This window comes from Solemya velum gill symbiont (genome assembly GCF_002020255.1).
Classification (GTDB): domain Bacteria; phylum Pseudomonadota; class Gammaproteobacteria; order Chromatiales; family Chromatiaceae.
In genome coordinates this window covers 56,231-113,901 of sequence record NZ_MPQG01000005.1, presented here as the reverse complement: position 1 = coordinate 113,901, position 57,671 = coordinate 56,231, and the positions used below count along the sequence as shown (strand labels likewise).

Below are 57,671 nucleotides of genomic sequence, written 5' to 3'. Positions count from 1 at the left end.
GTATAAGCAAGCTTCAGGCAGCGAGGAATGGATCTGGTAGGGCGATGATTATTAATCGGTGCTGTCATACAGGAGTCTAATTTGATCAATGCAACGCTTTCTGTATGGAGATCAATTCAATCACATTATCCATGTTAACGATACCAGCAAGATGACCGGCCTCAATCACAGCAAATAAACGACACTTGTCACTCTGTAGTCGCTCCAACACCTCGTCCAATGGCTCATCTTTATCAGCGTACTGTAAACCTGTTTGCATCCAGCTACCTACACTGGCCTGAGCACCATGCTCATGCAGACCTCTCAACAAATCATTTTGTGTGAGCACCCCGACAATAGCTTCGCCATCCAGTACTGGAAAATCTTTCTGACTACCAGCCAGCGTCAACTGAATAGCACGATCCAAACGGTCATGCGAAGATAATACATTAAAATCTGTCAGCATGGCCTGCCCTGCAGAGATGCCCAGCAGCGTGGACTTCATCTCTTCTGCCGCCGCCTCGGAAGCAGCACCGATCCAAACGAACAGAGCTATAAACATGAGGAAAGGATTAAACATTAGTCCCATCAAACCCAGCCATAATGCAAATCCCTGCCCTACCTTGGCGGCCAGCTGTGTCGCTCTATTATGATTCATACGCAATGCCAGGACAGCACGTAATACGCGACCACCATCCATTGGAAAAGCAGGAATCAGGTTAAATACCACGAGTATAATATTGAAGAGCATCAACCGTTGTGCAAACGGACCTCCCGTAAGAGTAAGCTCATCAGCAGATATCATCGTATTTGTCACCGTTAGCCAGAACCACAACAATATTGCGATAATCAAGTTGACAGCAGGCCCCGCCAGTGCCACGGCAATTTCATGTTTTGGAACATCAGGCATGCGCTCCATCGCAGCAAGTCCACCGATAGGGAACAGTGTTATATGCTGTGTTCGAATTCCATATCGTTTTGCAGTAAGCGCATGTCCGAATTCGTGCAGTACAACGCAGGTGAACAGGGTGAGGATAAAACTAACACCATTAAGTGCAGCGCCCAAGGTGCCCTCAACCGCCCAGTAACTCAATCCGAGCCAGATGAGAAGTATAATAAGAGTTGCATGTATATATACATCAATACCTGCAACACGGACCAGCTTGAAGGACCATTTCATGTTTCATCACCATTAAATACTTCCATGACGCAGTATTACGGTACCTGTAGAAAAAATGCAACGGATGGGCCATGTCAGCTTATCCGCATTTTCCTGGTTTGATGAGAGAAATTATGAATAGATATTCAAATGACCGCTTCAGGCCGAAAGCAGTCATTCCATACGAATCACAAAGCTTTCGGGGTTATTGGGGGAAAGACCATGACTTAACACAGCAAGCTTCTAGCTAATTCTGGGAAATGTACTCAGATCCCTAATATCCCTGGCAAGAATTCTCATACCTGACAGTTTGTTTCGTAGAGGCATGAGTTTTTAGAGGGAAGTACGACGTAGACGCAGGGCATTGCTAACCACTGTGACCGAGCTCATGCTCATTGCAGCTGCTGCGAATACCGGACTCAGTAGTAACCCAAAAGCCGGATAGAGAATACCGGCTGCGATGGGGATGCCGAAGAGGTTATAGATAAAGGCACCGAAGAGATTCTGCTTGATGTTCTTCAAGGTTGCTTTCGATAAAGCTATCGCATCGGAGACGCCGCTTAACGACTGGCGCATCAAGGTGATGCCGGCCGATTCAATCGCGACATCCGTTCCTGTATACATAGCGATGCCGACATCAGCCTTCGCCAGTGCAGGTGCGTCGTTGATGCCGTCACCGACCATAGCAACTATCTCCCCCTTCGACTGCAGATCGCTGATGACCGCAGCCTTGTCAGCCGGCAGTACATCGGCAATGACTTTATCAATACCAACATTCGCAGCAATCGCCTGGGCAGTGCGTTGATTATCGCCTGTTAGCATGATGACCTTTAGCCCCATCTGTTGCATCCCTGAGATCGCCTCGTGCGAATCCTTGCGTGCACTATCTGCTATACCAATCAAGCCAATCAGCTGTTTATCTTTTGCCACATAGACAGGTGTGACGCCCTGCCCTGACAGTTCATCAGCTGTTTCAGTTTGATTTGAAATGTCGACACTCGACTCATGCATATACAAGGCATTGCCAAGCCTGGCGGTTTGACCTTCAATAGTTGCCGTTACCCCCTGCCCCCTGATCGAGTTAAAGGCATCGGTCTGCGGAATAGACTCTTTATCAACTGCATCACAGATTGCGCGTGCAATCGGGTGTTCTGAATGCTGTTCCAGTCCAGCAGCGAGTAACATCAGTTCTGATTCACTGATGCCTTCGATTGGCAGCCTGTGAGTAACAGCAGGTTTACCCTCAGTGATTGTGCCAGTCTTATCTAGAACCACGCTGGTCAACCTACCCGCCTGCTGCAAGGCATCACCACTGCGAATTAAAATACCAAGACCGGCTGCCCTGCCAATGCCGACCATAATGGAAATTGGTGTTGCCAGTCCCAGTGCACAGGGGCAAGCGATAACGAGAATCGTCATGAAGGAGACAACCGCATAACCAAACTGCGGTTGCGGCCCGAATAAGTACCAGACCGCTGCGGCAATAATTGCAATCGTCACCACGACAGGAACGAAGATTGCTGCGATCCGGTCGACCAGCCTGCCTATCGGTGGCTTACTTGCCTGAGCCTTGCGTACCTGTTCAATGATCTGCGCAAGTGCCGTCTCACGTCCGATATGTTTTGCGCGCATCAGAAAACTGCCGGACGTATTGAGCGTACCGGCAAAGAGTTGATCGCCCTTCTCCTTGCTGACAGGAATGGGCTCACCTGTGAGCATCGATTCATCAACGAATGAGTCACCGTCAATGACAACACCATCGACCGCAATACGTTCACCGGGACGAATCCGTATGGTCTCATCCAGACCAACTTCGGCTAATGGAATTTTCTGTTCAAACCCCTCGCGAATCACAGAAGCCTGCTTCGGTTGCAGTCCTATCAGTTTTTTCAGTGCCTTCGAGGTCTTGCCACGCGCCTTGCTCTCAAGTGCCGAACCGAGCGAGACAAGTGCAATGATAATGACAGCAGCTTCAAAATAGGCATGACGTGCGAGCGTCGGGAAGAGGTTTGGAAACAGTACGACGAGCGTTGAATAGAACCACGCAGTTCCAGTACCAAGCGAAACCAGGGTATCCATGTTGGCACGACGATTTTGCATCGCAGACCAGGCACCGCGAAAGAAATGGCCACCAACGAATACAAGCACCAATAGTGTGACCAGGCTAATCCCGATCCAGATACCCTGCGCCTGTTGCGGTGGTGGAATCAATCCAGCCATGCCCGGAATAAACAGTAACAGTCCGATACAACCGGCAATGATGGCGCGTCGCCAGAGGGTTCGATACTCTTTTAGCTCAGCCTCCTCCTTGGCAGATTCATCCTCTTCGCTCTGCAACAAGGCAGCTTCGAAGCCTGCCTTTTGTACAGCTCCGATCAGATCACCTGCATCTACCTTGCCGGTAATGGTTGCAGTGCGCTCACCGAGACTAACATCAACCTCAACAGCACCATCAACTGACGACAGTGCATCCTGTACAGATGCAACGCATCCTGCGCAGGACATACCGCCAATGGATAAGCGTATTGGCTGATTCATTAGATGTTCACCTCAGTGGGCCTAACTGTTCCGGCGTAATAATTTTTGCATCCTCTGGCAATTTGAAAAGTGACACCGGAACCAGTTCCTTATCGGAAAAATCGACCAGCTGTTCCGACTCTCCTTTCTGCTGACTCTGCATCATCAAGCCTTTGCCATACCTGAAGTCAGTCTCTTTTACATGAATCGCAATGTCACATGAGGAAACAAATTCCGGAGGTGTATTAGCTAACGTAACCGCATGCTGTTTCGCCAGCGTTGCATACAGCTGGTTCAGTGCCGTGCGGGCCAGTTGTAATTGTTCACCACCTGTTGTGGTGATCTCAAGGCACTGTTCGCCATTGGCAAACAGGTGTCGTTTGACAAGTTGCAGTCCCGACTTGTCATCAGACTCAATCGTTTCCCTGGTTTCAATATGAATATTTTCACCGATATCTGTCTCAGCATCAGGCGTAGGCTTGATCATCAGTACCGTTGGCCCCTCGAGATCAACGTTATAAAGTGTGCTGGTATCAAGCTCATACAAAGTGTAACTGCCTACAGGTTCACCACCGGCTACCGGCTCATCGAGGCGCATCATGTTTTCTGCGACCAGAATGCGGGAAAACCATGGTGCTGTACCCGCCTCATCGACACGGTAGACAAGCATCTGTACCTGAACCTGTTCAACGGATGCAGGAGTCTGCTGTTTACTTTCTGTCTCAGCGAAACCTGCCGGGGCAGCCATCAACAGGAGAATGGATATCAGTTTCTTGTACATAGTTCCTGCAATTGCTCCAGTTCATTGTCGGAAAAGCCGGCCTGCTTGCGTGTTTCCCAATGCAGCGGGCAGCGAATATCAGATGCCAGGTAAGTTTGAACCAGGTCGAGCCAGGTTTGTTCCGCATCAATACCACGCTCTTTGCACAGGAAACTGAACCAGCGGGATCCCGCCTCGACGTGCCCGATCTCCTCGCTGAGGATGATCTTGAGTATTTCAGCAGTCTCAAGGTCACCGATCTTGCGGAAGCGTTTGATCATGTCTGGCGTCACATCCAGGCCGCGTGCCTCCATCATACGCGGCACCATGGCCATGCGGTGTACCAGGTCATGTGCTGTTCGCATCGCAATTTCCCATAAACCATTGTGCGCGACGAAATCACCATAATCATAATCCATTTTATTCAATTTATTACGTAATAGATTGAAATGCTTGGATTCTTCATGTGCTACACGGAGCCAGTCGCCATAGTATTCCACAGGCATTCCGGGATATCTGTAGACAGCATCAAGCGCCAGATTGATGGCGTTAAATTCGATGTGTGTGACCGCGTGAATCAGTGCAGCCTGCCCTTCCTGCGTTCCAAGGCCACGGCGCGGCAATGCGCGCGGATGTACCAGCTCGGGTTTTAACGGACGCCCGGGCTCGGTCACATCCGTGCGCACAGCATCGCTGTCGCTCTCGATTTTCAGCAGGTTGTTATTCCAGTCACTATACAACCGGTCTGCAAGTTCACATTTGCGTTGTGGCTCCGCTTCCATCAGGGCTGCGCGTGCCCGCACGAAAAGATTGGTCGAGTCAGACATCGTCATAGTGGCTGCTTGCAGGCGATAACCAGGTCCATCACGTTGGTACCTGTTGCCCCCGTATGAACCAGTGCACCCAACTCGTCAAAATAACTGTTGCTGTCTGCGCGAACCAATGCATCATTGGCATTGAGCCCAAGTGAACGTCCATTCTCGATTGTCTGTGTATCCACAATCGCACCTGCATCCTGGCTGGCCCCATCGATGCCGTCAGTCGAGGCAGCCAGCACCCTGATATCCTCACTGGCGCCATCAATTCTTTTTGCCAGGGTTAACGCCAGGTGCTGGTTGCGCCCACCCCTGCCCGGATTTTCAGGCAGGTTCATGGTGGTTTCGCCACCCCACAGGTGAATTCCGGGATCGGCCTGTAACAGGAACGAGCCAATTTCCCCACCACGTACCACGGCATCGCCCTGCAACAGGCCATGCCTCATCACCGGCAAACCAAGAGGGAGAAGCGATTGTTCAGCCGCATCGAGCGCTATTGTGTTGGATGCAATCAATTGTTGTGAAATTGCAGGTCGCTGCGGAGAGTCACTACCGGTTTGAAGTAGTGTTTCTACCCAGGACGGTAGTGAAAGTGCCATGATTTTCGTCGATAGCTCTTGATCATCAGTCATCAGTCCCGATCCGATGCTGCCCAAGTCATCCCCGGGCACGTCAGAAATCAGCATCACCTGCGCATCATGATGCGGAAGAAAATCGAGCAGGCCACCACCCTTGATGGCAGAAAGCCGTTTACGAATGGCATTCATCTGCAAGATATCGAAACCACTTGCAAGCAGCCATTCATTCACTCGCTGCAGGTCATCGAAACCGACGCCATCACGCAGCCGTTCAACCATTGCCGATGATCCACCTGATATCAATACAAGGATGCGATTGTGTTTGCAGCTGGTGGTCAGAAACTCAACAAGACGTTTGCCTGCATCAAGACTCCCCTGATCAGGAACAGGGTGTGCGCCAAAACAGAACTCCGGGTCGCCGGGTACCGAACGGGCATACTCACGCCCGGTGATCACCAGTGCCGCATTAATTTGATCACCCAGCGCTTGCCATGCGCCCTCGTAGAGACCGCAAGCAGCCTTGCCGATTGCAATCACACTAACCGGTTTGCCATTATCCCATTCGCTAACGGCCCTGCTGGTAACAGCAACTGGGTCTACAGCCCGCAATGCAGCAGAAAACGCTTCCAGCAAATCGGATTTTAAACATTTGTCAGACATTATTTACGACTTCCTCAGTCTCCGGGATGGCAACATTTCAATTAAAAAGAGTGGGCCGATTGACAAGAACCTTTGACAAGCACGAGCCTACATAAGAAACTATTGCACATTCAATTGATAGTTCCCGGGGATTCCACCATTGGAAATGATTAAATTCAGGCGACGCTACTGTAAAAATATACTTGTCCAGATGGTTATTTTCGGCCTTCTGGCAGTCATTATAGCCTTCTGGCAGTCGCAAACAATTAAATCACTCTACTTCGACACCGGGGAGGCATTACAACTCGGCCTGGTGATCAATGGACTGATCCTCTTCCTGTTTCTCGCAGGTCTGGTAAAAATTGTCATGCTGCTGCTCGCCTACTCTCGCGAGGAAGAGGCAATCGAGCAGTTTCTGGAAAATATGAGCCAGGATCCGGAGAACCCGCTGGAGGAAGTCGGCAGCAAGTCACTCATCGCCCAACGCTTCATGGTGATGCAGCACCTCTACGAGAGCCGCACGCCGATTAACCTGGGCACCATGACTTCGACCCTGCTGGCCAACGAGAGCAACAAGATCGGACTGCCGCGTTTTATCAATAACGTTCTTATTCTGACCGGTGTATTCGGTACCATCGTGGCGCTTTCAATCGCCTTGATTGGTGCATCCGATATGCTGCAGACGGCGGTCGAATCAGGCGGCATGGGCATGGTTATCCACGGCATGTCTACCGCACTCTCCACAACCATGACCGCGATCGCCTGCTACTTTTTCTTCGGTTATTTCTACTTCAAGACCACCGATGTGCAGACCAATCTTGTCTCTGCCATCGAGGAAGTGACCAACGTCCATCTCACACCTAAGTTCCAGGTCACAAATGAAAACGTGATTTACGAAATGACCGGGCTGTTGCGTATGCTGCAACAACTGGTCAAGAAGATGGATCATTCGCAGTTACAGTTCAGCAAAATGGAAAACACCATGGCGCATGCAATCGGACGCTTCAACGACCAGACAGAAGCCATGCCTGCTGAAATCGATGAACTGAAAGCTATCCTGCGCGAGGGCTTCCGCCTCGAAGACCACAGTAATAAAACAGTTCTTACAGCGGATGACCTAGAGTAATGCCAGCCAACGATAATCACATCGATCTGCGCCTGAATCGCGGCCAGACCGATCATAACGAGAGCTTCTGGCCATCATTTACAGACATCATGACTGTTATCGTCATGATCTTCCTGTTAGCAATGGTCGTCCTGCTGGTGAAAAACACCGAGCTGGTGACGCAACTGCGTGAGACTCTAGCCTCGGAGCGTGCGGCCTCGTCAATGGCAATCCAGGTCAGCCAGGAAAAGAAAACTCTAAACAAGATTCTCGAAGAGAAGCAGACACAGATCTCCCTGCTTGAGGGTAGTGTTACTGAATTCACCGAGAGAGATAAGCAGCGCCTTGCCGCTATTGCCCAACTCAAGACCAAGGAAAATAACCAGCGGGTTGCCATCGAGAAACTTCAGACGAGGGAGAGTCAGCAGCTTGCCACGATCCAGCAACTCGAAAACAAGGGAGTTCAACAACAGGCTGCCATTGAGCAACTCAAGAGCAGGGAAACTCAACAGCTGGCCACCATTGAGCAGCTAAAGAAACTGGAGAGTGAACAACTCGCAGTCATTGAGCAGCTCAAAAAGAAGGAAAGCGAACAACTGGCAGCGATCGAGCAGCTGAGAAGTAGCGAAAGTTCACAGTTGTCCACGATCGAGCAACTCAAAAACAGGGAAAGCGAGCGCCTTAGTATTATCAGTCAACTTCAAGAACGTGAAAAAAGCCTTTCCGCCAACAAAGAGGAGCTCTCTGCAAATCTTGAAGCAACTCAACAGATGCTCAGCGAAAGAGATACTGAACTTCAGAAGCAGCGTGATCTCGTCACGTCCATGCAACAGGAGTACGACGCGTTGCTGACAGAGAAGGACCAACTCGTTGCAGACCTGCAGGGCCTCGACAGCAAATCCAGAAATGAAGTAAAAATACTTGGCGAAGAACTTGCAAGAAAGATTGCTCTCATCACAACACTGGAACAGACACGTGATGAACAGCAGGTCTCGATCGAGAGCATGCGCGAGCAACTGGAAACACAGCGAGAGCTGACCAGTGAAGCACAGGCTGCATTCAAGGCATCGGAACTTGCCAACAGCGAAAAAGCGAACGAGATTGCTGCGCTGCGCAGCAGGCAGGAAGAGCTTGATCAGCAGAGTGCCAACCTCAATACGCAGATTGCCGAACTACTGGCATCACTCGACCTGACAAAAAACAACCTGACGGAAAAGAACGAAGCACTCTCTTCCAACCAGGCACAGCTGCAGACCCTGCAACTGGCACTGGATGAGAAAACAGCCGAACTCGAAACGGCCGTCTCCAATATCAAGGCATCACAACAGCACTACACCAGCCTTGAAACCGAGTTCAACGACCTGAAAGTTGAATATGACAAACTCTTCAGGCCTGCACGCACCAAGGAAAGCAAGTACATCGTCAAGACAGTTCACTTGCCGGACAACAGTTTTGAAGTCACAGTTCCCGGTCATTCACCGCGTGTTCTCAGCCTTGCGGATACTGATGCGTTATTGGCCAAGATTGCCGAGGAGCACTGTTCAGACCTCTATGTCCATATTATCTTCCCCAAGAGCGACACCATCTCGCACGCAGAGGCATGGCGTTTGACCAGCCAGTTGCACAAACACGATTATTATTACAGTAACAGGAATTGTGAGTAGTCGATAAAACGTCATCCCGGGCTTGACCCGGGGCCCATCCAGAACAGCGCATGCATTCATGGATGCCTGCTCAAGGCTGGCATGACGTTTAGAGAATCACCTCAACAGCATCAATCTTCTGAAAACCTCTCGGCAACTTACTGCCACGACGTCCTCTCTCACCTGAATAAGCATCCAGGTCTGCTTGTTTCAGGTTAATGTGACGCTTGCCTGAAATCGCCTTCAACTGTCCGCCAGGCGGCACACAGGCAATGGCAACGACAAACTCTTCGCGCGCCTCTGACTTCTTGCCCGGTATTGAGATAATCTTGTTGCCCTTGCCACGACTCATCGCCGGCAACTCGGTTACAGGGAATACCAGCATGTGCCCGTCATTGGTAATAGCAACAAGCCTGTCCTCATCCGAGTGAATCAGTGCCGGTTGCATCGCAACCGAATTCTTCGGTAGTTTCAGCACAGCCTTGCCTGCTTTCTTATTGGCATGCAGATCCTTCAACTGTACCCGGTAACCGTATCCTGCATCTGATGCCATCAGGTACCAGACCTCGGGGGCTCCGCCAATCACGGCAACAAAGGAGGCACCCGCTGGTGGTGACAGGCGCCCGGTCAGAGGTTCACCCTGCCCTCTTGCTGATGGCAAACTGTGTGCCATGAGAGAGTAACTACGCCCGGTTGAATCGAGAAATACAGCCTGTTGATTGGTTCGCATTCGTTCGCTGGAGAGGTAATGGTCTCCCGCCTTGTAGTTAAGAGTTGACGCATCAATCTCATGCCCCTTGGCAGCGCGTACCCAACCCTTCCCGGATAGTACAACCGTAATCTGTTCGCTTGGTGTCAGCGCGTTCTCATCAAGTGCTTCGGATGCTTCACGTGTAACGATCTGTGAGCGCCGGTCATCACCGAACTCCTCGGCATCTGCTTCCAGCTCTTTGCGAATCAGGGTTTTCATACGTGCCTTGGAGCCGAGTGTTTTTTCAAGCTTGTCGCGCTCCTTGGCAAGCTCTTCCTGCTCTCCGCGAATCTTCATCTCTTCGAGTCGCGCAAGTTGACGCAGGCGCGTATCAAGAATGTAATCAGCCTGTAACTCGCTCAGTTCGAAACGCGCCATCAGCACTTTCTTCGGCTCATCCTCGGTACGAATGATATGAATCACCTCATCGAGATTGAGGAAAGCGACCAGCAGGCCATCAAGCAGATGCAGTCTGCTATTGACCTTATCAAGACGATGCTCAAGACGGCGGCGTACTGTTTCAAAACGAAATTTCAGCCACTCTTTCAGCAGCGTAAGCAGATTCTTGACCTGCGGCCGCCCATTGATACCAATGACATTCATGTTGACGCGATAGCTGCGCTCAAGATCAGTGGTTGCAAACAGGTGCGACATCATGCGCTCGATATCGATTCGATTGGAGCGTGGAACGATCACCAGGCGCGTCGGGTTTTCATGATCCGACTCGTCACGCAGGTCTTCGATCCAGGGCATTTTCTTCGCCCGCATCTGGTGTGCAATCTGCTCCATCACCTTGGAGCCGGAAACCTGGTAAGGCAGTGCATGCACAACGACCTCGCCCTGCTCATGCTCCCAGGTGGCACGCATGCGGACGCTGCCGTTGCCACTCTCATAAATCTTCTGAAGCTCTTCTCGAGTCGAAATAATTTCGGCTTCGGTCGGGAAATCCGGCCCCTGCACATCCTCCATCAGCTCGCTAACAGTCGATTTAGGTGACTCAATCAGACGAATGCAGGCAGCCACGACTTCACGCAGATTATGTGGGGGAATATCTGTCGCCATACCGACCGCGATACCACTTCCGCCATTGAGCAGGATATTGGGTACACGCGCAGGGAGTACCACCGGCTCTTCGAGAGTACCGTCGAAATTGGGCTGCCAGTCGACTGTTCCCTGCCCCAGTTCAGACAAAAGCGCCTTGGCATATGGCGCCAGGCGTGCCTCCGTGTAGCGCATCGCTGCAAATGACTTGGGGTCGTCTGCAGAGCCCCAGTTCCCCTGGCCGTCAACAAGTGGATAGCGATAGGAAAAACCCTGCGCCATCAATACCATAGCCTCGTAACAGGCGCTGTCACCGTGGGGATGGAACTTACCCAGCACATCACCGATGGTACGTGCCGATTTTTTGAATTTCGCGGTTGCAGAGAGTCCTAGTTCAGACATTGCGTAGGCAATGCGTCTCTGCACTGGTTTGAGACCATCACCGATGTTTGGCAGTGCACGATCAAGGATGACGTACATAGAGTAATCAAGGTACGCTTTTTCAGTAAATTGGCCTAGTGGCTGGGTTTCCAGCCCTTCTTGGTTGTAATTAAGATTTTCCATATTCCTGTCAGATTTTATGGTGCAATGAACAAAATGTCCTGTTAAGCTTATCATGCTCCCCGGGTCAATAATGGGGGGGGGATGAAGAAAGGAGCTTACTACAGCCACCAGGTTTACCTGCGTGGGTGTTTTTGTACACGGAAGTCTTTAACTAATAATTAATGTCCATAAACTTAGAGAGGAGAGCACCCAAATGAGTGAAACCTCAGCGTCAGACTACTGGTCAGCGAACAAGCGCCTTATCGCGTTTTGTCTCACTGTCTGGTTCGTCGTCTCTTATCTGTTCGGCATTGTCCTGGTAGAACCACTGAACGCTATTAGCCTCGGCGGTTACAAACTGGGATTCTGGTTCGCACAGCAGGGATCTATTTACACCTTCGTAGTTTTGATCTTCTTTTATGCTTCACGCATGAATGCGCTTGATCGTAAACATGACGTTCACGAAGATTAACAGGGGGAAATAAATGGATCTGCAAACTTTAACCTATGCTGTCGTTGGAGCAACATTCCTGCTCTATATCGGCATCGCAATCTGGGCACGTGCTGCCACCACCGGCGAATTCTACGTCGCTGGTAAAGGCATCCACCCGGTTGCAAACGGTATGGCTACCGCTGCTGACTGGATGTCAGCTGCATCTTTCATCTCGATGGCTGGCCTGATTGCCTTCAATGGCTACGGCGCATCAGTCTTCCTGATGGGATGGACCGGCGGTTACGTACTCCTGGCAATGCTTCTTGCACCTTACCTGCGTAAGTTCGGCAAGTTCACCGTTCCGGAGTTCATCGGCGACCGTTACTACTCAAAAGCTGCCCGTATTGTGGCTGTTCTGTGTCTGATCATCGCATCGATTACTTACGTAATCGGCCAGATGAAAGGCATCGGTGTTGCGTTCTCACGCTTCCTCCAGACTGACTACGACACTGGTCTCTACATTGGTATGGCTATCGTATTTGTTTACGCGGTACTCGGTGGTATGAAAGGTATTACATATACCCAGATTGCCCAGTACGTCGTACTCATCTTCGCATACACCATCCCTGCAGTATTTATTTCACTGCAGCTGACTGGCCAACCGTTCCCACAGATCGGTCTTGGTAGCGCCATGGGAGACGGCTCCGGCACCTATATGCTGGATCGCCTTGACCAGGTTGTAACCGACCTCGGCTTCAAGGAGTACACGACACAGACAATCGGCAGCAAGCTGAACATGTTCGCGTACACCTTCTCGCTGATGATTGGTACTGCTGGCCTGCCACACGTCATCATCCGCTTCTTCACTGTACCTAAAGTACGTGACGCACGTAGTTCAGCCGGTTGGGCGCTGGTCTTCATCGCGATTCTTTACACCACTGCTCCTGCTGTTGGCGCAATGGCTCGTCTGAATCTGATGAACACTATCCAGACTGGTGAAGTCGGTTCTGCTGAAGGCAACCTCGCGTACGAGAATGCTCCACAGTGGTTCAAGAACTGGGAAAAAACCGGTCTTCTGAAGTTCGAAGACAAGAACGGTGACGGTCGTATCCAGTACTACAATGAGAAGAACGAAGATATGGCAGCGAAAGCCGCAAGTTATGGCTGGGCTGGAAGCGAGATGACCAAGGTTGACCGTGACATCATGGTACTGGCTAATCCGGAAATCGCGAAACTGCCTAACTGGGTAATCGCAATCGTTGTTGCCGGTGGTCTTGCCGCTGCACTCTCGACTGCGGCTGGTCTGTTGCTTGCAATTGCATCCTCTATTTCGCACGACCTGTTGAAGGGCATTTTTGCTCCGAACATCTCGGAAGGCGCGGAACTGATGGCATCGCGTATCGCGATGGCAGGTGCAATCTTCGCGGCTGGTTACCTTGGACTGCATCCGCCAGATTTTGCGGCTGGTACCGTGGCAATCGCCTTCGGTCTGGCAGCAGCATCTATCTTCCCGGCACTGATGATGGGTATCTTCTCCAAGAAGGTAAACAACACAGGTGCAATCCTGGGTATGCTGGCAGGTATCAGCGTTACAATGTTCTACGTGTTCCAGCACAAGGGCATCGCGTTCGTCCCGAATACTGCTCACCTGATTGGTGGTGCAGGCTCAGAAGGCTTCACAGCCAACTGGTTCTTCGGTATTTCACCCAATGCATTCGGTTCAGTTGGCGCGCTCGTCAACTTTGCCGTTGCACTGACTGTCTCCAGCGTCACCAAGGCGCCGCCGGAGCATATTCAGCACATGGTTGAAGATGTTCGTGTACCTAAAGGTGCAGACGCTGCAGTTGATCACTAATCGATAATTCGTTATCGAATATGATCAGAAAGCCCCGCTTATGCGGGGCTTTTTTATTGCACTGCGAAAAAACTGATTTCAATCACCCTAAACGGCCGTTTTTTATGTAAAAATAGAGCATATTCAATCACCATTACAGGAACCACTTCGTGGAAGTTGAACTGCTCGAAATTCGTGACTTTGTCGCCTCTCACCCTCCTTTTGATGCACTTCCGGGAGAGGCCCTGAATGAACTGACGCCGACTCTCTCAATTCGCTACATCAGGCGCGGAAAAGAATTTCCACCCAGCGATGCTTCCCCTACTCCTCTCGTCTACCTGGTTCGTCGTGGTGCCATTTCCCTGTTCGATGATGGCAACAAGCTGCTGACAAAACTTGGCGAGGGAGACCTGTACGGAGACCATTGCGTTGTCACCCAGGAAAGTGTTGATCATGGTGAAGCGACTGAAGACACCCTCTTCTACCTGGTGCCGTGCGAAACCATGAGTACCCTGCAAAAGAAATTTCCTGACTTCGCACGCTTCTTTGAGCCTGAAAGCCGTGACAGACTCAAGCTGGCTTTGGAAAGGATCTCAAAAGACCCCAATGGCCAGTCGCTTGCAAACCTGAAAGTCAGAGACCTGGTAAAGCGAGACCCAATTTGCATCAAGAGCGACAAAACTGTTTATGAAGCTGCAAAGTACATGAGTGAGGTAAAAGTCTCCTCGTTGCTGATCAGTGATGACGATAATAACCTTGCCGGTATTCTTACTGACAGGGATATCCGTTCACGCCTGGTCGCTAAAGGCAAACCTCTGGAGACTCCCGTTAGCGAAATAATGACAAGCGGTATCCTGACTATAAATGGAGACTCTTCCGCATTTGACGCACTCATGATGATGACCCAGGAAGGAATTCATCACTTGCCGGTAACAGGAGATGATGGACTGCTTGGCATGCTGACAACCACAGACCTTGTACGACAGGAGAGTTCCAACACGGTCTACCTGGCAGGTAAGGTGCGTAAGGCAAAAACACTCGATGACATGATCGAGGCGAGCCTGCGTGTACCTGAACTCCAGCTGCATCTGGTCAATGCAGGCGGTACTGCCCAGCATGTTGGCAATGCAGTCACGGTTGTGACAGACGCCTTCACCAAGCGGCTGATTAAACGCGCCGAGGAGAAATTTGGACCCCCACCCGTTCCTTATGCATGGATTGCAGCAGGCTCTCAGGCCCGTTATGAACAATCAGCTCATTCCGATCAGGATAATGGAATGATTATCAGTGACGATATGAAACCGGGTGATGATGAGTATTTCCGCGAAGTCGCGAAGTACGTCAATGCCGGCCTCGACAAATGCGGCTATATATTCTGTCCCGGTGATGTCATGGCGTCCAACGAAAAGTGGCGCCAACCAAAATCAGTGTGGATGGAGTATTTCCATGACTGGATCTGGGAGCCGGAACCGATGGCACTGATGCTGGCGAGTATCTTTTTTGACATGCGCGTGGTTCACGGTGATGCCAGCCTGTTTGAAGATATCCAGTCGAAGATGCTGGAAGAGAGTCAGCAAAACAAGCTCTTTCTTGCCTACATGGCGAAAAATGCACTCTCACATCGTCCGCCGCTTGGTTTTTTCCGTAATTTTGTGCTGGTACATGACGGTGAACACGACAACACGCTGGACCTCAAGCACAGCGGTATTGTGCCGGTCACTGATCTTGCCCGCCTTTTCGTGCTTGCTGAAGGCTTACCGGAATCCAATACCATTGCTCGACTCGAAGCAGTGGCCGGAACACCTTCCCTGTCAGCCGGTGCATCAGCAGATTTAGTTGATGCCTACGAATTCATCAGTACGCTCAGGGTGCAGCACCAGGCACGCCAGATACGTAATGGTGAAAAACCGGATAACTATGTTCCACCGGAGGAATTCTCAAAGCTTGAACGAGAACACCTCAAAGATGCATTTCGCGTGATCCACAAGATTCAGGAGAGTGTCTCCAATCGCTATGGCAGGCTCGGTTAATGTTCTCGCTTTTCTCACCGAGCGTTGAGCAGCAGCGTCTTAACCAATTAAAAAAGCTGCCGGATGGCCCTGTGCGTGATTACCTTGAAACGCCCTTTCCGGATCTCAAGGGAAGCATTTTCTCAACCCCGATCGTTTCTCTCGATTTCGAAACCACCGGACTTGATCCGAAGAAAGATCACCTGTTGAGTGCTGGCTACGTGGAGATGTACAACGAAGAGATTTTTCTCGGAACCGCAGTTCACAGCCTGGTTCAAACGAAACAGGATTTGCCTGAAGAGAGCGTCGTCATTCATGGCATCACTGATGACATTATGGCTGAAGGCTCCAAGGTACAAACGATTGTCGAAGAGATGCTGCAGGCATTCAAAGGAAAAATTATTCTCGCTCACCATGCTGCGATCGAGCGCAACTTCCTGACACAGGCATGCAAGAATCTCTACGGTCATGCGCCGGTATTGCCGATGATTGACACACTTGAACTGGCTCGCCAGTGGTTCGATCGTCGCCAGATGCATTTCAGCCCGAATGAATTGCGTCTTTATGCACTCAGAGAGCGACATCATCTGCCCAGGTACCAGGCACATAACGCACTGGTTGATGCGCTTGCCACGGCAGAATTATTACTCGCAATCATTGAATATATGGGTAATGCACACAAGTTGCCGCTTAAACGTTTTATCAATAAAAGATGAGTGATTTATTATTAGGGAATACCCTAATATTATACTGCGATGCGACATAAAGTCTTTGACACGAAAGGCGTATTCGCGCATATTTAATGCACTGCAATAATTCGTATTTTCAATGTTGTTAAAAAAACAGCATGGAGATACGCTTACGCATACAAAAAACAGAGCCTATCAGAGAAGAAATCAATGTCAGAAGTGAAGACCTATCCTGTACCGGAAGCGTTTGCAGCCCAAGCTAATGTCACTGCAGAGCAGTACGAAGCTATGTACAAACAGTCCATCGAGGACCCATCAGCATTCTGGGGCGAGCAGGCTGAAAAATACCTTACCTGGTTCAAAAAGTGGGACACGGTCACTGACTGGTCTTTCGATCAGGATGACCTGCATATTAACTGGTTCAAGGGTGGCACTCTGAATGTCTCCTACAACTGTCTCGACCGTCACCTGGAAACCCGTGGTGACCAGGTTGCCATCATCTGGGAAGGCGACGATCCGAATGAAGACAGAAAAATCACCTACCGTGAACTGCACGAAGAGGTGTGTAAATTTGCCAACGTGCTGAAAGAGCGTGGCGTCGGTAAGGGCGATCGTGTATCACTCTACCTGCCGATGATTCCTGAAGCTGCAGTTGCCATGCTTGCCTGTACCCGAATCGGCGCAATGCACTCAATTGTTTTCGGCGGCTTCTCACCTGATGCGCTCGCCAGCCGTATTAATGACTCTGACTGTAAAGTTGTCATCACTTCAGACCAGTCAATGCGCGGCGGAAAGAAAGTTCCTCTGAAAGCCAATGCTGACAAGGCGATCGCAGACTGCCCTGGAGTTCATACCTGTATTGTTGTTCAGCGCGGCGGTGACCCGGTTGAATGGGACAACGAACGCGACGTCTGGTATCACGAGGCTGTTGGTGCAGCTTCTGCAGAGTGTGAAGCAGAAGAGATGGAAGCGGATGATCCGCTCTTCATCCTCTACACTTCCGGTTCAACAGGTACTCCAAAAGGTGTACTGCACACCACTGGCGGCTACCTGCTGCAGGCAGCAATGACTCACAAGACAGTCTTCGATTATAAGGATGGTGAAGTCTACTGGTGTACAGCTGACGTTGGCTGGGTAACAGGCCACACTTATATCGTCTATGGTCCGCTGGCCAATGGTGCCACCACCCTGATGTTCGAAGGTATTCCAACCTACCCTGATATCTCGCGTTTCTGGCAGGTAGTAGACAAGCACAATGTTGCCTCTTTCTACACTGCACCGACAGCAATTCGTTCACTGATGGGTGCTGGTGATGAGCCTGTCAAGAAGACCAGCCGCAAGAGCCTGCGCCTGCTCGGAACTGTTGGTGAGCCAATCAATCCGGAAGCATGGGAGTGGTATCACAATGTCGTCGGCGATGAGCGCTGCCCTATCGTCGACACCTGGTGGCAGACAGAGACTGGTGCACACATGCTGACACCTCTGCCTGGTGCAACTCCGCTGAAGCCCGGCTCTGCAACCAATCCTTTCTTTGGTGTCGCCCCGGTACTGCTGGACGACCAGGGTAATGAAATCGAAGGCAACCCTGCTGAAGGCAACCTCGCCATCAAGCAGCCATGGCCTTCAATGATGCGTACCGTCTACGGCGACCACAAGCGCTTCTTCGAAACCTACTTTGCGATGTTCAAGGGCTATTACTTCACTGGTGACGGTGCACGTCGCGATGAAGATGGCTACTACTGGATCACTGGTCGTGTTGATGACGTTCTTAACGTCTCAGGTCACCGCCTGGGTACTGCTGAAATCGAATCTGCCCTGGTTCTGCACGATGATATTGCCGAGGCCGCTGTTGTCGGTTATCCGCATGACCTGACCGGTCAGGGCATCTACGCTTATGTCACTCCAATGGGCGGTGTTGAACCGACTGATGAGCTCAAGACAGAGCTGGTCAAGCTGGTTCGTGGTGAAATCGGCCCGATCGCCAAGGTCAACATCATTCAGTGGGCACCAGGTTTGCCAAAGACCCGCTCAGGCAAGATCATGCGCCGAATCCTGCGCAAGATCGCAGCCAACGAGATTGATGGTCTGGGTGATACTTCAACCCTCGCCGATCCGGCTGTTGTTGATGACCTGATAGCAAATCGCGAAAACAAGTAAGATCGCGACATGCTGAATAAGAAGGCGGGGTTCTACCCCGCCTTTTTATTTGAGTGAATTCAAAGATGGCTTGACCGCATAACCAAATCGCCCCGGGGACGGGCCTCCTACATGATATGGCGCAGTTGTGGGAGCCCCGCCCTCGGGGCGATTGATCAATCAGGCATGATCCGAAAGACGCACAGGCAGTCGCCGTGAACCCCAGTCGCCGGGCTGATCATCAAACACTCCTGCAATCTTGAATCCGCACTTGTGGCAGGCGCCATCTTCAAGCCCCCACTTGCCCAATTCGTAGACATCACGCTCGATCAGCAACTCACCGCACTCAGGACACCAGGTACTTCCGCCATTGCTGTCATGCACATTGCCTGTGTAGGCGTATTGCACACCGTTTTCCATTGCAATATGACGTGCATTGGTCAATGCCGAAGCCGGAGTTGAGGGAACGTCCATCATTTTCCACGATGGATGAAATGCAGTGAAGTGCATAGGCGCATCTGGCCCAAGGTTCTCGACCACCCAGCGGGTCATCTTGTCGATTTCCTCATCTGAATCGTTATGACCCGGAATCAGCAAGGTAGTCAGCTCCATCCACACGTCTGTTTCATGGTGTACATAGAGCAAGGTATCCAGCACCGGCTGTAAATGGCCGCCACAAATGCGATGGTAGAAATCGTCAGTGAAGGCCTTGAGGTCAATATTGGCTGCATCCATCGCGGCAAAAAACTCACGCCGTGGTTCAGGGTGGACGTAACCTGCAGTGACGGCAATATTTTTGATCCCCTTCTCACGGCATGCTTCTGCCGTGTCTACTGCATATTCGTGAAAAATCAGCGGATCATTGTAGGTATAGGCGAGACTCTTGCAACCAAGGTTCACAGCAGCTTCTGCCAACTGCTGTGGTGAAGCAGCATCGGCAAGGGTATCCATCTCGCGTGACTTGCTCATATCCCAGTTCTGGCAGAATTTGCATGACAGGTTACAGCCAGCAGTTCCGAATGAGAGTACGGCTGAACCGGGGTAATAGTGATTCAACGGCTTTTTCTCGACCGGGTCGACACAGAAGCCGCTAGAGCGTCCGTAGCTGTAGAGAACAACCTCGCCGTGCTCACAACCACGCACAAAGCACAGACCTCTCTGACCCTCACGAAGCCTGCATTCACGCGGGCACAGGTCGCACTGTACATGCTCATCATCGATTCGATGCCAGTACTTCGTCGACACAACACCCGTGTTTAAATTTGAAACTTTCTCCATTCCATTTCTCTCTGTTGTCCTATATTAAATATAGGGGCATGTAGATGATTTCGATAGGTCATACTGGAATTGTGTCAAATGCATCCCCAAGTAGAGCATATGAACAGAGATACAGAATCCATGCAGTGCCGTCCACCGGCAGTCGCAGGAGCCTTTTACCCGGGAGACCCGCTTGCGCTTTCAGCGATGGTGAGTGAACTCCTGGCTGCTGCCAAACCGATGAGCCTGCCGCATCAGCCAAAAGCCATGGTTGCACCCCATGCAGGCTACATCTACTCAGGTGGTGTCGCAGCCCATGGTTACAGGAGCTTACAACCCTATGCTGATGAGATTCGCCGCGTCATCCTGCTCGGACCCAACCATCGTGTACCACTTGCAGGCATTGCTGCACCGGATGTCAGCTGTTTCCGTACACCGCTGGGTGATATTGAGATAGACCAGGAAATGATTAGCCAGCTTGCCGACAAGGGCCTGCTGCAGATCAACTCGCTACCGCATCACCAGGAGCATTGCCTCGAAACCCAGCTCCCTTTTTTACAAAAGCTGTTGAGCAACTGGCAACTGGTACCCCTGGTCGTCGGAGAGACAGCAGCAGATGATGTCGCTGCCCTTCTCGAGGAAGTGATTCACGAACCCGGAAATATTGTCATTGTCAGCAGCGACCTGAGCCATTTCCATGAATATCACGAGGCACAACGCATCGACAACCACACCAGCGAACTGATCGAAACCCTGCAACCAGTTATTCATCCTCAACAGGCATGTGGTGCTTTTCCACTCAACGGACTGCTGCAACTGGCAGGCAGGATGGGACTGAGAGTTATCACACTCGACAGAAAAAACTCCGGTGACACCGCCGGTGGCAAAGACCAGGTGGTGGGATATGCCAGTTATGCATTCGTTTGAACTCACATCGGACGATAAATCACAACTGCTGGTGCTGGCTCGCCAGAGCATCAACCATTACCTGTCTGAAGATCGACCACTACAGGTTGATGCCACGGACTACAGTGCCAACCTGCAGCAATTGGCAGCAAGCTTTGTCACTCTGCACCTGCATGAGCAACTGCGCGGTTGTATCGGCGCTTTGGAGGCATACCAACCACTAGTAACAGACGTTGTTGAGCATGCCAGGGGAGCAGCCTTTCAGGATCCCCGTTTCAACCCGATCAGCAAAACCGAAACAAATGATCTTGAAATCGAGATTTCAGTTCTGACACCTTCGCAGCAGATAGAGTTTCAACAATACGAGCAACTGCTTGAAGAGATCAGACCGGGCACTGATGGATTAATTATTCAGCAGGGTTTTCAAAAGGCAACATTCCTGCCCAGTGTTTGGGAGCAGCTGCCAGATCCCAGGCAATTTCTGCATCATCTGATGCAAAAAGCGGGGATTCTTTCGCCCGTTGACGGTGAGTTGCAGGCGTGGCGGTATGAGACGCTTAAGTTTTCCGAGAAAGAGTTATCGGTTTAACAACACATCGCCCCAAGACATGCATCCCACACCAGAATAGCAAGAACTCTCCGTTAGTGGCGCCAGTGCGCGCTTTCAAAAATAAAACCGACGCGAAGCGTCACAATAGATCAGATCCCGGGTGAAGCCCGGGATGACGAAATTAGAATTCTGGATGACAAGATGAAAATCCGAAATCAGGCCTGACCCAGACGCTCACGCTGGTAACTGCCATCCTGCACTTGCCGACACCAGTCACTGTTATCCAGATACCAGTGAACCGTCTTCTCCAGACCGGTTTCGAAAGTCTCTTCGGGAACCCAGCCAAGCTCGCGATCGATCTTGCCCGCATCAATTGCATAGCGCAGATCGTGACCCGGTCGATCAGTAACATGTGTGATCAACTCCCTGTAGCTGCTGATGTCACCTGGGTGTTGAGGACGCAGTTCATCCAACAGGTCACAGATGGTATGAACCACCTCGAGATTGGTTTTCTCGTTGTGCCCGCCAATATTGTAGGTCTCCCCCACTTCGCCGCGTGTCGCAACCTGGTAGAGTGCACGTGCATGATCTTCGACATGTAGCCAGTCGCGTACCTGTTCACCTTTACCATAGACTGGCAGTGGCTTACCCTCAAGGGCGTTGAGAATCATCAGCGGAATCAGTTTTTCCGGGAACTGGCAAGGACCATAATTGTTGGAACAGTTACTGACCACAACAGGCAGTCCATAGGTACGATGCCATGCACGTACCAGATGATCAGATGACGCCTTGGATGCGGAGTAAGGCGAACTCGGATCATAGGATGTCTCTTCGGTAAAAAGAGCATCAGTCGAATCCAGGTCGCCATAGACCTCATCGGTGGAGACGTGGTGAAAACGAAACGCCTGTTGCTTTTCAGAAGAAAGAGACTTCCACCAGTTGCGTGCCGCTTCGAGTAAAACCGAGGTGCCGACGATATTGGTCTGGATGAAATCGGCCGGACCATCAATTGATCGATCAACATGCGACTCTGCAGCCAGGTGCATAACCACGTCCGGCTGGAAATCACTGAACAATTGTTCGACCAGGTCAGCATCGGCGATATCACCCTGCACAAAACGATAACGCGGGTTAGATTCGACACTTTTCAATGACTGCAGGTTACCTGCATAGGTAAGCTTGTCGAGGTTGAGCACCTCGTGAGAGGTCTCTGCGAGCAGGTAACGGATCACAGCCGAGCCGATAAAACCTGCACCCCCTGTAATAATAAACTTCATCAGTCTGAATCAGCCCCGCTCTGTTCATGCCTGTTTTTGTACCACTGCATCGCCTCTTCAAGACCTTCGCCAATACGGTGTGTCGGCTGGTAGCCCAGCAGATCGCTTGCCTTGCCGGTATCGGCCAATGAGTGGAGTACATCGCCCGCCCTGAAATCGCGGTATTCGAGTTTTTCCGCAGTATAAACACCCAGCCCTTCGAGTGCTTCTCTAATCAGGCGATAGAGATCGTTAAGGCTTGTACGATCACCTACTGCAACATTGTAGACCTGGTTTGTTGCTTCGGAATTGTCCGTAGTCGCTGCCAACAGGTTGGCCTGAACAGCGTTGTCGATATAGCAGAAATCACGACTGGTTGATCCATCACCATTGATAAAAACAGTCTCATCGTCAAGCAATGCTGCGGTCCATTTCGGAATGACTGCCGCATATGCGCCGTTGGGAACCTGGCGGCGGCCGAAGATATTGAAATAGCGCAGGCCGATACTTCTGAAACCGTAACTTTTGTTAAAGACGTCAGCATAGAGCTCATTGACCAACTTGGTCACTGCATAAGGTGAGAGCGGGCTGCCGATCTTCTCTTCCACCTTTGGCAGATCCGGATGATCACCGTAGGTTGAACTGGAAGCGGCATAGACAAAACGTTTCACTTCAGCATCCCGGGCTGCGACTAGCATGTGAAGAAAACCATCGATATTGTTCTGGTTTGTTGTAACCGGATCCTCAAGACTTCTCGGCACAGAACCTAACGCAGCCTGGTGCAGAACATAATCGACTCCATTACAAGCCTGGTGACAGGTTGCGATATCGCGAATATCGCCCTCGATCATACGAAATGCAGACCACTGCTCCGGTGGAACGCTCGCCTTCACCTCGTCCAGGTTATGCTGAAAACCGGTAGAGAAGTTATCCAGTCCGACGACCTGCTGGTTAAGCTTCAGCAGCGTCTCAAGCAGGTTGGAACCGATAAAGCCGGCAACACCTGTTACCAGCCAGGTGCGCGGCTCACTCTGCAATTCATTTTTCAGATTTTCATAGTCAGACATGATCATAATCTCAAGTCCGACTCATCGGCTGAAAAGAGATACTTAAGATCGTAAAGCACATGCTCCGGCTTGCCAAGTTGTCGAACTTTGTCGATGCCCATCTCCACAAATTGGTGATGTCCCACAGCAAGGATAATTGCATCGTAAGTGGCGATATCGGGTTCAACAACAGGCGTAATACCGTACTCATTTTGCGCCTCCTGCACATCAACCCAGGGATCATACACATCGACTTCACACTCGTACTCGGCGAGTTCAGCGACGAGATCAACCACACGGGTATTTCGCAGGTCAGGACAATTTTCTTTGAAGGTAAGACCCATCACCAACACCCGGGCACCTGTGACCTGGATACGGCGCTTCATCATTGTCTTGACCAGCTGGGTAACAACATGACTTCCCATGCTGTCATTGAGGCGGCGCCCGGCAAGAATGATCTCCGGGTGATAGCCAATTGCCTGCGCCTTGTGCGTCAGGTAATAGGGATCAACACCGATACAGTGCCCACCGACTAGCCCTGGGCGAAACGGAAGAAAATTCCACTTGCTTCCAGCTGCTTCCAGAACTGCCTGCGTATCTATACCCATTCTGTTGAAGATAATCGCCAGCTCGTTGATCAACGCAATATTGAGATCCCTCTGCGTATTCTCAATCACCTTGGCGGCCTCGGCAACCATAATCGTGTCGGCTTTGTGGGTACCTGCTGTAATGATCTCGCCGTAGAGTGCATCGACGAGTTCAGCAATCTCCGGTGTCGATCCTGCTGTCACTTTTTTTATCGTGGCAAGTCGGTGTTCCTTGTCACCCGGGTTGATTCGCTCGGGAGAGTAGCCGGCAAAGAAATCCTGATTGAATTTCAGCCCCGAGCAAGACTCGAGTACAGGCACGCAAACTTCCTCGGTCGCACCCGGGTATACTGTCGATTCGTAGATGACGATGTCACCTTTATTCAGCACACTTCCAACAGTCTCGCTAGATTTAACAAGCGGGGTGAGATCTGGCTGATTGTACTCATCGATTGGCGTGGGCACTGTTACAATAAAGCAGTCACAATCACGCAGCTCTTCGACATCGGTTGTGAAACTGAGATGTTTTGCCTCTTGCAACTCGTCACTGCTGGTTTCCAACGTGCTGTCAGTCCCTACAACAAGTTCATCAATACGTTGCTGATTGATATCAAACCCGACCACAGGCCGCGACCTGCCAAACTCGACTGCGAGCGGCAAACCAACATAGCCGAGGCCGATAACGGCAATTTTTCTTTCCGACTGATCCATATTTATTACTGCCTTATATTTTAATTCTGTTTTTCGTCCATGCAGAGCTCAAGCGCTCTTTTCCAGTCCGGAAGAGCAAGTCCGAAACGCTGTTCAAGTCGCCTGCAGTCAAGTCGGGAATTTGCTGGACGAGCTGCCTGTACCGGGTACTCTGAGCTGTTGATTGCTTCCAGTTCAGCAAGTTGTACATTAGCCCCTTCACGTGCAGAAATTATAGCGCGGATGGCGGATGCGAACCCGAACCATGATGTCTCTCCGCTTGATGCCAGGTGCAGCAGTTCCGACTGAAACTCATCTCGACTCTTCTGTTGAAGCGATTGCTGTACAGCGATTGCGGTTGTTTCCGCAATCAATCGAGCCCAGGTAGGTGCACCGACCTGGTCATCGACAATGTTTAATTTATTGTGTTCACGAATAAGGCGTGCCATTGTCAGAAGAAAATTCTGACCGCGCGAAGCATAGACCCATGATGTTCTGAATACCAGGTGATCCGAACTGCTCGCAGTGATCGCCAAGTCAGCCTCCAGCTTTGATTTTCCATACAGGTTAATTGGATCAGGCTGGTCAGTCTCGGTCCAGGCATCCTGCTTGCTGCCATTAAACACATAGTCTGTTGAGTAGTGAACCAGCAAGGCGCCTGACCTGCTAGCCTCCTCTGCCATGATTACAGGCGCAGTCGCATTGACCTGCATCACCAGCTCTGCTTCATCTTCTGCCTTGTCGACAGCAGTGTATGCAGCAGCGTTGACGATAACAGCAGGATTGATGTCACGAATCACGGTACGAACCTGATCACTATCAGCAAGATTCATCTGCTGCTGACCCAGGGCGATCACAGAACCTAACGGCATCAGGGTGCGCTGTAATTCCCAACCAACCTGCCCATCCTTGCCGGTAACAAGTATCACCGGCTTCTCCGGTTTGCTGCTGCTTTTATTCACGCGTAGTACTCCGCATCAGCAAATGGGATACCCGCGCGATCCTTGTCAGACAAGAGGGGTTTCGAAAGAGATGGAATCCGACCCAGCGGCCAGTCAATCGCCAGCTGTTTGTCGTCCCATTGAATACAGCGCTCATGCTCCGGAGCGTAATAGTCGTCAGTTTTGTAGAGAAAATCTGCAGACTCAGACAACACCATGAAACCGTGTGCAAAACCTGAAGGCATCCAGAACATTTTCTTGTTTTCTGCAGAGAGAACTTCAGCTGCCCATTGCCCAAACGTTGGCGATGATTTTCTCAGATCAACCGCAACATCAAATACCTCGCCACTCACCACGCACACCAGTTTCCCCTGCGGTTGCCGGAGCTGGTAATGCAGGCCTCGTAGAACACCCTGTTGCGAACGTGAATGGTTGTCCTGAACAAATTGACCATCAAACCCTGTCAGTTCAGTGAAAATTTTGTGGTTAAAGCTCTCGAAAAAGAAGCCCCGGTCATCACCATACAGAGTGGGCTCGATCACGAAGGCATCCTGAAGTTTTGTCGGTACCAGTTTCATGATGCCACCTGCTAAGTAAGAAGGCTCAGAAGGTATTCGCCGTACCCATTTTTTCTTAGCGGATGCGCCAGCTGTTCCAACTGCTCATTGCTGATATATCCCCTGCTCCATGCAACTTCCTCGGGACAGGCGATCTTGAGGCCCTGTCGACGTTCAATTGTCTCTATAAATTGTGAAGCCTCAAGCAGCGATTCGTGGGTGCCGGTATCGAGCCATGCGTAACCGCGTGTCATCACCGAGACTTCGAGCTCACCAGCGTCGAGGTAGCTCTGATTAATATCGGTGATCTCCAGCTCTCCACGTGACGATGGTGTCAACCCGGCGGCGATATCGACAACCTGGTTATCATAGAAATAGAGCCCGGTAACTGCATACCTCGACTTAGGTTGCGACGGTTTCTCTTCAAGGCTGACCACCCTGCCATCTTCATCAAACTCCACCACACCATAACGTTCGGGATCCTTTACCCTGTATGCAAATACAGTCGCACCCTGCTGTTTTTCTGCGGCCGCCTCCAGAACCTCGGGAAAGCCATGTCCGTAGAAGAGATTATCGCCCAGCACAAGCGCACAGGAAGAATCACCGATAAAGTCACGAGCAATTATAAAGGCCTGGGCCAGGCCATCAGGTGACTCCTGTACAGCATAGGAGAGATTCAGTCCCCACTGGGAACCATCTCCGAGCAGCTGTTCAAAACGGGGGGTATCCTGCGGTGTAGAGATAATCAGGATTTCGCGGATACCGGCAAACATCAGAGTCGTCAGCGGATAGTAAATCATCGGCTTGTCGTAGACGGGAAGCAATTGCTTGGAGACCGCCTGGGTTACCGGGTAAAGACGGCTGCCACTGCCACCAGCAAGAATGATACCTTTCAACAATCAACTCCTTATTCCAGAATGCGTACCTATCTTACCAGAGAGATGTGTTGGAATGCGTCCAGTAATGGTGGACAGGCTAAGGCAATATGATAGTATCTTTCCTGCAATTTTTTGCCATTTACACGATGCCTTATACTGACAACTCACTCTTCTACGCCCTGCCAGTCGCCTTTTTCATTACGGCACTGCTAATTCCGACACTGGCTCCACTTGCAATGCGAATTGGCCTGACCGATGCACCTTGTAATCGCAGGCTCCACGCCAGTGAGACACCGCTTGTCGGCGGTATCACCATCTTCATCGGCTTGATGTTTGCAATCCTGATACTGGACACTTCGCTGTCCGGTTACCGCGCACTCTTTGCCGGTAGCGCCTTGCTGCTGCTGGTTGGAGTACTGGATGACTTTCACGAACTCTCTGCCAGATTTCGTTTTTTCTACCAGGTGTTGGCTGCACTGCTCATGACGCAGTGGGGTGGTATAGCAATCACTGATCTCGGCTCCCTGCTCGGCACCGAGTCACTGCCACTAGGTATCTGGTCGGTTCCCTTTACCGTGTTCTGCGTCGTTGGTGTCATCAATGCTGTCAACATGATCGATGGTATGGATGGTCTTTCAGGCAGTATTATGCTGCTCACCGCACTACTGCTGGCCCTGCTGGCCTTCAGTGTGAACCAAATCGACTCGGCAAGCATACTGTCTCTTTTTGCCGCCTCGTGCGCTGCATTCCTCGTTTTTAACCTGCGGACACACTTAAGAAAACGGATCCATGTCTTCCTTGGTGATGCAGGCAGCATGATGGGGGGATATATCCTCTGCTGGTTTCTGATCGATCTCGGACAAGAGCCTGCACAAGCCTACGCGCCTGTCACCGCACTCTGGTTATTTGCCATACCGATCATTGACACCGTCGCCACCATGATCGGTCGTGTAATGCGTAAGAAATCTCCCTTCTCAGCTGACAGAACCCACCTTCATCACCTGCTTCTGTCGAGTGGGCTCAGTGTAACAACAACACTGCTTGTTATATTGGTTGCTATTGTGTTGCTGGCATCTGTTGGCATACTCGCTGAAAATCATGCAATACCAGAGTGGATCATGACAGTGGCGTTTCTGACCATCTCGTTTATCTACTTGTCAGTTTCAAACAAGCACAAATTAGACTGAGGCAACATGTGAATGCGAATGTCTTGATGGCAGGTAACAGGCAACAAGCCCGGCACCAAGCATGACGTGAAACCAGGCTGCATTTGCCGGTATATGAAAATTAAAATCGAACAGTGCATGAACCAGGAAAGAAAAGATAGCACTCAACGCGGCAAACAGAACGCCACGTACGAGCGGATCGCGCCTGGCAGTGAAACTGCTGAAAAGGTGCCTCAGTAACAGCATCATGGCACCGCCAAGCAATAGGGCGCCCACAATGCCCTGGTTAACCAGCAGTTCCAGGTAGTCATTGTGTGCATACTTATACCAGGCTGATGAAGACTCGACAGTTTCGTAAACGGGAAACAGCCATTGGAATCCCCCTTCACCGATTCCAAAAACCGGATAGTCAGACACCATTTCAAGCGTAGTCTGCCAGATAATCAGGCGCTCCTCTGATTCAGCCTGAAAAAGCAGAAAACGCTCCATCAACCTGCCCGCTCCCATAAAGAGAGCAGCTCCCAGCGACAGCAAGAGTGCCACGGGTAACATCGCCGCCTCTCTCGACTGCCAACCGTGGCGATAGATGCCGAAAGCAATCACCAGCAAGAGCGAAAAAAACAGCGACAGACTCGCACCACGGGAATTACTCAGGTAAAGCGCACCGAACATGGTGACAAGTGCAACGATAAGCACCGCCCTGGGACTGAGTACGACTGAAAGCCAGCGGATTAATATACCGCGCATGCCCTTGCCTTCACGTAGCAGGTTCATCGAAGTGAGCAACAACCCCAGTGTCACACTGATTGATATCGAAAGAAGTGCGCCGAAATGGTTGGGATTGGGATAAGTACCATGCGCCCGACTAGTTCCACCCGTCTCTACCCAAAGTAGAGTTAAACCATTACCGTAATACCCTGCAATACCCAGCAATGCCTCGCCAAGCCCGACGCACAACAGAAGAATCATCAAGGTGCGCAGCCGCTTGCGACTATCAACCAATATCAAGGTCATCACCAGCATCAACAGATAGGCCGTGTTTTTCAAGATCCCTGCAAGAGAAGAACCCGGGTCCATCGATATCGGATGCCAGCCTGTCCCGATCACCGGCTCAGCCGAAGCAATCAGCGCCGCAGTTGACGGGCTGAAAAACTCAAGCATTGCAAGTGGCAGAGGGACCAGCTGCAACCATTGGTAGAGAATCCATGCACCAAGTAGCAGCAGGGGTATTTTCAGGCGAATCAGCGCCTCTGGCAGTGATAATTTTCTGGTCAATATGTAGACAAGCCATACTCCGGCAAGCAGACATATGGCGACTTCAAAAAGCGACCAGGCCCATACACGATTGCTGCCGAGCGGAATCGGCAACCATGCAATCAGGAACAGGTAGAGAATGAATAGCGGCCGGGGGGCATCCCGCCTCAATCTGTCACTATGTTTCTTGTGTTGTTTCACCCTGCCCCGTGTTCCTTTTCAAGCCGTTTCAGAAATCCGCTCCAGCCGGTTCGCCTTGCTGACTGATGAATAATCTGTCTGAATCCTGGATCCTGCATCGCAGAGAGAAAAAAAGCAGACATCTCCTCCTGCTGTTGCCAGGGCAACTGGCCCCAGGCTGTCATTGCAAGCCATGCAACCTGGCTAACAACACCACGCTCCCATGGACCAAGTAGCAGCGCCTTTGACAACGCTACCTGCACCTGGTTATCGAATCCCGAGTGGTTGAAACGCGCAAGCGCAAATTCAGACCAGGCCCTTGCCCAGGCACTTCTCCGTACGACAGCCAACCGGGCATGTTCCGCAGCAGTTTGTGCAGCTTGTCTCTCCCCTGTTGTAGCGGGGGTCTCAGGATATGATTGATAGAGAAGCGCAAGATCAAGTTGATAGTCTGCATTTAATGAGGAGAGGCGGGTTGCATTTTCCTGCATTGCGATTACTCTGCCCAGTTTTTCCCGGCTCATTAGAGTCGTTGAGCTCTTCTCTTCATGCAATAATTTGTGCGCTGCGATAGAATGCAAATCAGCAAACCCTGCAGTAGCAGCAAGAAACGCCTGGACAAGCAGAAAAAGAAGTGCGATCAGTACCCCTGTTCTGGTGACATTATCAGCTTTTCGTGTCATGATCAGCGTGTATTAATATACTAATTTAGAATATGCATGTCCGCAATATCTTCTTGAAATGCTTGTAGTCTGTGCAAAAAGGTCTGATAATTGTCGCACATTATGTACAACAGGGATGTGCGACATGATAAATGGAATATCAAATATGTATGAGTCTGTAGAGACACCATCTACCAGAACTGAAAGTTTCAGGATAAAAACCCTCTTCAGGGCACTACCAAAACTCCTTGCATCAGCAGCCGTACTATTCCCGATCAGCGCTGCAACACTGCATGCAGAATTACCCACCGATCTTGAAATACAGTCATCCAGGCTTTCAATGAATGCCTACGGGGCGAACCTCAACGATCACGAAACAGGCTACATCAAGTCACTGATCGCTAAGGACTACCCTACTCCATCCATCATTTTGCATGGTATTGGTCGCGGTTTACCGATCAACGACATTGTTTATCATCTTGTAAAGTCCGATCCCGAAAGCGGGCTGGAAATCTACCAGCAGGCGATGGATCTTCTTCTCTCACTGCCTGGCTGGGTATGTGAACAGTCAATCGCTTCAAAAAATCGTTTCTACGAACGCTACAGTGCAAGCCAGCTTGGCGCATCAAAATCGATTCAGGCTGTTGCCGGCAAGTATTTCAGCACCAGTGCTCGCTTGAATGGGATGAGTAATAGCAAAGGCGAACTGCAAGTCAATATCGATGAACTCCTCGAAATCGCAAACCGGGAGAAAAAAGGCTCGAATGGCGATGCCTGGTGGTACAAGTCAGCAAAAAATCCTTCTACTCCACAGCTACCCATACTTATCTCTCTCTATCAGAAAGACAAGCATGTCGTTGTGGATGCGGATGTTGAAGCTCTGAAGCAACATAAGGCCTCTGGCACAAACACTTTACCCGTTAAATTCATCTACAACGCTGAAAATTTGCTCCCGACCAGTCATGTTGAGCCTGCTGTTGCCAAGGCAATGCGTAGCAGAATCGGGGGAGTATCACTTGCCAACTATGCCGGCGGACGTTATATCGACACCAACGACAATCGTACCAGCGCGAGTGAAGTGCTCTACATCTATGATGCGCAACGCCTGCGTGTCACCCCACCGCGTGAATGGCGACAACTCGACCACCATGTGAATGCGAAAACCAGTGAGTTAATGGCACTTTTCCCCATACCGGAAAAGTCATCCATCCCTGGTAACAAGTGGAACAAAATTGCCAGGCAACTGAAAAACAACGGTTTCGAAAAGCCGGTAATGATTACCGTATACGGCGACACCATGGAGCGCTGGATCGATGATGCCGAGTGGGTAGCGGTTGCGAACAGCCTTGGTGTTAAATACATACCTGCCGTCTTTTTTTACCATGAGACTGAACGCTATACCTGCGACTCCCCCGCTGCTTGCGGTGCCGGTATCTGTGGTTCTGCGCTGGCGGCCGGAGCCGGGATTGGTACATGTAAGCCTGTTGTCTATCCCCCACCACCATCTTCAAGCCAGGATTGAAGAACTGTATGAGTCAGTTACACGAAAGCAAGGAATGCAGTAACGGGAGGATATACAGGTACCAAGCTATGGCCAAGAAACTATATAAAGCAATGAGAGGAGATCGTGTGCGAGTCACTCGACTGAAACTGAGAGCAGGTGCATTAATCCTATGCGCAGGTGCGTTTGGCAGCAGCAGTGTACTATCGCAATACAGGCTCGAGAAACCAGTTAGAAACATGGTCGCCTACCCTATTCTCAACATTTCTGCCGGTTACAGCAGCGCGCTGTATGACAGCAGCGGAGATGAAAAGGCCGCATCTCCGACGATTGCCGTCATGCTTGGTGCTGGTCTGCAGGGCAAGCGTCGCGGGCACTTCTACGGCCTTGAATATGTAGCAGAGACAAATTACTTTACAGATACAGAGGCTGAAGAACAACAAGTCAACCAGCGATTTGTAGGCTATTGGGGCACTGCATTCACACAACGGCAAAACCTCGATATTGGTTTCGAAATCAGGGATCAGGAATTGCCACGTGGATACGAGAATCCCCTCGACGGGAATCACAATACAATTGGTGATCCATCGGGTGCCAACTGGAAACAGTACCAGGCTGGCGCCCTCTATGTGCTCGGCAATGACGAAACTCGCGGCAAACTGGAATTGGCTGCCTGCCTGACATGCATCCGTAACGATGACGACGATTACGATTATCGAGACAGCAACATCATTGACGCTTCTGCCACCCTGCTGGCTCGCGTATTGCCAAAAACCCACCTCCTGTTCCAGGTAGCCCACAGCAATTTTGAATATACAAACGCAAACACCGGTGACTTCACTGATGGGCTTGATAGCACAGAGACCCGCTACCTGGTCGGCGCAACTTGGCGGGCAACCAGGAAAACGACGAGCACTGCCAAAATCGGTTATGTCGTAAAAGATTTTGAGAGCGGCAGTAGCAGGGAGGGCCATGACAACCTCATCCTCGACCTTGCCGTTGACTGGAATCCGAACAAATACAATGCAGTACGCCTGCACTATATGTATCGCCCCTTTGAGAGCGTCGAGTATGATGACCTCGTCCAGGACGATTATGTCGAGATCAACCAGGTTGACCTGACGTGGAGCAAGGCCTGGTCACCGCGCCTTTTCAGCAACACCAGCGCCTATTACGGCCAGGATGAATACAATGTGTCTGGACGTGCTGATGAACGCTACGGAGCTGAGCTTGGTTTACGCTATAAAACCAATCGCTATGGAAGTATCGGTGTCACGCTCTTCAGCGAGAACCGCACCTCCAGCCTGGCTGGCCATGGCTATGAAGACCAGGGCATCATGATCGACTACAACATTGGTCAGCTGTTTGGATTTGGTGAACAGATCAATTCAGAGGCACGTGCAGCGGATATCTGTAAAATCAGGTAACCGTGCATCGCACGCAAGGAAATTAAACCAATTTGATTCTTCTACTATGATCATCCAATACACGCAGATGTGAAACCCCAGAGGTAATCCTTTCTGGAAGATGCATGGATTGCAACAACCATATGGAAATGCAATGAAATTGAATGAAAAAAAAGTGATATCCTCGATATTGATGAGCAAGCTAAACCCTCAGCCTCGATATTTCAACATACTACTTATTCTGGTGTTAACCTGTCTTGCACCGCTCGCACTTGCTGTGAATGATGATGTGAGCAATTATCGGGTCGACAAGGGCGATAAGTTCGATGTCTATGTCCTCAACGAAGAAGACCTTAGCGTCACGGTTGAAGTCAATGACGAAGGCACAATCTTTTTCCCCCTGCTAGGCGAAGTTCGTGTCCACGGCATGACACCCAACCAGATAGAAAAGGAGATCACCCGAAAACTCAAGGGGCCTTACCTCGTCAAACCTGTTGTCAGTGTCACTATGAACTCCTACAGAGAATTTTTTATCGGGGGTGCAGTCAAGGAGCCTGGCTGGTACGAATATCAACCCGGCATGACATTCCAGCAGGCAGTGCAAAAAGCCGGTGGATTCAGTGACCTGGCTTCACGTAGCAAGCTCTACGTGAATAAAGCCGGTTCAACCAGCGAGAAAGGCGACAAGACGACTCTCAGTCACAAGATAAAACCCAGCGACACACTCTTTGTCGGCGAGAGCTTTTTCTGATGGCTGACAACGAACAGATCGCTGACGACGAGCTCTCATACGAAAGCTACAAGGCACATCGCCAGGCACCGCAGCCCGATCCAACGCACATCCGGAAGGATGAAAAGCGCATCAACATTCATCAGTATGTGAAAGTTGCGCTCAAGCACAAATGGGGCATCGTCAGCCTGACACTGGTTGCAGCTATCATTGCCTATCTCTATGCTGCTTCACTGGAACCGAAGTACAAGGCTCTCGCCATGCTGGAGTTCACGCCGCAAACCCAGGATCAGGGAACAGTCAAAGAGTCCAGCTTCAACGAGTTTGAAAGACGATTCAAGGGTGAACGTATTTTCAACACCCAGAGCGTCATTCTCAAATCACGGGATTTTGCTGAGCGTGTCGTCGACAGACTTGAACTATGGAACCACCCCTACTTCGATCCTGAAAACATGAAAGAGAGCCGTGCGACCCTGCAAATCGATTGGCTCAGCTACCTGCCTGACTGGATGGCAACACTCCTGCGGCCGACAGAACCTGTTACTTCTCTACAAACCAAAGAGACATTGAAAGTACAGGCACTCGCCATGATACAGGGAGGCATTGAATTTGAGCATATCGAAAACACCATGCTCTACAGGTTTGGTTTCAACTCGAATGACCCGGATTTTGCCGCCGAAATGGCGAATAAAATTGCAAACCTCTTCATTGAATTTGATCTCGAGTCACGCCTCGATTCATACAAAAACGCGACCCAGTATCTGACAGATCGTACAATGGATCTGAAAGCATCGATCAACGAGTCTGAAAAGAAGCTGCTGGCGTTCCGTGAAAAAGAGAAAATCGTCAACCTCGAAAGCGGTAGTTCCATTCTTGGCAGACAGATGGAAGACGCCTTCAACAACCTCACCGACGCACAGAAAAACCGTATTACACTCGAAAAAATCGTCAAGGATATCGATCGTCTGCGCGAACTCCCTTTTAATGAGGCAGTCAACCACCCTTCCCTGATCGAATACGAGAATATCAAGGAAGCCAAACGCGAGGAACTGGATTCCGAGCTGGAAATAGCACAGCTTGCAAAGCGATACGGCCCCAAGCACCCCAAAATGATCGCTGCAAAAGCAGGCCACCAGACACGAATCAGCCGCATGAAAAAAGAGGTCGATATCGTACTTAACAATATCGACAAGGAGTTTGAACGTGCACAGTGGCTGGAAACGAAATTGCAGAAGCAGTTTGATGACCTGAAACTGCAGGCACACGCAATCGACAGTAAGCAGGCTGAATACAGGGCACTCGAACGGAATCTCGGGGCTGACCAGAAGCTGTACGATACGTTTCTGACACGCTTCAAGGAGACCAATATCTCCAGCGGCAACAACACACCTAATGCACGAATCATCGATGAAGCAAGAGTACCTGGTGGCCACTACTGGCCAAACCTGGAGCGTATTGTTATTGCGTCGCTGGGCGGACTCTTTCTTGGGCTGTTGCTCGCCTTCCTGCTCGATTACATCAACGATACCCTGAAGAACAGTCAGGATATCGAAGAGAAGATCGGCATTGCCACTCTTGGCAACCTGCAGGTTCTGAAATCGGACAAAAGTGATTTATCGCCAGAAAGAATGTATATCGACGACCAGAAATCACTCTTCTCTGAATCGATTCGTACTATACGGACAGGAGTTCTACTCACCTCCCTCGATTCACCAGACAAGGTTGTTGCTGTCACCTCCTCAGTCCCCGGTGAAGGAAAAACAACCGTCTCGATCAACCTTGCAGTCGCACTTGGGCAACTGGAAAAGATTCTGCTGATCGATGCCGATATGCGCCGTGCAAGTCTTGGCCCGCACTTTGGTATAGAAAAGAACACACCTGGACTCTCTGACCTCGTGGCTGGAACCGAGGAAGAGGCTAATTGCATCCACCACAATGAAGATGCAGGTATCGACATACTACCTGCCGGCATGATCCCGCCAAATCCGCAGGAACTGCTCTCTTCACAACGTTTTTCCGAAGCACTACAGAAACTCGCCTCACACTACGACAGGGTCATCATCGATACCGCACCGACACAGCTTGTCAGTGATGCCATACTGGTTGCCAACCAGGCATCGGGGGTTATCTACGTTATCAAGGCTGAATCAACGCCCTACCACCTCGTTAAGGAAGGTGTGAAGCGCCTGCACCAGGTCGACAGCCATATCATCGGTGGCGTGCTCAACCAGATGCACCAGGGTGCCTCCGGATATGGTGGATATTACAAGTACGGGAAATACAGAAACTACGATTATACCTACTAGGCATTACGGCCCTAGAGATTAGCCAAAAGCGTCACACATGCATGATAATCTGCTGAGCTTCGAGCTGAAAGAGAAATAATTATTACTGCAATTACAAAGGATTATAGATTTTATACGATGTTAATTATCTCTAATCTTTTTTGATGAATTAACCCGGATTCTGGTCATTTCTGCCATCTCACAGTATAATCATATTGCTTTGTATGAACTGTTTTTCATTCTACGAGTCTATAATGGAAATCAGCCAATTTGTAAATTAAAAGGACCAATCAAATGAAAATGACATCAGTAATCTTTGCTGCCCTTGCTCTGCTTCTGACTAGCAACATTGCATTTGCTCAAAAAGAATTCCCAAAAGCTGACGCCAATGGCGATGGTTTTGTAGATGCTACTGAATTTGCTGACAGTGGTATTGATGCAAAATTTGAAGAATCGGATACAAATAAAGACGGCAAACTGGATGTTGATGAGTACCAGGCTGCAGCAGGAGATTGCGCTTAATACAGTAATGTATTCAGACGAATCATACTCTCGAGTATAACGATAAAGCCCCTGTCCTCAGGGGCTTTATTATGTCCGGCTCTCCAGTCTATTACTGACTTTCTTCTGTTCGATTAACAGATTTAATTTTTGTTATTCAGGACAAACCGTTCCTCGTGCTTCAGTCCCATATAGAGCGCAACACACATTGCTAACAGCACGGCTGTAATGGCAGTCCGACTGTAATTGCCGCAGATTGTAATGCGCCCAGGGCATCTGCCCCTCCTCCAAACAACAGTGCTGCTGCAATCAATCCTTCCATTGTTGCCCGGAAGATACGCTGTGGAACTGGCGCATCCAACTTGCCGCCTGCTGTAATACTATCAATGACCAGCGAACCCGAATCAGAGGAACTGATAGCTCAAGCAATCTCCCACAAGTTTACATACTTGAGAAGATCAATCTTGGCCTGCACACCTTTGACAAAGTTTGCATGGAATAAGAATGGTGATAATTCCCCGAAAAGCCCTTCAAAATCTTTTCCCACGAAGGAGCGACTATGGAGTCCATTCGGAAACAAGCTCTCTGGTAACGTCAGAATATCCCTGTACAACTTAGGCGTATTTCCTAAAGTCCGATTGAATACCTCTTGATCGTTATATTCTCCTAGCACATTTTGATTAATTTCCTTGAGCCGCTCAAGAAACGGCTTCGTCGACTTGTTGAAGTACATGAAGCCGGTACAAAAAGCGGGAGGAAACATGGATGATGATTCTGATTGCACGCCAACCGGATAATATCTGACTGCAGATTCAATATATGGCCGAAAATCCTGAACAAACGCAATATCACAATCGGAGAAAACAACGGTATCGTATCCCAAGTCAAGGGTTTGAAGGATTATCTTCCACTTAAGTGATGTGACACGATTAAAATTTTCCGTTCCGAAGTTGCTGTACTCTCTGTTTCCAGTGATGTCTTCAACAGGAATTACACGCACACCAAACTTCTGCGCAACTTGGTCATAGTGGGTATTTGAATCATCCGTATAATAAATGATGACATCTATGTTTTCGCAATGCCTCAATAGTGTTCTTACACTGTTTTCCAGCATCTTTTCCAGGTCTGTTCCATGAACCAGATAAACAACTGACATACTCGATTCCAAGATAGACCTCGTTTTTCCACTGTTAGCAGGAAAGAATCATTCACTTAATCGGGGTAAAAACCATCCATCGAAGTAATCGATAGTTTTCATTAAACCTTCTTCCAGTTTAATTTCTGGTTGCCACCCATCGAGATACGTACGTGCAAGGCTGATGTCGGGTTTGCGCTGCTTGGGGTCATCAGATGGCAAGGGCTGAAAAACAATTTTTGACCTTGAATTGGTGAGTTCAATCACTTTTTCGGCCAGTTGCTGAATAGTAACTTCAACAGGGTCACCAAAGTTAATCGGACCGGGAAAACCGGGGGTTCCATTCTCCCCCTCAGGCAATTCCATGAAACGGACGATGCCTTCTATAAGGTCATCCACATAGCAAAAACAGCGTGTTTGCTGAGCATCACCGTAAAGGGTGAGATCTTCGCCCTTCAGAGCCTGCACAATGAAGTTGCTGACTACTCGCCCATCGTTAGGGTGCATGCGAGGGCCGTAAGTATTGAAGATGCGTGCGACACGGATATCAAGCTTATGCTGACGGTAGTAGTCGAAAAAAAGTGTCTCGGCACAGCGTTTCCCTTCATCGTAGCAACTCCGCATCCCAATTGGATTGACGTTGCCCCAGTAGGATTCGACCTGGGGAGAAGTTGTTGGGTCTCCATAGACCTCACTAGTACTCGCTTGAAAGATACGAGCATTGAGCCGCTTGGCCAGCCCAAGCATGTTTATGGCTCCATGCACACTTGTTTTTGTCGTTTGCACCGGGTCATGCTGGTAATGAACAGGTGATGCCGGGCAGGCCAGATTGTAAATTTCGTCTACCTCTACGTATAGCGGGAAGGTCACATCATGACGAAGGAATTCGAAACACGGGTGGTCACGTAAATGATCAATATTCTGCTTGATACCAGTGAACAGGTTGTCCAGGCAAAGAACTTCGTGGCCCTTCTCCAGTAAATTCTCACACAAATGAGATCCCAGGAAACCGGCTCCACCGGTAACCAGTATCTGTTTACTTAATTCGTACTGGCGCATTAATACTTTTCCACTTAAATGCATTCGTAGTTATGGGCTGATCTCAACCTGATTAGACAGAAGTGTAGATAGCCACTTTATGTCAAAAGGCATCCCTCAAAGGCATAGTCTACAAGAATCATTCTATTTATGTATTTATGAGTTCAAAGCACTAACTCCTTATTTCTACTGCCATCTTTCATCGATTGTTGTAACAGACTGGCCCACCATGAACATTATTCAAGATTACTCAATCAGTTGGAGAGTTTTTACTCTGAACTTAAATATGGAATAAATTGGGAGTGCGATGGCTGAACAACTACCAACGACCCCAAGAGGCAAATACATTACACAAAATAATCAACGACCTTACGTCATGACGATAAGTCCATTCTATTTGCTCATTATATTATCTTGTCTATCCTGAAACATACGCCAGATAGATAACATTCTTACAGGATGAACTATCTGGCGAAATGCAGTTAGATATTCTTTCTGTCAAAGGCAAACCTCTTGAAAGAGAGGGACGCAAAGCCACCGGCCTGACTAACACTCACGTGTTAAAGGTAGCGGGGTTGCACAGATAGTCAGCATGATCATGCTGATTTCAATAGTGCCGCCCCTTTCTATGTATGCCGGTTAATCAAGTACATTAGAGAGGAAAAATGAAAATGAAAAAAACTATAAAGGCTATATGCTTTATTTCAATAATGACACTATTCTGTTTAAGCACAGTATCTGCGGAAGGAAGTCGCTATGATTTACCACGCAGCTACAATTCAGAAATTAGTTCTGCCGGTGCATTTCTTGAAATGCAAACTGGAACTGTTCTTATTGACGTCCGTAGACTCCGGGAATACAGAGCCGGGCATCCAATCAACCCCAATGGGCTAGCAAATAATCAGGAAGCATATAATGTTCCTTTTCCGCATATCGTAGGATATGGTGATCAAGATCCACAATTTTTCTTTGATGCAGTTGTTGCCGTCATTACTGGTTTAGGTGGTGATGAAAACACTCCAATTACTACCTTATGCCGTACAGGATTTCGTAGTGTCCTTGCAGCCAACATTCTTACAGATCCAGGTGCGCATGGTGTTACAGGAACCGCCTTTACCAATGTCCGTAATATCTGGGAAGGATTTGTAGGGCGTGAATTAGAAGCATTTGTTGCTCCTCTGGGTGTCGACTCACTCGAAGCTATTGGACAAACAGATCTCTTGGGAAAAGGTAAAAAAGGCGTTCCACATTCTTTACTCGGCCACGAAGCACTTCATCATAATTACCTTGATCTGAACAACAACGGCGTTATCGATGAGCATACCGCGGATGTTTGTACAGACACACCGGATAATAATCCGGACAAAGATGGCTGGCGTAATCATCAGGCACTCCCATGGGGAACAGGTGTATCTGCTACATATGCCTATTTAGGCGATACTGCTCAATACCCATCCTGTGTATCACCCTAATAATATTATTCTTTATATAGTCTCCTGTCTTTATGGCAGGAGATTACTAAAAACCATGAGAGAGGAGTATTTACTGCGGATTGAATCTCCGCGAAAGTATTGTTAGGGATTAATGTATAAACCTGATTCCGACAGAACGATTGACCCAATGTGTTGCATCGATCAGGTAATTTCATAACCGAAAGCAGTCATTAGCCAGTCTAGTGATATAGTTCACTCATGCCAAAGAAACTCACCAAAGAAATCGTTAATCAACGCCTGTCTGATCGTGAGATAGAGTTGGTTGGTGAGTATTCAAACAAAGCCAAAATCACAACATTCAGATGTCAAAATGGACACGAGTGGCAGGCCTCTCCTGGAAATGTGATGCGTGGGACAGGTTGTCCGCATTGCCCAACCAGATCATCTTTATCAAAAAGTGCAGTCAATGAAAGAATCGCTGACCGCACAATTAAGCTAATCGGTAATTACTCCAACGCTAGAACCAAAACCACTTTTAAGTGCGGCAAGGGTCATGAATGGTTAGCTACTCCAGGGAGTGTTATGCGTGGTAGCAGTTGCCCTGTTTGTGCTGGTAATGCTCCGCTAACGAAAGAAATAGTAAATGATCGAATTGCCAAACGTGGAATAGAGTTGATCAGTGAGTACGTTAATACAGATACACGTGCCACATTCAGATGCAAAAAAGGGCATGAATGGCAAACAAAACCAGGAGATGTGTTATCCGGTAAAGGCTGTAGGGTTTGCGCTGGCCTTGCACCGCTAACCAAAGAAATCGTAAACGAAAGACTTGCTGAGCGTGGTATAGAGTTGATTGGCGATTATAGTGCGAACCATACAAAAACAACGTTCAGGTGCAAGAAAGGACATGAATGGGAAGCGGCTCCTTCATCTATATACAAAAAAGAAGGTAGTGGTTGCCCTTATTGCTCAAACAGATCAACGTTATCGAGAGCAGATGTAAATAGATGTATCGCTAACCGGGGTTTATTTTTGGCTGGTAAATACATTGACGATATTACTCACACAACTTTCAAATGCAAACATGGGCACCTGTGGGAGGCGATACCGGATAAAGTTATCGGAGGGCAGGATTGCCCCGTTTGCGCTGGTAATGCCCCGTTAACGAAAGAAACAGTCAATGAGAGAATTCGAGAACGTGGATTAAAGTTGGTTGGTGATTATATTAGTGCTAACACCAAGACAGTATTTAAATGCCAGAGTAAGCATGAATGGAAAGCGACACCAGGATCTATTTTAGCAGGTACAGGCTGTCCATCATGTGCCGAACATGGTTTCAATCCAGACAAGCCGGCAATCCTCTACTATTTAAAAATAGAAACACGAAATCAGCGTGTTTACAAAATCGGCATCACCAATAGAACTGTCGAGGAAAGGTTCACTGGTGACATGGACAAGATCACTATTCTTAACATAGAGCACTATGAAGTCGGAGCTGATGCTCATGAGAAAGAGCAGCAGTTACTCAAACAATGCGCTGAATACCGATACATTGGTGATGATATTCTAAGTCAGGGTGGCAATACCGAACTTTTCACTAAAGACATTCTTGGCCTGGACTGATGATGCTGAATGCACGGGATTCAACATGTACTAGAGTTGGTAGGCGCGAGTGGATTATCTCGGGCTTCCTGCCCTCATAAAAATAATGATGCACCTAAGTCAAACAGCACATGCACCCAACTCATACCAAAGAAGATTACTGCAACAGGTTAAATATGCACCTAACTCATACCACTACGTATATACCATTACCTACTGGCCGTGATGGGAAAGCTTACGCCATAACTTCTCTATGACTCGACGCTCAGGACAACGCATGACATATTATTCATCAGAGGATTAAGGTACTTTCAAGCACTTTGAGTCACGGGTAATTCGCACCTCTCTGCCTGTCTAGTTAAAGTTTTTTAAGAGCACTCCCTTCCTTTGGACCTAAGGCTTTATATATATAATACGTTATATAGTTGTTTTTTCTGTAATAATACTGGCCATATTAATCACGGACAGCCCTTCCGGGCAGGATATACCCTAGTCAGTCTAAATGACCGCTAACGACCCAAAACGGGCCTACGTTAAACAAAAACGGTACCCGATGGCACCGCTCTGCTTTCATACTGATTATTTGTAACAAATAAAATATGTATCATGCCAATAGAGAAAACCCTTGTATCTACGCCCATATCTATTGGAAGTGATGCATCACCATGCTCTGCATCAATAAATATTTTTATATTTCTAAATTTATAGTATGGAAAACCGGGTGAGAAAACCCAAACTACGATGGTACGATCAAAGTCCACCTGACTCTGATTAGTTGCTTGAAATCGTCTCGCCTGCAACCTATTGCATGCCAATCATTGACCTGAATCAATGAAAACTGACAAATAACAAATATCTGACTTGATCCATACATTTTGAAGTCATCTTTCCAATAGAATGATTAGTTAACCACTAATTTCAGAATCATTAATTCCTGAAAACGAATTGTCAAACCTTTTCATTCTTTGGAGAAAATCATGGAGCTAAACAGTATTCAGGCGATTGAGAACGCCACGAAATCAGGCCGCAAAGAGATGTTTCGTTTCGGATCAGCCCTGGTTTTCATTATTATCACGATGCTCTTCGCTACACGTTTCACCGTTGACGGTGAAATTAGCATCGAGTTGGTTGTTGCTGCCATGATCGGTGCATACATGGCAATGAATATTGGTGCCAACGACGTAGCAAATAATGTCGGCCCTGCTGTGGGTTCGAAAGCACTGACCCTGGTTGGCGCGATTCTGATCGCGGTCATTTTTGAGGCCGCCGGGGCAATTGTCGCTGGTGGTGACGTTGTCAGTACCATCAAGAAAGGCATTATAAATCCGTCATTGATTGAAGATAGCCAGACCTTTATCTGGCTTATGATGGCGGCACTCTTAGCCGGTGCCATCTGGCTGAACTTGGCCACGGCGGTCGGAGCACCAGTATCAACCACACACTCGATCGTTGGCGGTGTGCTCGGCGCTGGTATTGCCGCAGCTGGATGGGCGATTGCTGATTGGGGGAAAATGGCCCAGATTGCCGCAAGCTGGGTTATTTCTCCGGTTCTTGGCGGTGTTATCGCTGCATCCTTTCTCTTTTGGATCAAGCGAAGTATTACTTACAAGAAAGACAAGATTGCTGCAGCCAAGCGCATGGTTCCGTTAATGATTTCTGTCATGGTTTGGGCCTTCAGCACCTACCTTCTACTGAAAGGACTGAAGAAAATCTGGAAACTTGATATTTTCATGGCCGGCGGTATCGGGTTCGGTATTGCGGTTGTTGCCTATTTTCTGATTTCTCCCTACATCGCACGTTTCGCCAATAAAATGGCAAATGAAAAGCAGAGCATCAACAAACTTTTCACGGTTCCATTGATTTTTGCAGCAGCACTGTTGAGTTTTGCCCATGGTGCCAACGATGTCGCCAACGCAGTCGGCCCCCTGGCAGCGATCAACGACGCTATTCTGCATCACGGTATCGCCACAAAGGCAGAAATTCCATTATGGGTCATGCTTGTTGGTGCTCTCGGCATTAGTGTTGGCCTAGCACTTTTCGGTCCCAAGCTAATCAGGACAGTCGGAAGTGAGATCACAGAACTTGACCAGATGCGCGCCTACTGCATCGCTATGGCCGCAGCAATCACTGTCATCATTGCATCGCAGCTTGGATTGCCGGTTAGTTCGACACATATTGCTGTCGGTGGTGTCTTTGGTGTTGGCTTTTTGCGCGAATACCTCAAGTCCAGCTATGCGAAGACAATCCAGGAAATCGAAGACCACCATACAGGTGAGGACAAATCTGTGGTTGAGGAGTTCATGGAGAGATTCGAATCAGCCCCGTTTGAAGAAAAACGCCAAATGCTCGCCCAGTTGAAAGCGCACAAGGCTGATATCGAACTTCCAAAAAAAGAGCGCAAGGAGTTAAAGGCTGTTTATCGAGAGGAGTTGGTAAAGCGTACCGCCCTGTTTCGTATTGCTGCGGCATGGGTCATTACCGTTCCGGCTTCAGCAATCCTCGCTGCGATGCTGTTTTTCACAATCCGTGGAATGATGCTTCCTTGATAATTACCAGTAGAAGTCCCGCACAGGGGCTTCTATTGACTGCTGATTGTCCGTACTGCAAATACGATGTGTATACATTGTACTGTCAGTCGCATGTTATATAAGGTATTATTGACCTCCTATTCATCAGCACAGGGATATATTCTTTGATGCCACTGCAAACGAAAATCACCATAACGGACAGAAGGCTTCAATGATTCGCAAAATCCTGCTCCCTACGATTCTCGGCATACTTGCTTACGGATTCTGGATCAGTCCTGACTTTAAACAGATAGCTGCTGGTGTTGCGATCTTTCTGTTCGGCATGCTTGCACTGGAAGAGGGATTCAAGGCGTTTACTGGCGGCCTGTTGGAAAATCTTCTGCGTCGCACGACGAATAAACTCTGGAAGAGCCTCAGTTTCGGAATCGTATCAACAACCATCATGCAGTCGAGTTCGCTCGTTTCGGTGATTACAATCTCTTTTCTCTCGGCAGGCTTGATTCCGCTTGCAGCCGGAATTGGTATTATTTTCGGAGCCAACCTTGGTACGACAACAGGTGCCTGGCTGGTTGCGGGTTTCGGTCTCAAGGTGAAGATTTCTGCCTATGCGATGCCAATGCTGGTATTCGGCATCATTCTGGTCTTTCAGAAGAGCCGTGAACTGAAAGGCATCGGTTATGTACTCGCCGGACTCGGCTTTCTGTTCCTCGGCATTCACCATATGAAAGAGGGTTTTGATGCATTTAAGGATAGTATCGACCTTGCCCAATACGCAGTCGCTGGTTATCCGGGCATATTCCTCTTTGCACTGCTGGGACTGATAGCCACTGTTGTCATGCAGTCCAGTCACGCGACACTGGTATTAATTATCACGGCCCTGGCTGCTCAACAGATTACTTATGAAAATGCGTTGGCACTTGCAATAGGTGCCAATATCGGCACCACGATTACGGCAATTATCGGGGCGTTGAGCGCCAATGTTGAGGGACGACGACTTGCAGCTGCACACCTTATTTTCAATGTGGTCACGGCGTTTGTTGCAATTGCCCTTATCTACAAGCTCGCTATAGCGGTCGATAGTATCAGCGCCTGGCTTGGTATTGCCGAGACTGATTACACGCTAAAGCTGGCTGTTTTCCACACCTTGTTCAATGCACTGGGTATCGTGCTGATGCTGCCGCTGATCGGCAAGATGGTGGTGTTTCTTGAAAAAACATTCCAACGACGTGCGAGAACCGCTGCGGAACCACGCTTCCTGAATGACGCTGCATTCGAACTGGGGGATACGGCAATCGAGGCAGTGCGTAAAGAGACTTTGCATCTCTATGATAACGCCTTTGAAATTATTGCTTCAGGTCTCAGCCTTCATGGTGATGAGATACTATCTGACAGGCCGTTAAAAGATATTGTTGCCACATCACGTAAACCGATAACAATCGATATCGATAAAGAATATAACGACACGGTCAAAAACCTCTATGCTGAAATTGTCGGATTCATTGGTGAGGCGCAAACCAGCATGACGTCAGAGCAGGCCGAAGAGCTGTTCGAGTTGCGTGCTGCCGGCCGTGATATTGTTGAAGCAATTAAGGACACCAAGCATCTGCAGAAGAACCTGTCGAATTATCTCAACGCTGATAATGCGGAAGTGAGACAGGAATATGATGCTATTCGGTGCCAGGTTGCGCGAGTCATGCGACAACTCGACGATGTACGTAAAGAGGGAGAAGATTCCGCAGCAATTCTCTCTATTGATACGCTGAAACTGGAGATCAAGGAGTCCGATAACCAGTTTGACCATAACCTGGACGGCCTGGTACGCAAACAGCTGATCACGCCACAAATGGCAACATCGTTGATGAATGATGGAAGCTATGCGTATGATGTTTCCAAACACCTGATCAAGATGGGTGAGATCCTTTTTTCAACCGGCAGCATGGCGATTCGCGAAGCTGAACGCAGCTTGGCACTCGATGATGAGGAAATGGCGCTATTAATGGAAGACGATATAAATAACCAGGCAGGTGCAAACCGATGAAATTAATGAAAATAATCGATAAGGCAGAACGCTATATCAATACCGACGAGCGTAAGCGCAAGGAGAAGCGCAAGTGCCTAAAACACGTGTTGAAGAAAATCCGTCGTCACGAAAAAAAGCTCGAACAGGAACTTGAGAACGAACAGGATGCAGACAAGCAAAAGCGTATTAAAAAACGAATCAAGCTTACACACGCCCAACGCAAGAAAGGATTGGCGATGCTGGACCAACTCAAGAAAAAACAGAAAAAAGGCGAGGTGAAGGGGAAGTAGATGTGGGCTGAAGTGTAATAAACCTCTGCGGCAACTTCGGCATTATTTATATTTGGCTGTGAAGGCCATTCATTGAAGACAATTTGGAGAATCCTATGTCAAAGAAAACATCAAAAAAAGCACGTTCTATTAAAAAAGAAATCAAGAAGCGTAAGGCCAAGGTTTCCAAGCAGGAATCAAAAGTGAAAAAGCTGAAGAAGAAGCTGAAAAAGATTTCCTGAAAAATGTCACTTATGACAGGCAGGTCTGCCAGTGCAGTCCTGCCTTCGTATCTGAATGTCCGTTTCTGGCCGTAAGCAGGCATTAATTAATACCCCGCGATGAGCCTCAAAGCATACTCATCAACAATCCTGAATGCCGTCCTTACCTGCCACCTTATCGCTGAAGAATGATGCCTTTTTGTTCGGTTTCTCTCTGGAGAATGATTCCTTTCTCTTCCACTGGAGTAGATTGAGGATCAGCTACTTTTGGTATAGGCACTGGTAATCCCGCCTCTGGAGGGGTCGTTTCCGGTATGGGTATCGGCATACCTCCCACAGGTGATCCTGGCGGACTCTGAGGTTCAGCGACTTTTGGAATTTCTATAGGAGTAGCACCAAACGCTGAAGATGTAGCAAACAGTAATGCGATTGCCATAAGAAACACGGTTAATTTGGAAAATTGTCTTGCCTTCATCATAGCAGTAACCTCCTTGACCTTTATTTATGATCTCTAATAGAAGATTAGTATGAAGTGCCTTAGTTGTCTTGATAGGAAGGAAACAGACGATTTTATGTTGTGAATACCCGCTTCTGACCGATAGCAGACAATTGGGAGGATTTCCTACTTCAACTTAGCTGAACGACCGCTACCGACCCAAAGCGGACATTCAGATTCACATCACCATGGCTGAGAACAGGCATAGATTGTCTACAATTGTTCATACTTTAAGAATTTTCTCTCTCAATAGCCTGAGCTTGTGCATTAGCTTTTAATATATCAAGCGCCACTGCTATAGTCGCTAAACTGATAAACATTTCAAAAACCTGCCCAACATTGAAAAGCGCATAATCGATAAATATAAACATGATGGCGTGCACAACAAAAAATAACATAAATCCTGTTGATGGCGATGGCATTGCGTTGATTATTGAAAATCCTGATATCCACCTTTTTATTGCTGGAAGAAAAACCCAAAAAAATGCCAGTACAAGATAAAATAACGGCGTTAGTAAATTACCCAAGTTTTTTAAATAGGCGTCCATGACACCGTCTTTCTCCAAACTCAGTAAATTAGAAAGATTAATATTGTGCAGGTTTGTTTCTTTTTGCGCATTGATTTTTATTATTTCCAAATCATGTGAGTAATCAAACAAGTGATCGCCCCAACTTATTTCCTCACCAAATGCAAAAAAACTAAGCAGCATATAAAACGCAAACCAATAGGCTTTTTTCCCCAAGCCCTCTAATTTAACTTGCTTTCTTAGAAGGTTAAAAAAGAGGTATGTTGCAATAACCCAAGCAACTGCGGATAAGATTTCAAAAAATGAACTTTCATCATTGGTGAGCATTTCGGTATGAATAAAGGTATTGAGGTACTGGTTTGATACCCATTCGTATTGATCAAGCACACACGCGACATAAATCAATACAATGAAAGCAATGATAATCTTGATATGGTCGAGATTAACGATGAATCGCACAGTAGGAGTCACGCCAATAACCAGAATTTATTGAAACCGCAAGTTTATCACTACGCGTTGATTTAGGGATAGGAATGTGCTTTTAGCAGGCGCGGTACCTTGCGCCAGCAGCAGGCCCTTACCACCCTGCTACGGCTCGCCTGGGGTGGGGTCAAATGTCCGGAGTTGGCCGATAGCAGACCTTCGTGTGATTGAATCGGTTTAGCCCGGCTAAATGACCGCTTCCGACCCACAGCGGACATTAACCAAGGCAACGATATGACAGTTGCGACTGTTTAATGAGCCAAATGTTATACATGACTGCTGATGTCTAAATGAATAGCATCACCCATGAGCTTTCCGAAATCATCTCGTTGCATATGAATAAGATGCTCATGGTCTCCGGCTTCAAAATAGATCTCTGGCTGAGATAACAAGGCTTCATCAACGATCGTATCAATGTCATACAACAGACCAGTCGGTGGAATCGCTCCCACTTGGCAATCACTGAATACCTGAGCCACCTCTTCTTCGGTTGCCAGGCCAACATGGCGGTCTAATTTTCTGTGTAATTGACCTAAATCCAGCATATGCGTCGCTGGCAACACAACAAGCATGTAATTATCACCATCTTTCAGAAGTACTGATTTTGCGACAATATCTCCAGGTAAATGCGCGGCTTCTGCGTTACGCATACCGGTCTCGGCATGTTCATGAGCATTAATGTCATAGCTCAAAGAGTTTGAATCAAGAAACTCTTCTAGGCGAGTAGCTATAGCCATGAGACTACCTCCTTTTCAAAAAGTGCGCTTCTAACTTCAACATAGACCAACGAACGTCAGTTAGCTAGCAACTGCCGGTAATGAATGCCCGCTTCTGGCCGAAAGCAGACATTCGCTCCTTCTTAGTTTCTTGTTAACCTGATTGTTAACCTCAGGCAATAAAAAAGCACCTACGATTTCTCATAAGTGCTTGATTATATTGGTAGGCGCGAGTGGATTCGAACCACCGACCCCCACCATGTCAAGGTGGTGCTCTAACCAACTGAGCTACGCGCCTGGAGTCGATATCAGTAGCTTTGGCTACTGAGGAAAGATGCGCATTTTAGCCGCCAAAGGGGCGAATGACAAGCTCCAAATGTGCTTATAAGCCACTTTTCAGGCTCGCCTCGATAAATTGGTCGAGCGCGCCGTCAAGAACAGCACCTGTATTGCCCGTCTCAACATTTGTACGCAGATCCTTGATACGCGACTGATCGAGTACATAAGAACGGATCTGGCTGCCCCAACCGATGTCGGATTTGGTCTCTTCAAGAGCCTGCTGGGATTCGCTTCGCTTCTGCATCTCAAGCTCATAGAGCTTCGCCTTGAGCTGCTTCATCGCCTGATCCTTGTTCTGATGCTGCGACCGTCCATTCTGACACTGAACGACTACGCCAGAGGGATTATGCGTGATACGCACAGCCGATTCTGTCTTGTTTACATGTTGTCCACCAGCGCCGGAAGCCCTGTAGACATCGATGCGCAGGTCACTTGGGTCAATCTCCACCTCGAATGAATCATCGATCTCGGGAGAGACAAATACTGATGAGAAGGATGTGTGGCGACGGTTGCCTGAATCAAATGGTGACTTGCGTACCAGGCGGTGTACACCAATCTCGGTTCGCAGCCAGCCAAAAGCATAGGGGCCGTCAACTTTTACGGTTGCCGACTTTATGCCTGCAACATCGCCGGCACTCGCTTCCATCAATTCCGTCTTGAATCCGTGCGATTCAGCCCAACGCAGATACATACGCAGCAACATCTCGGCCCAGTCCTGCGCCTCGGTGCCACCGGAACCCGCCTGTATATCAAGGAAAGCGTTATTGGCATCCATTTCACCAGAGAACATACGCTGGAATTCGAGATCGGCAACTTTTTTGTCGCAAGTCTCGACATCAGAGGCGATCACATCGACAGTCTCCTCATCACCCTCCTCTACTGCCATTTCCAGCAGGTCACCGGCATCTGCGATGATCGCATCAATCGAATCAATATTTTCTACTACGCCCTCAAGCAGTGCTCGCTCCTTACCTAGCGCTTGCGCATGCTCCGGGTCGTTCCAGACATCCGGGTCTTCGAGTTCCCGCATGACTTCATCGAGTTTTTCACGTTTGCCATCATAGTCAAAGATACCCCCTGAGCGATACGAGTCGCGTCTTGATATCGTTGATGGAATTGGTAATTGGATTGATGTCCTGCATTGTGTACCCCGCTCGTATAAGAGCACCATTTTAATTGATAGAGAAAACGATGTAAAAACAGATGGTTGCTATTTCAGTTCGTCATGGCGAAATCAGCATTGCATCACCATAGCTGAAAAAGCGATAGCGTTGATCGATCGCATGCTGATAGGCGTGCCGAATATTATCGACTCCACCCAGTGCACTGACCAGCATCAGAAGTGTCGACTCCGACAAGTGAAAATTCGTTACCAGTGCATCGATTACGTTGAACTGGTAGCCAGGCGTAATAAAGAGCTCGGTGTCACCCACGTAAGGCTTTAATTGACCACTGGTTGCAGCCGACTCCAAGGCACGCACACTGGTTGTTCCAACTGCTACAACACGTCTACCTTCCTCCTTGCACGCCCTCACCTGTTCACAGGTCAACTCAGCCACCTCGAGCCACTCGCTGTGCATGACATGATCGGACAGGTTATCGACTCGTACCGGCTGAAAGGTGCCGGCACCAACATGCAAGGTAACACGTGCAGAATGAATCCCTTTCGCATCTAGACGTTCAAGCAGTTCATGTGTGAAATGCAAACCGGCTGTGGGCGCAGCAACAGCACCCACTTTCTCACCGTAGACAGTCTGGTATCGCTCCAGGTCTTCAACCTCATCATCACGTTCGATGTAGGGCGGCAAGGGTACGTGACCCTTGTTTTCCATCAGGCTGGCAAACCCCGGGTGCGTACAAGTGAGTTCGAAGAGATCACCCTCACGCCCGCGCACCTCGATAATACCGTCATCGATCAGGAGTCGTGTGCCCGGTTTCGGGGACTTGCTTGCCCTGACATGTGCCAGTGCGTATGAATCATCCAGCAGGCGCTCCACGAGAATCTCAACCTGCCCCCCCGTCTCCTTGACACCATGCAGGCGTGCTTTCATGACACGCGTATCGTTGAATACCAGCAGATCACCCTCGTCGAGCATATCGGGCAAATCACTGAAGTGCTTGTCATCAACCGTCCCATTCGACGAATTCAGACTCAGCAAGCGGCTGTCTCCACGTTTTTCCGGCGGAAACTGGGCAATCAACTCCTCTGGTAGTTCAAATTGGAAATCTGTTCGTTTCATAGCGGCAATATCATATCACGCAAGGCCGTGATCTCCCTTACAGAAATGACTTTTTCAGGTATACTACGCCGCTTCAGCACTTTTGCCGGGGTGGTGGAATTGGTAGACACAGGGGATTCAAAATCCCCCGGCTTCACGGCCTTGTCGGTTCGAGTCCGACCCTCGGTACCATCTTTAAAGTCAAAGGGTTAGCTATTCTGTAGCTAACCCTTTTTCTTTCCCACGTTCTTTCCCTGGAACCGCAGAATACGATTGAACCATATTCAGCCCGGTATCGCTCAATACGCCACCATACCCCCCTTCCAGCTACGAGTTAAATCACCGTTTTCCCAGGTAGTGGGTGATGAACGGATCAGCATCGCAACTTGAATAACATATACTGTGAATAAGATTTGTATGAATCCAGATTGGGATACCGGCAATGAAAGTTATTCTGTGGCTGATTATGATCGCAATACCTTCTATTGGCGTATGCGATGACCGGGTAAGAACAGAGTCGATTGCCACATTTAATACAAATTGTGCACGATGCCACGAAGGTGAATGCAGCGGAAGAATGACCTTCCATATGTCGAAGGATGTTGCCGATCAGCATATCCAAAGGCATACCGGCAAATTATCTCAAGAGATCTATCAAGAGCTACACGAACTCCTGCACTACATGAAAGTGGAATGTAGTTATTATCCACTTGATTTGGCACTCTCTGATGACGGATTCTGGAGTGAAAACCAGCTATCTCCTCTTCGCTCACATACCGGCAAAGCTTATTTCATCCCTTTAGGTACTCTTCAGCCGAATTCATACAACTTATCATTCAGCGAGCCACATGACAGCGCCAGACTTTGTGTAGAAATTATTAACGATGAGTTTGATTTCATCGAAAAAATGACATTGAAAAGCGATGATGATAATACGGTACTGAATTACCAGGTTGATGAAAGTGGTAAATACTATTTACGCATATCAGCACAGATTTCATTTAATATCAATAATATAGAGATTAATCTTAAGGATAATACTTCATTAACTGACTAGTGTCCGATTTGGTTTACCAGCGGAAGCGGGCACCACTTATTTGTGCAATAATTTAATATCAGCGTTGATACAGGATTGGTCATGCCAAATTCTTATAGCATTGCAGAAGAAGTTGCTCACTCAATAACGCATGGGCTGGGAGTGCTGCTCAGCATCAGTGGACTAGCGGTTCTGGTTGCCTTTTCCTCCCTGAACGGGGATGCGTGGCATATCGCAAGCACAAGCATTTATGGCGCAACTTTGATATTGCTCTATACAGCTTCGACTCTCTATCACAGCATTACCCATGAGAAAGCAAAAGAGATTCTACAGCGCCTTGATCATGCTGCGATATTTCTACTGATAGCAGGCACATATACGCCCTTCACCCTGGTTAACTTGCGTGGCGAATGGGGTTGGACTCTGTTCGGATTAGTCTGGGCTGTTGCAATCGCCGGCGTTGTGCTCGAAGTTCTGGTCAAAAAGCGCATGAAGCGCCTCTCAATCACTCTTTACCTGGGGCTTGGCTGGATTGTCATCGTTGCAATAAAGCCCATGATCGCCTCTATTGAAACAGGTGGACTGATTTTATTACTCGCTGGTGGACTCTGCTATTCGTTTGGCGTGATTTTTTATCTATGGAAGAGTCTGACATACCATCATGCTATCTGGCATCTCTTCGTTCTTGCTGGAAGTGTGCTGCATTTCTTTTCAGTTCTTTTCTATGTGATTCCACCCGGCATCTAGCGACACACTTACTGGATTATTATTGTCTGCATATAGACATTGAAAAGCCGTTACATAACCACTCAAGTTAACTAACCTCTACGTCGTTTTCGTTCCGAATCAAGCAGTGCTCGCTTGCGTTCCATCCCCCAACGCCAACCACCGTGACCTCCATCTCCTCTTATTACACGGTGACAAGGTATAAGCACACCAACGCGATTCGCAGCACAAGCAGATGCGACGGCACGGAAGGCTTTGGGCTTGCCTATCTGTGCCGCCACTTCACTATAACTAAGGACATCCCCTTCACGTATGCCAAGAAGGAATTGCCAAACCCGCATTTGAAATGCAGTTCCACGGAGATCAAGAGGCAGGTCTGGCCTCGGAGTCCCTTGGCTGATGTTCATACCGAGGAGATTCATCCAGGCATCAAGTTCAGGCGAGTTTTGAGAGGATGATGCTTCGAATTCCGCTTTCGGGAACTCCTCTTGCAGTTTTGTCAGAAGAGTCTCTTCATTTTCTCCAAATTGCACAGAACAGATCCCCTTGACTGTAGCGGCCATTAACATCAACCCTAGTGCTGTCTCCCGGCAGGCATAGGTAATGGTCTCACCACTACCGCCAGCTCTATAAGCTTTCGGTGTCATACCTATATTACGTGTCGCTTCACCATAGACTCGACTGATGGAACCGAAGCCGGATGAGTATATTGCGTCGGTAACAGTGGCGCCTTCTTTCAGTGATTTTTTGAATTTCCGCATACGAATCGCATCTTGATAGGCTTTAGGGGAAACCCCAAAAGCCTGTTTGAATATTCGCTGGAGTCGTGAGGGTGAAAGCTCTGCCTGATCTGCTAATTGTGCAAGTGTCAGGCGTTCTTCAGCGTGAGATTCTATATATCGGGCAATATCTACAAGCCTGGTTAGTTGTGGGTTGTCTGCCGTTGGCCGACATCTTTTACATGGCCTGAAACCTGCAACAATCGCAGACTCGGCACTTGGAAAGAAACGCAGATTCTCAGGCAGAGCCGGGCGGGAGGTACAGGAAGGCTTGCAGAAAACCCCGGTAGTAATGACTCCGTAGAAAAAACCCCCGTCACTGGCTTTGTCCCGTGTTGATACTGCTGTCCGCATCTCTTCTTCAGATGGCATTGACATCTCTTTTCTCCAACGACTACAGATTGATTCTATATGATCGTATTGACTGCTGTATTTCCATCCGTTTCTTGCCGGGTAATTTCAAAGTGGTGCTCATGCTTCAAGATAATCCAGACACATCAGGAGTGTAAATCTCCTATTTACGAATTAGACAGCAAAAATCAGATGGTTTCAGATACAGGGAGTGGCTATATTGAACCTGAAATGGCCTGACGCAAGCGTGCGAACACAATGAAATCATCTATCAATACTTCCATGGGGGGCTTTGAATGGGCCATGCTCCTCATATTATCGGTTCTGTGGGGCGGGTCATTTTTCTTTATCGGTGTGGCTGTCGCTGATCTTCCACCTCTGACGATTGTCACCCTGAGGGTTGGCCTGGCAGCAATCGCATTGTGGGGTATTGCACTCTTCATGGGACTTCGCCCCCCGAAAAGTAAAGCTGTTTGGACCGCTTTCCTGGGAATGGGATTGCTGAACAATGTTATTCCGTTTGTCCTTATTGTCTGGGGGCAAACACATATCGCATCTGGCCTGGCATCCATCTTGAATGCAACAACGCCCTTATTCACTGTTGTCGTTGCAGGGATGCTGTTACCTGACGAACGTGCCACGCCATTGAAGTTTGCAGGTGTTGCAGTCGGTTTTATCGGTGTCGTTGTGATGATCGGGCTACCAGCGATAGGTAAAGGTGATAACACACTTGCACAAGTGGCAATAATCGCAGCTGCCTTATCTTATGCATTTGCAGGTGTATATGGCCGCCGGTTTAAAGCTATGGCGATTAATCCGATTGTGACGGCAGCTGGCCAGGTCACTGCATCGGCACTCGTCATGGCTCCAATTGCACTGACTATAGACGGCCCCCTTGACATTACCGCCCCCGGTATGGGGACATGGGCAGCTATCGTTGGGCTTGCTATTCTGTCTACGGCAGTCGCTTACGTTCTCTATTTCAAAATACTTGAATCTGCAGGCGCAACTAACTTGCTGTTGGTCACCCTGCTAATACCTGTTTCGGCGATTCTACTCGGCTCACTCTTTCTTGATGAAAGCCTGGAGGCTGTCCATTACATAGGGATGGTATTAATTGCGTTGGGGCTGTCCGCTATCGACGGAAGAGTCTGGAAGCGGTGAGAAAAGTCAGCTGGTTAAGTTTTGAGATATCGCTCCTACTTCTGTGAGCCTCATTCACATCTATTGTCAGTATACCCCTTTCATTTTCGGGGAATGGTTTCCAGATAAGGAAGCTTTCTATACTGCAGTACAATATAATTACAGTAGTTAGGGGTACGACCAGATTGAAATCAACGTCCAGTGTGCTTTTGACTGGATTAATATCAGCATACATAACGAAATGGGAATAGATCTGTCATGAGACAAATAACACTGCTCGTTCTTATGATGTTAGCCACCCCACTGGTTCATGCCGAAGCTGTGCCAGTCAGGGCAATGCAACTCGATAAGCTTTTACGAGTGTCAGAATTCAGTGTTCCTGCTACTACCCTCTCGCTCAATGCCCCGGAGATTCCCGCTGAAATAACCGGACGAGTTGAACGCATTCCTGTCCAGGTGGGAGATCAAGTAAAAAAAGGCGATCAGCTAGTCATTCTTGACTGCCGTGATCACAAATCCCGGCTTGAGTCGGCAAAAGCGATTTTACGTAAAAATGAGGCGCTGCGCTCATTTGCATCTACACAACTGGAACGTGCCAGCGGGCTGAAAAACACCAGGAGTATCAGTGAGGAAGTTCTTGAGCAGCGCAATGCTGACCTGCTCGCAGCAACGGCTGATCATCAAAATCAGCTGGAACAGGTGAGACAGGCAGAGATCAATGTTGAACGCTGCATTATCAAAGCGCCTGTTCATGCGGTCGTTGTAAAACGTCTGGCAAATGTCGGTGAACTCGCAAATCCTGGCTCGCCATTGGTGAACCTGGTGCAACTGGACCACTCAGAAGTAAGTGCCGAACTTCGTTCTGCTGATGCAGTCAGCCTGCAACAGGCAAAAGCTGTTGATTTCCACCATGCAGGTAATAGTTACCCGCTGGAGCTGCGTACTATCATCCCGATCTATGATAATAAAACCCGAACGCAAGAGGCTCGCCTTGTCTTTAAAGATATATCTGCTTCTCCGGGAACGACAGGACGCCTTGTCTGGCAAGGTGGCGCAAATCAACTCCCTGCAAATTATCTTGTACGACGAAATGGTCTTCTGGGTGTTTTTCTTGTGGATAATAGCACTGCCAGGTTCCATGCATTGCCCAATGCGCAGGAGGGGCAGCCAGCCGAGTTCAATGCCTCCCCTGAACAACTGATTGTGACCGAGGGCCGTCAGAGATTACAGGACGGCGATAACATCGAGGTCCTCGTGGAGGAGAATTAAGTCGTGGGTGCATTCTACCGGTCACTCCTGCAAAACCATGTTCTTGCCAACCTGGTTTTTGTGCTTGTACTGGTCATTGGCCTGCTCTCTTATATGAACCTGCCGCGCCAGCAAGATCCGACGATCAACTTTAACTGGATCGTCATTACCACTGTACTTCCCGGCGCATCGGCACTGGATGTCGAAAAAAAGGTCACGGACCCGATTGAAGACGCAGTTCGTAAAATCCAGAACATCAACTTCATGTCCTCCACAAGCAGAGAGTCGGTTTCCAGTATCCTTGTACGATTTCAGGATATTGATGAACGCACCTTCGATAAAAGCGTTGCTGACTTAAGGCGCGAAATCCAGAACAAG

51 protein-coding genes, 2 tRNA genes, 1 pseudogene and 1 riboswitch (2 of these 55 running past the window's edge) are annotated in these 57,671 nt (G+C 48.9%); of the genes and pseudogenes, 27 read left to right on the top strand and 27 right to left on the bottom strand.

The features are described 5' to 3' along the window. From BOW06_RS05775 to BOW06_RS05750, 6 genes are all read right to left on the bottom strand, one after another. Positions 1-68, bottom strand: the start of a protein-coding gene (locus tag BOW06_RS05775) for a hypothetical protein (RefSeq protein ID WP_052131971.1). The gene continues 577 nt to the left of window position 1, outside the view; the window shows 68 of its 645 coding nt (coding positions 1-68); its start codon is at positions 66-68; its stop codon lies off the left edge, out of view. A 17-nt stretch (positions 69-85) separates the two neighbouring features. Then, positions 86-1,159 carry a site-2 protease family protein gene (locus tag BOW06_RS05770; protein ID WP_043115599.1) on the bottom strand — a complete coding sequence of 358 codons (1,074 nt, stop codon included), beginning with the start codon at positions 1,157-1,159 and terminating at the stop codon, positions 86-88. Positions 1,160-1,471: 312 nt separating this feature from the next. Continuing rightward, complete coding sequence (locus BOW06_RS05765) at positions 1,472-3,676, bottom strand: heavy metal translocating P-type ATPase (RefSeq protein ID WP_043115597.1); 2,205 nt, start codon at positions 3,674-3,676, stop codon at positions 1,472-1,474. A gap of 7 nt (positions 3,677-3,683) precedes the next feature. Next, positions 3,684-4,436: a hypothetical protein gene (locus BOW06_RS05760; RefSeq protein ID WP_043115596.1), complete on the bottom strand. Its 753-nt coding sequence runs from the start codon at positions 4,434-4,436 to the stop codon at positions 3,684-3,686. Next, complete coding sequence (locus BOW06_RS05755) at positions 4,421-5,248, bottom strand: ferritin-like domain-containing protein (protein ID WP_052131970.1); 828 nt, start codon at positions 5,246-5,248, stop codon at positions 4,421-4,423. The genes BOW06_RS05760 and BOW06_RS05755 overlap by 16 nt, the downstream gene beginning before the upstream one ends. Next, on the bottom strand, positions 5,245-6,468 hold the full coding sequence (locus tag BOW06_RS05750; RefSeq protein WP_078453427.1) for a glycerate kinase type-2 family protein: 1,224 nt from the start codon (positions 6,466-6,468) through the stop codon (positions 5,245-5,247). Before BOW06_RS05750 ends, BOW06_RS05755 begins: the two co-directional genes overlap by 4 nt. A 145-nt stretch (positions 6,469-6,613) precedes the next feature. Here BOW06_RS05750 and BOW06_RS05745 point away from each other — a divergent pair, with 145 nt between their 5' ends. After that, positions 6,614-7,573, top strand: a complete 960-nt coding sequence (locus BOW06_RS05745; protein WP_052131969.1) for a hypothetical protein — start codon at positions 6,614-6,616, stop codon at positions 7,571-7,573. Continuing rightward, a complete protein-coding gene (locus tag BOW06_RS05740) occupies positions 7,573-9,216 on the top strand; it encodes a hypothetical protein (RefSeq protein ID WP_043115593.1) in 1,644 nt (547 codons plus the stop codon). The genes BOW06_RS05745 and BOW06_RS05740 overlap by 1 nt, the downstream gene beginning before the upstream one ends. Positions 9,217-9,304: 88 nt before the next feature. On the opposite strand, the gene parC is transcribed toward BOW06_RS05740, so the two are convergent. Then, positions 9,305-11,551, bottom strand: a complete 2,247-nt coding sequence (gene parC / locus BOW06_RS05735; RefSeq protein ID WP_078454498.1) for a DNA topoisomerase IV subunit A — start codon at positions 11,549-11,551, stop codon at positions 9,305-9,307. Positions 11,552-11,744: 193 nt separating this feature from the next. Between parC and BOW06_RS05730 the strand changes: the two genes are divergently transcribed. The 5 genes from BOW06_RS05730 to acs all read left to right on the top strand — a co-directional run bounded on the left by BOW06_RS05730 (position 11,745) and on the right by acs (position 18,652). Next, positions 11,745-12,002 (top strand): DUF4212 domain-containing protein, encoded by a 258-nt coding sequence (locus BOW06_RS05730; RefSeq protein WP_043115589.1) that lies wholly within the window; start codon positions 11,745-11,747, stop codon positions 12,000-12,002. Positions 12,003-12,015: 13 nt separating this feature from the next. Then, positions 12,016-13,818, top strand: a complete 1,803-nt coding sequence (locus BOW06_RS05725) for a sodium:solute symporter family protein (protein ID WP_078453423.1) — start codon at positions 12,016-12,018, stop codon at positions 13,816-13,818. Positions 13,819-13,967: 149 nt separating this feature from the next. Beyond that, positions 13,968-15,827: a putative nucleotidyltransferase substrate binding domain-containing protein gene (locus BOW06_RS05720; RefSeq protein WP_078454497.1), complete on the top strand. Its 1,860-nt coding sequence runs from the start codon at positions 13,968-13,970 to the stop codon at positions 15,825-15,827. After that, positions 15,827-16,522: an exonuclease domain-containing protein gene (locus BOW06_RS05715; RefSeq protein WP_078453974.1), complete on the top strand. Its 696-nt coding sequence runs from the start codon at positions 15,827-15,829 to the stop codon at positions 16,520-16,522. Before BOW06_RS05720 ends, BOW06_RS05715 begins: the two co-directional genes overlap by 1 nt. A gap of 183 nt (positions 16,523-16,705) precedes the next feature. Beyond that, the gene (gene acs, locus BOW06_RS05710; RefSeq protein ID WP_043115585.1) at positions 16,706-18,652 is read left to right on the top strand and encodes an acetate--CoA ligase; all 1,947 of its coding nucleotides are present in this window, start codon (positions 16,706-16,708) and stop codon (positions 18,650-18,652) included. Between the two features lie 159 nt (positions 18,653-18,811). Here acs and amrS read toward each other — a convergent pair whose 3' ends face one another. Continuing rightward, entirely contained in the window at positions 18,812-19,909 is a 1,098-nt protein-coding gene (amrS, locus tag BOW06_RS05705; protein ID WP_043115583.1) for an AmmeMemoRadiSam system radical SAM enzyme, read from the bottom strand. Positions 19,910-20,008: 99 nt separating this feature from the next. Here amrS and amrB point away from each other — a divergent pair, with 99 nt between their 5' ends. Then, a complete protein-coding gene (gene amrB, locus BOW06_RS05700; protein ID WP_043115581.1) occupies positions 20,009-20,815 on the top strand; it encodes an AmmeMemoRadiSam system protein B in 807 nt (268 codons plus the stop codon). Then, a complete protein-coding gene (gene amrA, locus BOW06_RS05695; protein ID WP_230209660.1) occupies positions 20,793-21,383 on the top strand; it encodes an AmmeMemoRadiSam system protein A in 591 nt (196 codons plus the stop codon). The genes amrB and amrA overlap by 23 nt, the downstream gene beginning before the upstream one ends. 176 nt (positions 21,384-21,559) lie before the next feature. On the opposite strand, the gene rfbB is transcribed toward amrA, so the two are convergent. The 6 genes from rfbB to rfbA are packed head-to-tail and all read right to left on the bottom strand — an operon-like array spanning position 21,560 to position 27,320. After that, entirely contained in the window at positions 21,560-22,621 is a 1,062-nt protein-coding gene (gene rfbB, locus BOW06_RS05690; RefSeq protein WP_043115579.1) for a dTDP-glucose 4,6-dehydratase, read from the bottom strand. Beyond that, the gene (locus tag BOW06_RS05685; RefSeq protein ID WP_078454500.1) at positions 22,621-23,667 is read right to left on the bottom strand and encodes an NAD-dependent epimerase/dehydratase family protein; all 1,047 of its coding nucleotides are present in this window, start codon (positions 23,665-23,667) and stop codon (positions 22,621-22,623) included. Before BOW06_RS05685 ends, rfbB begins: the two co-directional genes overlap by 1 nt. 2 nt (positions 23,668-23,669) lie before the next feature. Further along, positions 23,670-24,944, bottom strand: coding sequence for a Vi polysaccharide biosynthesis UDP-N-acetylglucosamine C-6 dehydrogenase TviB (gene tviB, locus BOW06_RS05680; RefSeq protein WP_043115578.1), 1,275 nt, complete (start codon positions 24,942-24,944; stop codon positions 23,670-23,672). A gap of 20 nt (positions 24,945-24,964) precedes the next feature. Then, positions 24,965-25,885, bottom strand: coding sequence for a dTDP-4-dehydrorhamnose reductase (gene rfbD / locus BOW06_RS05675; RefSeq protein WP_078453417.1), 921 nt, complete (start codon positions 25,883-25,885; stop codon positions 24,965-24,967). Next, complete coding sequence (gene rfbC / locus BOW06_RS05670; protein WP_078454496.1) at positions 25,882-26,442, bottom strand: dTDP-4-dehydrorhamnose 3,5-epimerase; 561 nt, start codon at positions 26,440-26,442, stop codon at positions 25,882-25,884. Before rfbC ends, rfbD begins: the two co-directional genes overlap by 4 nt. An 11-nt stretch (positions 26,443-26,453) precedes the next feature. Beyond that, entirely contained in the window at positions 26,454-27,320 is an 867-nt protein-coding gene (rfbA, locus tag BOW06_RS05665) for a glucose-1-phosphate thymidylyltransferase RfbA (protein ID WP_043115574.1), read from the bottom strand. Positions 27,321-27,406: 86 nt separating this feature from the next. On the opposite strand from rfbA, the gene BOW06_RS05660 reads away from it, so the two are divergent. Continuing rightward, positions 27,407-28,486: an MraY family glycosyltransferase gene (locus BOW06_RS05660; protein ID WP_078453415.1), complete on the top strand. Its 1,080-nt coding sequence runs from the start codon at positions 27,407-27,409 to the stop codon at positions 28,484-28,486. On the opposite strand, the gene BOW06_RS05655 is transcribed toward BOW06_RS05660, so the two are convergent. Together BOW06_RS05655 and BOW06_RS05650 are read right to left on the bottom strand one after the other, a co-directional pair. After that, complete coding sequence (locus BOW06_RS05655; RefSeq protein ID WP_143557081.1) at positions 28,478-29,890, bottom strand: O-antigen ligase family protein; 1,413 nt, start codon at positions 29,888-29,890, stop codon at positions 28,478-28,480. The genes BOW06_RS05660 and BOW06_RS05655 overlap by 9 nt on opposite strands. 26 nt (positions 29,891-29,916) lie before the next feature. Continuing rightward, the gene (locus tag BOW06_RS05650; protein WP_043115571.1) at positions 29,917-30,582 is read right to left on the bottom strand and encodes a hypothetical protein; all 666 of its coding nucleotides are present in this window, start codon (positions 30,580-30,582) and stop codon (positions 29,917-29,919) included. 145 nt (positions 30,583-30,727) lie between these two features. On the opposite strand from BOW06_RS05650, the gene BOW06_RS05645 reads away from it, so the two are divergent. The 5 genes from BOW06_RS05645 (at position 30,728) to BOW06_RS05625 (ending at position 37,005) form a co-directional block, all read left to right on the top strand. Next, positions 30,728-32,083, top strand: coding sequence for a hypothetical protein (locus BOW06_RS05645; protein WP_078454495.1), 1,356 nt, complete (start codon positions 30,728-30,730; stop codon positions 32,081-32,083). Positions 32,084-32,151: 68 nt separating this feature from the next. Continuing rightward, positions 32,152-33,489 carry an outer membrane beta-barrel protein gene (locus BOW06_RS05640; RefSeq protein ID WP_179116068.1) on the top strand — a complete coding sequence of 446 codons (1,338 nt, stop codon included), beginning with the start codon at positions 32,152-32,154 and terminating at the stop codon, positions 33,487-33,489. A gap of 172 nt (positions 33,490-33,661) precedes the next feature. Beyond that, complete coding sequence (locus BOW06_RS05635; protein ID WP_078456640.1) at positions 33,662-34,219, top strand: polysaccharide biosynthesis/export family protein; 558 nt, start codon at positions 33,662-33,664, stop codon at positions 34,217-34,219. After that, positions 34,219-36,504 (top strand): GumC family protein, encoded by a 2,286-nt coding sequence (locus tag BOW06_RS05630; protein ID WP_078454493.1) that lies wholly within the window; start codon positions 34,219-34,221, stop codon positions 36,502-36,504. The genes BOW06_RS05635 and BOW06_RS05630 overlap by 1 nt, the downstream gene beginning before the upstream one ends. Positions 36,505-36,777: 273 nt before the next feature. Continuing rightward, positions 36,778-37,005, top strand: coding sequence for an EF-hand domain-containing protein (locus tag BOW06_RS05625; RefSeq protein ID WP_043115564.1), 228 nt, complete (start codon positions 36,778-36,780; stop codon positions 37,003-37,005). 122 nt (positions 37,006-37,127) lie between these two features. On the opposite strand, the pseudogene BOW06_RS05620 reads toward BOW06_RS05625, so the two are convergent. From BOW06_RS05620 to BOW06_RS05610, 3 genes and pseudogenes are all read right to left on the bottom strand, one after another. Then, positions 37,128-37,402 (bottom strand): annotated as a pseudogene (locus BOW06_RS05620) (BCCT family transporter); the annotation flags it as partial. 3 nt (positions 37,403-37,405) lie between these two features. Next, a complete protein-coding gene (locus BOW06_RS05615; RefSeq protein WP_078453408.1) occupies positions 37,406-38,140 on the bottom strand; it encodes a putative nucleotide-diphospho-sugar transferase in 735 nt (244 codons plus the stop codon). 48 nt (positions 38,141-38,188) lie between these two features. After that, a complete protein-coding gene (locus BOW06_RS05610) occupies positions 38,189-39,178 on the bottom strand; it encodes a UDP-glucuronic acid decarboxylase family protein (RefSeq protein ID WP_078454492.1) in 990 nt (329 codons plus the stop codon). Positions 39,179-39,650: 472 nt separating this feature from the next. Further along, a riboswitch (cyclic di-GMP riboswitch) is annotated at positions 39,651-39,740 on the top strand. An 88-nt stretch (positions 39,741-39,828) separates the two neighbouring features. Here BOW06_RS05610 and BOW06_RS05605 point away from each other — a divergent pair. Together BOW06_RS05605 and BOW06_RS05600 are read left to right on the top strand one after the other, a co-directional pair. After that, positions 39,829-40,629 carry a rhodanese-like domain-containing protein gene (locus BOW06_RS05605; RefSeq protein WP_179115417.1) on the top strand — a complete coding sequence of 267 codons (801 nt, stop codon included), beginning with the start codon at positions 39,829-39,831 and terminating at the stop codon, positions 40,627-40,629. A gap of 219 nt (positions 40,630-40,848) precedes the next feature. After that, entirely contained in the window at positions 40,849-42,213 is a 1,365-nt protein-coding gene (locus tag BOW06_RS05600; RefSeq protein ID WP_078455054.1) for a zinc-ribbon domain-containing protein, read from the top strand. A 512-nt stretch (positions 42,214-42,725) separates the two neighbouring features. Here the strand turns inward: BOW06_RS05600 and BOW06_RS12925 are convergent. Beyond that, a complete protein-coding gene (locus tag BOW06_RS12925; RefSeq protein ID WP_143556056.1) occupies positions 42,726-42,953 on the bottom strand; it encodes a hypothetical protein in 228 nt (75 codons plus the stop codon). A 216-nt stretch (positions 42,954-43,169) separates the two neighbouring features. Here BOW06_RS12925 and BOW06_RS05595 point away from each other — a divergent pair, with 216 nt between their 5' ends. From BOW06_RS05595 to BOW06_RS13220, 4 genes are all read left to right on the top strand, one after another. Further along, the gene (locus tag BOW06_RS05595; RefSeq protein WP_078455036.1) at positions 43,170-44,738 is read left to right on the top strand and encodes an inorganic phosphate transporter; all 1,569 of its coding nucleotides are present in this window, start codon (positions 43,170-43,172) and stop codon (positions 44,736-44,738) included. A 193-nt stretch (positions 44,739-44,931) separates the two neighbouring features. Beyond that, positions 44,932-46,758 carry a Na/Pi cotransporter family protein gene (locus tag BOW06_RS05590; protein WP_078454490.1) on the top strand — a complete coding sequence of 609 codons (1,827 nt, stop codon included), beginning with the start codon at positions 44,932-44,934 and terminating at the stop codon, positions 46,756-46,758. A gap of 5 nt (positions 46,759-46,763) precedes the next feature. Beyond that, the gene (locus BOW06_RS05585) at positions 46,764-47,030 is read left to right on the top strand and encodes a hypothetical protein (RefSeq protein ID WP_143555798.1); all 267 of its coding nucleotides are present in this window, start codon (positions 46,764-46,766) and stop codon (positions 47,028-47,030) included. 95 nt (positions 47,031-47,125) lie between these two features. Then, positions 47,126-47,251 (top strand): hypothetical protein, encoded by a 126-nt coding sequence (locus BOW06_RS13220; RefSeq protein WP_256857984.1) that lies wholly within the window; start codon positions 47,126-47,128, stop codon positions 47,249-47,251. A gap of 154 nt (positions 47,252-47,405) precedes the next feature. Here the strand turns inward: BOW06_RS13220 and BOW06_RS05580 are convergent, their stop codons facing one another. From BOW06_RS05580 to queA, 6 genes are all read right to left on the bottom strand, one after another. Continuing rightward, positions 47,406-47,708: a hypothetical protein gene (locus tag BOW06_RS05580; RefSeq protein WP_043115556.1), complete on the bottom strand. Its 303-nt coding sequence runs from the start codon at positions 47,706-47,708 to the stop codon at positions 47,406-47,408. A 248-nt stretch (positions 47,709-47,956) separates the two neighbouring features. Then, positions 47,957-48,712 carry a hypothetical protein gene (locus BOW06_RS05575; RefSeq protein ID WP_078453248.1) on the bottom strand — a complete coding sequence of 252 codons (756 nt, stop codon included), beginning with the start codon at positions 48,710-48,712 and terminating at the stop codon, positions 47,957-47,959. 290 nt (positions 48,713-49,002) lie between these two features. Next, the gene (locus tag BOW06_RS05570) at positions 49,003-49,473 is read right to left on the bottom strand and encodes an aminoacyl-tRNA deacylase (RefSeq protein ID WP_043115553.1); all 471 of its coding nucleotides are present in this window, start codon (positions 49,471-49,473) and stop codon (positions 49,003-49,005) included. A 200-nt stretch (positions 49,474-49,673) separates the two neighbouring features. Continuing rightward, positions 49,674-49,750, bottom strand: a tRNA-Val gene (locus tag BOW06_RS05565). A gap of 84 nt (positions 49,751-49,834) precedes the next feature. Beyond that, a protein-coding gene (gene prfB / locus BOW06_RS05560) for a peptide chain release factor 2 (RefSeq protein WP_143555797.1) occupies positions 49,835-50,933 on the bottom strand; the annotation gives its coding sequence in 2 pieces (ribosomal slippage) (positions 49,835-50,857 and positions 50,859-50,933; 1,098 coding nt in all). 81 nt (positions 50,934-51,014) lie between these two features. Continuing rightward, a complete protein-coding gene (queA, locus tag BOW06_RS05555; protein ID WP_078453246.1) occupies positions 51,015-52,031 on the bottom strand; it encodes a tRNA preQ1(34) S-adenosylmethionine ribosyltransferase-isomerase QueA in 1,017 nt (338 codons plus the stop codon). Positions 52,032-52,115: 84 nt separating this feature from the next. Here queA and BOW06_RS05550 point away from each other — a divergent pair. The 3 genes from BOW06_RS05550 (at position 52,116) to trhA (ending at position 53,793) form a co-directional block, all read left to right on the top strand. Then, positions 52,116-52,202: transfer RNA gene (locus BOW06_RS05550), tRNA-Leu, on the top strand. A gap of 250 nt (positions 52,203-52,452) precedes the next feature. Further along, complete coding sequence (locus BOW06_RS05545; protein ID WP_143556055.1) at positions 52,453-53,067, top strand: hypothetical protein; 615 nt, start codon at positions 52,453-52,455, stop codon at positions 53,065-53,067. Between the two features lie 81 nt (positions 53,068-53,148). Next, complete coding sequence (trhA, locus tag BOW06_RS05540; RefSeq protein WP_043115550.1) at positions 53,149-53,793, top strand: PAQR family membrane homeostasis protein TrhA; 645 nt, start codon at positions 53,149-53,151, stop codon at positions 53,791-53,793. Between the two features lie 71 nt (positions 53,794-53,864). Here trhA and ada read toward each other — a convergent pair whose 3' ends face one another. Further along, positions 53,865-54,929, bottom strand: a complete 1,065-nt coding sequence (gene ada, locus BOW06_RS05535; protein WP_078453244.1) for a bifunctional DNA-binding transcriptional regulator/O6-methylguanine-DNA methyltransferase Ada — start codon at positions 54,927-54,929, stop codon at positions 53,865-53,867. A 231-nt stretch (positions 54,930-55,160) separates the two neighbouring features. Between ada and BOW06_RS05530 the strand changes: the two genes are divergently transcribed. The 3 genes from BOW06_RS05530 to BOW06_RS05520 form a co-directional block, all read left to right on the top strand. After that, complete coding sequence (locus BOW06_RS05530) at positions 55,161-56,066, top strand: DMT family transporter (protein WP_043115548.1); 906 nt, start codon at positions 55,161-55,163, stop codon at positions 56,064-56,066. Positions 56,067-56,303: 237 nt separating this feature from the next. Beyond that, positions 56,304-57,314: an efflux RND transporter periplasmic adaptor subunit gene (locus BOW06_RS05525; RefSeq protein ID WP_043115545.1), complete on the top strand. Its 1,011-nt coding sequence runs from the start codon at positions 56,304-56,306 to the stop codon at positions 57,312-57,314. A 3-nt stretch (positions 57,315-57,317) separates the two neighbouring features. After that, positions 57,318-57,671, top strand: partial view of an efflux RND transporter permease subunit gene (locus tag BOW06_RS05520; RefSeq protein WP_043115544.1) — the 5' end (the start) only. 2,736 nt of this gene lie beyond the right edge of the window; only the first 354 of its 3,090 coding nucleotides appear in the window; the start codon lies at positions 57,318-57,320; its stop codon lies off the right edge, out of view.

What these genes read in the sequence shown, in the direction of transcription:
- BOW06_RS05770 (WP_043115599.1), bottom strand. Translation starts at nt 1,159, where the DNA reads ATGAAATGGTCCTTCAAGCTGGTCCGTGTTGCAGGTATTGATGTATAT.
- BOW06_RS05765 (WP_043115597.1), bottom strand. Translation starts at nt 3,676, where the DNA reads ATGAATCAGCCAATACGCTTATCCATTGGCGGTATGTCCTGCGCAGGA.
- BOW06_RS05760 (WP_043115596.1), bottom strand. Translation starts at nt 4,436, where the DNA reads ATGTACAAGAAACTGATATCCATTCTCCTGTTGATGGCTGCCCCGGCA.
- BOW06_RS05755 (WP_052131970.1), bottom strand. Translation starts at nt 5,248, where the DNA reads ATGACGATGTCTGACTCGACCAATCTTTTCGTGCGGGCACGCGCAGCC.
- BOW06_RS05750 (WP_078453427.1), bottom strand. Translation starts at nt 6,468, where the DNA reads ATGTCTGACAAATGTTTAAAATCCGATTTGCTGGAAGCGTTTTCTGCT.
- BOW06_RS05745 (WP_052131969.1), top strand. Translation starts at nt 6,614, where the DNA reads ATGATTAAATTCAGGCGACGCTACTGTAAAAATATACTTGTCCAGATG.
- BOW06_RS05740 (WP_043115593.1), top strand. Translation starts at nt 7,573, where the DNA reads ATGCCAGCCAACGATAATCACATCGATCTGCGCCTGAATCGCGGCCAG.
- parC (WP_078454498.1), bottom strand. Translation starts at nt 11,551, where the DNA reads ATGGAAAATCTTAATTACAACCAAGAAGGGCTGGAAACCCAGCCACTA.
- BOW06_RS05730 (WP_043115589.1), top strand. Translation starts at nt 11,745, where the DNA reads ATGAGTGAAACCTCAGCGTCAGACTACTGGTCAGCGAACAAGCGCCTT.
- BOW06_RS05725 (WP_078453423.1), top strand. Translation starts at nt 12,016, where the DNA reads ATGGATCTGCAAACTTTAACCTATGCTGTCGTTGGAGCAACATTCCTG.
- BOW06_RS05715 (WP_078453974.1), top strand. Translation starts at nt 15,827, where the DNA reads ATGTTCTCGCTTTTCTCACCGAGCGTTGAGCAGCAGCGTCTTAACCAA.
- acs (WP_043115585.1), top strand. Translation starts at nt 16,706, where the DNA reads ATGTCAGAAGTGAAGACCTATCCTGTACCGGAAGCGTTTGCAGCCCAA.
- amrS (WP_043115583.1), bottom strand. Translation starts at nt 19,909, where the DNA reads ATGGAGAAAGTTTCAAATTTAAACACGGGTGTTGTGTCGACGAAGTAC.
- amrB (WP_043115581.1), top strand. Translation starts at nt 20,009, where the DNA reads ATGAACAGAGATACAGAATCCATGCAGTGCCGTCCACCGGCAGTCGCA.
- amrA (WP_230209660.1), top strand. Translation starts at nt 20,793, where the DNA reads ATGCCAGTTATGCATTCGTTTGAACTCACATCGGACGATAAATCACAA.
- rfbB (WP_043115579.1), bottom strand. Translation starts at nt 22,621, where the DNA reads ATGAAGTTTATTATTACAGGGGGTGCAGGTTTTATCGGCTCGGCTGTG.
- BOW06_RS05685 (WP_078454500.1), bottom strand. Translation starts at nt 23,667, where the DNA reads ATGTCTGACTATGAAAATCTGAAAAATGAATTGCAGAGTGAGCCGCGC.
- tviB (WP_043115578.1), bottom strand. Translation starts at nt 24,944, where the DNA reads ATGGATCAGTCGGAAAGAAAAATTGCCGTTATCGGCCTCGGCTATGTT.
- rfbC (WP_078454496.1), bottom strand. Translation starts at nt 26,442, where the DNA reads ATGAAACTGGTACCGACAAAACTTCAGGATGCCTTCGTGATCGAGCCC.
- BOW06_RS05660 (WP_078453415.1), top strand. Translation starts at nt 27,407, where the DNA reads ATGATAGTATCTTTCCTGCAATTTTTTGCCATTTACACGATGCCTTAT.
- BOW06_RS05650 (WP_043115571.1), bottom strand. Translation starts at nt 30,582, where the DNA reads ATGACACGAAAAGCTGATAATGTCACCAGAACAGGGGTACTGATCGCA.
- BOW06_RS05645 (WP_078454495.1), top strand. Translation starts at nt 30,728, where the DNA reads ATGTATGAGTCTGTAGAGACACCATCTACCAGAACTGAAAGTTTCAGG.
- BOW06_RS05640 (WP_179116068.1), top strand. Translation starts at nt 32,152, where the DNA reads ATGGCCAAGAAACTATATAAAGCAATGAGAGGAGATCGTGTGCGAGTC.
- BOW06_RS05635 (WP_078456640.1), top strand. Translation starts at nt 33,662, where the DNA reads ATGAGCAAGCTAAACCCTCAGCCTCGATATTTCAACATACTACTTATT.
- BOW06_RS05630 (WP_078454493.1), top strand. Translation starts at nt 34,219, where the DNA reads ATGGCTGACAACGAACAGATCGCTGACGACGAGCTCTCATACGAAAGC.
- BOW06_RS05625 (WP_043115564.1), top strand. Translation starts at nt 36,778, where the DNA reads ATGAAAATGACATCAGTAATCTTTGCTGCCCTTGCTCTGCTTCTGACT.
- BOW06_RS05615 (WP_078453408.1), bottom strand. Translation starts at nt 38,140, where the DNA reads ATGTCAGTTGTTTATCTGGTTCATGGAACAGACCTGGAAAAGATGCTG.
- BOW06_RS05610 (WP_078454492.1), bottom strand. Translation starts at nt 39,178, where the DNA reads ATGCGCCAGTACGAATTAAGTAAACAGATACTGGTTACCGGTGGAGCC.
- BOW06_RS05605 (WP_179115417.1), top strand. Translation starts at nt 39,829, where the DNA reads ATGAAAAAAACTATAAAGGCTATATGCTTTATTTCAATAATGACACTA.
- BOW06_RS05600 (WP_078455054.1), top strand. Translation starts at nt 40,849, where the DNA reads ATGCCAAAGAAACTCACCAAAGAAATCGTTAATCAACGCCTGTCTGAT.
- BOW06_RS05595 (WP_078455036.1), top strand. Translation starts at nt 43,170, where the DNA reads ATGGAGCTAAACAGTATTCAGGCGATTGAGAACGCCACGAAATCAGGC.
- BOW06_RS05590 (WP_078454490.1), top strand. Translation starts at nt 44,932, where the DNA reads ATGATTCGCAAAATCCTGCTCCCTACGATTCTCGGCATACTTGCTTAC.
- BOW06_RS05585 (WP_143555798.1), top strand. Translation starts at nt 46,764, where the DNA reads ATGAAAATAATCGATAAGGCAGAACGCTATATCAATACCGACGAGCGT.
- BOW06_RS13220 (WP_256857984.1), top strand. Translation starts at nt 47,126, where the DNA reads ATGTCAAAGAAAACATCAAAAAAAGCACGTTCTATTAAAAAAGAAATC.
- BOW06_RS05580 (WP_043115556.1), bottom strand. Translation starts at nt 47,708, where the DNA reads ATGATGAAGGCAAGACAATTTTCCAAATTAACCGTGTTTCTTATGGCA.
- BOW06_RS05570 (WP_043115553.1), bottom strand. Translation starts at nt 49,473, where the DNA reads ATGGCTATAGCTACTCGCCTAGAAGAGTTTCTTGATTCAAACTCTTTG.
- queA (WP_078453246.1), bottom strand. Translation starts at nt 52,031, where the DNA reads ATGAAACGAACAGATTTCCAATTTGAACTACCAGAGGAGTTGATTGCC.
- BOW06_RS05545 (WP_143556055.1), top strand. Translation starts at nt 52,453, where the DNA reads ATGAAAGTTATTCTGTGGCTGATTATGATCGCAATACCTTCTATTGGC.
- trhA (WP_043115550.1), top strand. Translation starts at nt 53,149, where the DNA reads ATGCCAAATTCTTATAGCATTGCAGAAGAAGTTGCTCACTCAATAACG.
- ada (WP_078453244.1), bottom strand. Translation starts at nt 54,929, where the DNA reads ATGTCAATGCCATCTGAAGAAGAGATGCGGACAGCAGTATCAACACGG.
- BOW06_RS05530 (WP_043115548.1), top strand. Translation starts at nt 55,161, where the DNA reads ATGAAATCATCTATCAATACTTCCATGGGGGGCTTTGAATGGGCCATG.
- BOW06_RS05525 (WP_043115545.1), top strand. Translation starts at nt 56,304, where the DNA reads ATGAGACAAATAACACTGCTCGTTCTTATGATGTTAGCCACCCCACTG.